The sequence below is a fragment of the Pantoea sp. ACRSC genome, assembly GCF_022346785.1.
GTDB lineage: Bacteria > Pseudomonadota > Gammaproteobacteria > Enterobacterales > Enterobacteriaceae > Pantoea > Pantoea alvi.
In genome coordinates this window covers 1-57,246 of sequence record NZ_JAKRNN010000009.1, presented here as the reverse complement: position 1 = coordinate 57,246, position 57,246 = coordinate 1, and the positions used below count along the sequence as shown (strand labels likewise).

50 protein-coding genes, 4 tRNA genes and 1 pseudogene (1 of these 55 only partly in view) are annotated in these 57,246 nt (G+C 59.8%); 41 read left to right on the top strand and 14 right to left on the bottom strand.

Going from position 1 to position 57,246, the window contains the following annotated elements; translation table 11 throughout:
* From rffA to MHZ97_RS10835, 9 genes are all read left to right on the top strand, one after another.
* Window positions 1-1,055, top strand: partial view of a dTDP-4-amino-4,6-dideoxygalactose transaminase gene (gene rffA / locus MHZ97_RS10875; protein ID WP_239314553.1) — the 3' portion only. 76 nt of this gene lie to the left of the window's left edge; 1,055 of the gene's 1,131 nt are visible here — the last part of the coding sequence; its start codon lies beyond the left edge, outside the window; its stop codon occupies window positions 1,053-1,055.
* A complete protein-coding gene (wzxE, locus tag MHZ97_RS10870) occupies window positions 1,055-2,305 on the top strand; it encodes a lipid III flippase WzxE (RefSeq protein WP_103797442.1) in 1,251 nt (416 codons plus the stop codon). The genes rffA and wzxE overlap by 1 nt, the downstream gene beginning before the upstream one ends.
* The gene (locus MHZ97_RS10865) at window positions 2,302-3,369 is read left to right on the top strand and encodes a TDP-N-acetylfucosamine:lipid II N-acetylfucosaminyltransferase (RefSeq protein ID WP_239314552.1); all 1,068 of its coding nucleotides are present in this window, start codon (window positions 2,302-2,304) and stop codon (window positions 3,367-3,369) included. Before wzxE ends, MHZ97_RS10865 begins: the two co-directional genes overlap by 4 nt.
* A complete protein-coding gene (wzyE, locus tag MHZ97_RS10860; RefSeq protein WP_103797444.1) occupies window positions 3,366-4,709 on the top strand; it encodes an ECA oligosaccharide polymerase in 1,344 nt (447 codons plus the stop codon). Before MHZ97_RS10865 ends, wzyE begins: the two co-directional genes overlap by 4 nt.
* A 34-nt stretch (window positions 4,710-4,743) precedes the next feature.
* A complete protein-coding gene (wecG, locus tag MHZ97_RS10855; protein WP_239314551.1) occupies window positions 4,744-5,484 on the top strand; it encodes a lipopolysaccharide N-acetylmannosaminouronosyltransferase in 741 nt (246 codons plus the stop codon).
* Window positions 5,485-5,643: 159 nt separating this feature from the next.
* Window positions 5,644-5,720: transfer RNA gene (locus tag MHZ97_RS10850), tRNA-Arg, on the top strand.
* 94 nt (window positions 5,721-5,814) lie between these two features.
* Window positions 5,815-5,890, top strand: a tRNA-His gene (locus MHZ97_RS10845).
* 16 nt (window positions 5,891-5,906) lie between these two features.
* Window positions 5,907-5,993: transfer RNA gene (locus MHZ97_RS10840), tRNA-Leu, on the top strand.
* A gap of 25 nt (window positions 5,994-6,018) precedes the next feature.
* Window positions 6,019-6,095, top strand: a tRNA-Pro gene (locus MHZ97_RS10835).
* Window positions 6,096-6,624: 529 nt separating this feature from the next.
* On the opposite strand, the gene hemY is transcribed toward MHZ97_RS10835, so the two are convergent.
* The 4 genes from hemY to hemC are packed head-to-tail and all read right to left on the bottom strand — an operon-like array spanning window position 6,625 to window position 10,662.
* Complete coding sequence (gene hemY / locus MHZ97_RS10830) at window positions 6,625-7,821, bottom strand: protoheme IX biogenesis protein HemY (protein WP_103797446.1); 1,197 nt, start codon at window positions 7,819-7,821, stop codon at window positions 6,625-6,627.
* Between the two features lie 4 nt (window positions 7,822-7,825).
* A complete protein-coding gene (gene hemX, locus MHZ97_RS10825; RefSeq protein ID WP_239314550.1) occupies window positions 7,826-8,959 on the bottom strand; it encodes a uroporphyrinogen-III C-methyltransferase in 1,134 nt (377 codons plus the stop codon).
* 24 nt (window positions 8,960-8,983) lie between these two features.
* Window positions 8,984-9,724 carry a uroporphyrinogen-III synthase gene (gene hemD, locus MHZ97_RS10820; RefSeq protein WP_239314549.1) on the bottom strand — a complete coding sequence of 247 codons (741 nt, stop codon included), beginning with the start codon at window positions 9,722-9,724 and terminating at the stop codon, window positions 8,984-8,986.
* Window positions 9,721-10,662, bottom strand: coding sequence for a hydroxymethylbilane synthase (gene hemC / locus MHZ97_RS10815; RefSeq protein ID WP_103797487.1), 942 nt, complete (start codon window positions 10,660-10,662; stop codon window positions 9,721-9,723). The genes hemD and hemC overlap by 4 nt, the downstream gene beginning before the upstream one ends.
* A gap of 317 nt (window positions 10,663-10,979) precedes the next feature.
* Between hemC and MHZ97_RS10810 the strand changes: the two genes are divergently transcribed.
* From MHZ97_RS10810 to corA, 8 genes are all read left to right on the top strand, one after another.
* Window positions 10,980-13,538 (top strand): class I adenylate cyclase, encoded by a 2,559-nt coding sequence (locus tag MHZ97_RS10810; RefSeq protein WP_103797449.1) that lies wholly within the window; start codon window positions 10,980-10,982, stop codon window positions 13,536-13,538.
* Window positions 13,539-13,669: 131 nt separating this feature from the next.
* Window positions 13,670-13,888: a lipoprotein gene (locus MHZ97_RS10805; protein ID WP_239314548.1), complete on the top strand. Its 219-nt coding sequence runs from the start codon at window positions 13,670-13,672 to the stop codon at window positions 13,886-13,888.
* A 29-nt stretch (window positions 13,889-13,917) separates the two neighbouring features.
* Window positions 13,918-14,742, top strand: a complete 825-nt coding sequence (gene dapF / locus MHZ97_RS10800) for a diaminopimelate epimerase (RefSeq protein WP_103797489.1) — start codon at window positions 13,918-13,920, stop codon at window positions 14,740-14,742.
* Window positions 14,739-15,443 (top strand): DUF484 domain-containing protein, encoded by a 705-nt coding sequence (locus tag MHZ97_RS10795; protein WP_103797450.1) that lies wholly within the window; start codon window positions 14,739-14,741, stop codon window positions 15,441-15,443. The genes dapF and MHZ97_RS10795 overlap by 4 nt, the downstream gene beginning before the upstream one ends.
* Entirely contained in the window at window positions 15,440-16,342 is a 903-nt protein-coding gene (gene xerC, locus MHZ97_RS10790; RefSeq protein WP_103797451.1) for a tyrosine recombinase XerC, read from the top strand. Before MHZ97_RS10795 ends, xerC begins: the two co-directional genes overlap by 4 nt.
* Window positions 16,339-17,055 (top strand): 5-amino-6-(5-phospho-D-ribitylamino)uracil phosphatase YigB, encoded by a 717-nt coding sequence (gene yigB, locus MHZ97_RS10785; RefSeq protein ID WP_103797452.1) that lies wholly within the window; start codon window positions 16,339-16,341, stop codon window positions 17,053-17,055. Before xerC ends, yigB begins: the two co-directional genes overlap by 4 nt.
* Before the next feature lie 98 nt (window positions 17,056-17,153).
* Window positions 17,154-19,316, top strand: coding sequence for a DNA helicase II (uvrD, locus tag MHZ97_RS10780; protein ID WP_239314547.1), 2,163 nt, complete (start codon window positions 17,154-17,156; stop codon window positions 19,314-19,316).
* A gap of 297 nt (window positions 19,317-19,613) precedes the next feature.
* The gene (gene corA / locus MHZ97_RS10775; RefSeq protein WP_033754593.1) at window positions 19,614-20,567 is read left to right on the top strand and encodes a magnesium/cobalt transporter CorA; all 954 of its coding nucleotides are present in this window, start codon (window positions 19,614-19,616) and stop codon (window positions 20,565-20,567) included.
* 169 nt (window positions 20,568-20,736) lie between these two features.
* Here corA and rarD read toward each other — a convergent pair whose 3' ends face one another.
* Window positions 20,737-21,648 (bottom strand): EamA family transporter RarD, encoded by a 912-nt coding sequence (gene rarD / locus MHZ97_RS10770; protein WP_239314546.1) that lies wholly within the window; start codon window positions 21,646-21,648, stop codon window positions 20,737-20,739.
* Window positions 21,649-21,695: 47 nt separating this feature from the next.
* Window positions 21,696-22,166 carry a thioesterase family protein gene (locus MHZ97_RS10765; protein ID WP_103797455.1) on the bottom strand — a complete coding sequence of 157 codons (471 nt, stop codon included), beginning with the start codon at window positions 22,164-22,166 and terminating at the stop codon, window positions 21,696-21,698.
* 185 nt (window positions 22,167-22,351) lie between these two features.
* Between MHZ97_RS10765 and pldA the strand changes: the two genes are divergently transcribed.
* From pldA to rhtC, 3 genes are read left to right on the top strand one after another with little or no spacing between them, the layout of a single operon-like run.
* Window positions 22,352-23,224: a phospholipase A gene (gene pldA, locus MHZ97_RS10760; protein ID WP_103797456.1), complete on the top strand. Its 873-nt coding sequence runs from the start codon at window positions 22,352-22,354 to the stop codon at window positions 23,222-23,224.
* Between the two features lie 25 nt (window positions 23,225-23,249).
* A complete protein-coding gene (recQ, locus tag MHZ97_RS10755) occupies window positions 23,250-25,079 on the top strand; it encodes an ATP-dependent DNA helicase RecQ (protein WP_103797457.1) in 1,830 nt (609 codons plus the stop codon).
* Between the two features lie 12 nt (window positions 25,080-25,091).
* The gene (gene rhtC / locus MHZ97_RS10750; RefSeq protein WP_224481568.1) at window positions 25,092-25,715 is read left to right on the top strand and encodes a threonine export protein RhtC; all 624 of its coding nucleotides are present in this window, start codon (window positions 25,092-25,094) and stop codon (window positions 25,713-25,715) included.
* 289 nt (window positions 25,716-26,004) lie between these two features.
* Here rhtC and rhtB read toward each other — a convergent pair whose 3' ends face one another.
* Window positions 26,005-26,628 carry a homoserine/homoserine lactone efflux protein gene (gene rhtB / locus MHZ97_RS10745; protein ID WP_103797460.1) on the bottom strand — a complete coding sequence of 208 codons (624 nt, stop codon included), beginning with the start codon at window positions 26,626-26,628 and terminating at the stop codon, window positions 26,005-26,007.
* Between the two features lie 115 nt (window positions 26,629-26,743).
* On the opposite strand from rhtB, the gene pldB reads away from it, so the two are divergent.
* Complete coding sequence (pldB, locus tag MHZ97_RS10740; protein WP_103797461.1) at window positions 26,744-27,727, top strand: lysophospholipase L2; 984 nt, start codon at window positions 26,744-26,746, stop codon at window positions 27,725-27,727.
* 51 nt (window positions 27,728-27,778) lie between these two features.
* A complete protein-coding gene (yigL, locus tag MHZ97_RS10735; protein WP_103797462.1) occupies window positions 27,779-28,579 on the top strand; it encodes a sugar/pyridoxal phosphate phosphatase YigL in 801 nt (266 codons plus the stop codon).
* Window positions 28,580-28,619: 40 nt separating this feature from the next.
* Here the strand turns inward: yigL and glpT are convergent, their stop codons facing one another.
* A complete protein-coding gene (glpT, locus tag MHZ97_RS10730) occupies window positions 28,620-29,963 on the bottom strand; it encodes a glycerol-3-phosphate transporter (protein WP_239314545.1) in 1,344 nt (447 codons plus the stop codon).
* 316 nt (window positions 29,964-30,279) lie between these two features.
* Between glpT and MHZ97_RS10725 the strand changes: the two genes are divergently transcribed.
* The gene (locus tag MHZ97_RS10725; protein ID WP_239314544.1) at window positions 30,280-31,134 is read left to right on the top strand and encodes a carboxylate/amino acid/amine transporter; all 855 of its coding nucleotides are present in this window, start codon (window positions 30,280-30,282) and stop codon (window positions 31,132-31,134) included.
* 180 nt (window positions 31,135-31,314) lie between these two features.
* On the opposite strand, the pseudogene MHZ97_RS10720 reads toward MHZ97_RS10725, so the two are convergent.
* Window positions 31,315-31,779 (bottom strand): annotated as a pseudogene (locus tag MHZ97_RS10720) (DUF1456 family protein); the annotation flags it as partial.
* Window positions 31,780-31,835: 56 nt separating this feature from the next.
* On the bottom strand, window positions 31,836-32,762 hold the full coding sequence (metR, locus tag MHZ97_RS10715; RefSeq protein WP_103797466.1) for an HTH-type transcriptional regulator MetR: 927 nt from the start codon (window positions 32,760-32,762) through the stop codon (window positions 31,836-31,838).
* 142 nt (window positions 32,763-32,904) lie between these two features.
* On the opposite strand from metR, the gene metE reads away from it, so the two are divergent.
* On the top strand, window positions 32,905-35,175 hold the full coding sequence (gene metE, locus MHZ97_RS10710; protein ID WP_239314543.1) for a 5-methyltetrahydropteroyltriglutamate--homocysteine S-methyltransferase: 2,271 nt from the start codon (window positions 32,905-32,907) through the stop codon (window positions 35,173-35,175).
* A 63-nt stretch (window positions 35,176-35,238) separates the two neighbouring features.
* Here metE and MHZ97_RS10705 read toward each other — a convergent pair whose 3' ends face one another.
* A complete protein-coding gene (locus MHZ97_RS10705) occupies window positions 35,239-36,066 on the bottom strand; it encodes a dienelactone hydrolase family protein (protein ID WP_103797468.1) in 828 nt (275 codons plus the stop codon).
* A 302-nt stretch (window positions 36,067-36,368) separates the two neighbouring features.
* Here MHZ97_RS10705 and udp point away from each other — a divergent pair, with 302 nt between their 5' ends.
* The 10 genes from udp to tatD all read left to right on the top strand — a co-directional run bounded on the left by udp (window position 36,369) and on the right by tatD (window position 45,680).
* Window positions 36,369-37,124 (top strand): uridine phosphorylase, encoded by a 756-nt coding sequence (udp, locus tag MHZ97_RS10700; RefSeq protein WP_081137960.1) that lies wholly within the window; start codon window positions 36,369-36,371, stop codon window positions 37,122-37,124.
* A gap of 63 nt (window positions 37,125-37,187) precedes the next feature.
* The gene (locus MHZ97_RS10695; protein ID WP_239314542.1) at window positions 37,188-38,456 is read left to right on the top strand and encodes a tetratricopeptide repeat protein; all 1,269 of its coding nucleotides are present in this window, start codon (window positions 37,188-37,190) and stop codon (window positions 38,454-38,456) included.
* A 95-nt stretch (window positions 38,457-38,551) separates the two neighbouring features.
* A complete protein-coding gene (gene rmuC / locus MHZ97_RS10690; protein ID WP_239314541.1) occupies window positions 38,552-40,051 on the top strand; it encodes a DNA recombination protein RmuC in 1,500 nt (499 codons plus the stop codon).
* A 75-nt stretch (window positions 40,052-40,126) separates the two neighbouring features.
* Window positions 40,127-40,885: a bifunctional demethylmenaquinone methyltransferase/2-methoxy-6-polyprenyl-1,4-benzoquinol methylase UbiE gene (gene ubiE / locus MHZ97_RS10685; RefSeq protein WP_103797471.1), complete on the top strand. Its 759-nt coding sequence runs from the start codon at window positions 40,127-40,129 to the stop codon at window positions 40,883-40,885.
* Window positions 40,886-40,897: 12 nt separating this feature from the next.
* Window positions 40,898-41,503: an SCP2 domain-containing protein gene (locus tag MHZ97_RS10680; RefSeq protein WP_103797472.1), complete on the top strand. Its 606-nt coding sequence runs from the start codon at window positions 40,898-40,900 to the stop codon at window positions 41,501-41,503.
* Window positions 41,500-43,137, top strand: coding sequence for a ubiquinone biosynthesis regulatory protein kinase UbiB (gene ubiB / locus MHZ97_RS10675; RefSeq protein ID WP_103797473.1), 1,638 nt, complete (start codon window positions 41,500-41,502; stop codon window positions 43,135-43,137). Before MHZ97_RS10680 ends, ubiB begins: the two co-directional genes overlap by 4 nt.
* A gap of 112 nt (window positions 43,138-43,249) precedes the next feature.
* Window positions 43,250-43,504, top strand: a complete 255-nt coding sequence (gene tatA, locus MHZ97_RS10670; RefSeq protein ID WP_033793128.1) for a Sec-independent protein translocase subunit TatA — start codon at window positions 43,250-43,252, stop codon at window positions 43,502-43,504.
* Between the two features lie 3 nt (window positions 43,505-43,507).
* Window positions 43,508-44,041 carry a Sec-independent protein translocase protein TatB gene (tatB, locus tag MHZ97_RS10665; RefSeq protein WP_103797474.1) on the top strand — a complete coding sequence of 178 codons (534 nt, stop codon included), beginning with the start codon at window positions 43,508-43,510 and terminating at the stop codon, window positions 44,039-44,041.
* A 2-nt stretch (window positions 44,042-44,043) separates the two neighbouring features.
* Entirely contained in the window at window positions 44,044-44,802 is a 759-nt protein-coding gene (gene tatC, locus MHZ97_RS10660) for a Sec-independent protein translocase subunit TatC (protein ID WP_103797475.1), read from the top strand.
* 95 nt (window positions 44,803-44,897) lie between these two features.
* Window positions 44,898-45,680, top strand: a complete 783-nt coding sequence (tatD, locus tag MHZ97_RS10655) for a 3'-5' ssDNA/RNA exonuclease TatD (protein ID WP_103797476.1) — start codon at window positions 44,898-44,900, stop codon at window positions 45,678-45,680.
* On the opposite strand, the gene rfaH is transcribed toward tatD, so the two are convergent.
* Entirely contained in the window at window positions 45,677-46,165 is a 489-nt protein-coding gene (rfaH, locus tag MHZ97_RS10650; RefSeq protein ID WP_033754660.1) for a transcription/translation regulatory transformer protein RfaH, read from the bottom strand. The genes tatD and rfaH overlap by 4 nt on opposite strands.
* Before the next feature lie 197 nt (window positions 46,166-46,362).
* Between rfaH and pepE the strand changes: the two genes are divergently transcribed.
* The 3 genes from pepE (at window position 46,363) to fre (ending at window position 49,395) form a co-directional block, all read left to right on the top strand.
* On the top strand, window positions 46,363-47,088 hold the full coding sequence (gene pepE, locus MHZ97_RS10645) for a dipeptidase PepE (protein WP_239314540.1): 726 nt from the start codon (window positions 46,363-46,365) through the stop codon (window positions 47,086-47,088).
* Between the two features lie 79 nt (window positions 47,089-47,167).
* Complete coding sequence (gene ubiD / locus MHZ97_RS10640; protein WP_239314539.1) at window positions 47,168-48,652, top strand: 4-hydroxy-3-polyprenylbenzoate decarboxylase; 1,485 nt, start codon at window positions 47,168-47,170, stop codon at window positions 48,650-48,652.
* Between the two features lie 41 nt (window positions 48,653-48,693).
* Window positions 48,694-49,395 (top strand): NAD(P)H-flavin reductase, encoded by a 702-nt coding sequence (gene fre / locus MHZ97_RS10635; RefSeq protein WP_103797479.1) that lies wholly within the window; start codon window positions 48,694-48,696, stop codon window positions 49,393-49,395.
* 66 nt (window positions 49,396-49,461) lie between these two features.
* Here fre and fadA read toward each other — a convergent pair whose 3' ends face one another.
* Both fadA and fadB read right to left on the bottom strand, forming a co-directional pair.
* A complete protein-coding gene (fadA, locus tag MHZ97_RS10630; RefSeq protein WP_239314538.1) occupies window positions 49,462-50,625 on the bottom strand; it encodes an acetyl-CoA C-acyltransferase FadA in 1,164 nt (387 codons plus the stop codon).
* 9 nt (window positions 50,626-50,634) lie between these two features.
* Window positions 50,635-52,818 (bottom strand): fatty acid oxidation complex subunit alpha FadB, encoded by a 2,184-nt coding sequence (gene fadB / locus MHZ97_RS10625; protein ID WP_239314537.1) that lies wholly within the window; start codon window positions 52,816-52,818, stop codon window positions 50,635-50,637.
* A 184-nt stretch (window positions 52,819-53,002) separates the two neighbouring features.
* Between fadB and pepQ the strand changes: the two genes are divergently transcribed.
* Genes pepQ through hemG form a run of 4 tightly spaced genes read left to right on the top strand, consistent with a single transcriptional unit; the run spans window position 53,003 to window position 56,983 of the window.
* Window positions 53,003-54,334 carry a Xaa-Pro dipeptidase gene (pepQ, locus tag MHZ97_RS10620; RefSeq protein ID WP_239314536.1) on the top strand — a complete coding sequence of 444 codons (1,332 nt, stop codon included), beginning with the start codon at window positions 53,003-53,005 and terminating at the stop codon, window positions 54,332-54,334.
* The gene (locus MHZ97_RS10615) at window positions 54,334-54,951 is read left to right on the top strand and encodes an IMPACT family protein (RefSeq protein WP_239314535.1); all 618 of its coding nucleotides are present in this window, start codon (window positions 54,334-54,336) and stop codon (window positions 54,949-54,951) included. The genes pepQ and MHZ97_RS10615 overlap by 1 nt, the downstream gene beginning before the upstream one ends.
* 25 nt (window positions 54,952-54,976) lie before the next feature.
* Window positions 54,977-56,428 (top strand): Trk system potassium transporter TrkH, encoded by a 1,452-nt coding sequence (trkH, locus tag MHZ97_RS10610; RefSeq protein ID WP_103797484.1) that lies wholly within the window; start codon window positions 54,977-54,979, stop codon window positions 56,426-56,428.
* An 18-nt stretch (window positions 56,429-56,446) separates the two neighbouring features.
* On the top strand, window positions 56,447-56,983 hold the full coding sequence (gene hemG, locus MHZ97_RS10605) for a menaquinone-dependent protoporphyrinogen IX dehydrogenase (protein WP_103797485.1): 537 nt from the start codon (window positions 56,447-56,449) through the stop codon (window positions 56,981-56,983).
* Window positions 56,984-57,246: the final 263 nt, after the last annotated feature.

The window sequence follows — 57,246 nt, the reverse complement described above, 5'->3', positions numbered from 1 at the left end:
TGTGCGGCGACGGCGGCTTTACCCGACGCTGTCAGCAGTGGATTGAGCAGCGCTTCGGCAGCAAAAAAGTGCTGCTGACGCCCTCCTGCACCGCCTCGCTGGAGATGGCGGCGCTGCTGATCGATCTGCAGCCTGGCGATGAAGTCATTATGCCGAGCTACACCTTTGTCTCTACCGCCAACGCCTTTGTGCTGCGCGGCGCGACCATCGTCTTTGTGGATATCCGTCCCGATACGCTCAATATTGACGAAAGCAAAATCGAAGCGGCGATCACCGAGAAAACGCGCGCCATCGTGCCGGTACACTACGCGGGCGTGGCCTGTGAAATGGACGCCATCATGGCGCTGGCGGCGAAACATCAGCTCTGGGTTATTGAGGATGCGGCGCAGGGCGTGATGTCGCGCTACAAGGGGCGCGCGCTGGGCACTATCGGCCACATCGGCTGCTTCAGCTTCCATGAAACCAAGAACTACACGGCGGGCGGGGAAGGCGGCGCGACCCTGATCAACGATGCGGCGCTGGTAGAGCGCGCCGAAATCATCCGCGAGAAGGGCACCAACCGCAGCCAGTTTTTCCGCGGCCAGGTGGATAAGTACACCTGGCGCGATATCGGTTCGAGCTATCTGATGGCGGATCTGCAGGCGGCCTATCTGTGGGCGCAGCTTGAGGCGGCCGAGCGTATCAATCAGCAGCGTTTACGCCTGTGGCAGCGCTATTACGACGCGCTGCAGCCGCTGGCGGCGCAAGGGCGCATCCAGCTGCCGTCGCTGCCCGCCCACTGCGAACACAACGCGCATATGTTCTATATCAAACTGCGCGACAGCGACGATCGGCAGGCGCTGATTAGCTGGATGAAAGAGGCGGAGATCCTGACGGTTTTCCACTACATCCCGCTGCACAGCTCGCCCGCCGGTGAACGCTTCGGCCGCTTCCAGGGTGAAGACCGGTTCACCACGGCTGAGAGCGAGCGTCTGCTGCGCCTGCCGCTGTTTTATAACCTGACGGACAATAACCAGAAGACGGTTATCAGTTCCTTACTGAGCTTCTTCGCCTGATGTCGCTGGCAAAAGCGTCGGTGTGGACGGCATCGTCCACGCTGGTGAAAATCGCTGCCGGTCTGCTGGTGGTAAAGCTGCTGGCGGTGAGTTTCGGCCCGGAAGGGGTAGGGCAGGCGGGCAACTTTCGCCAGCTGATTACCGTGCTCGGCGTGCTGGCCGGCGCGGGCATTTTCAATGGCGTCACGACCTTTGTTGCTAAGTATCAGCATCAGCCAGAGCAGCTGCGCGCGCTGACAGGCACCGCATCGGCGATGGTGCTGGGCTTTTCCACGCTGCTGGCGCTAATTTTTCTGCTGGCCGCCGCGCCGATTAGCCAGGCGCTGTTTGGCCATACGCGCTTTGAGAATGTGGTGCGCATCGTCGCTTTCCTGCAGTTCGGCATCGCCTGGGCCAACCTGGCGCTGGCGCTGCTGAAAGGCTACCGCGACGCGCGCGGCAACGCGCTGGCGCTGATCGTCGGTAGCCTTATCGGCGTTGCGGCATATGTGCTGTGCTGGTGGACTGGCGGCTATGCGGGTGCGCTGGTGGGATTTGCGCTGGTGCCTGCGCTGGTGGCCGTTCCGGCGTTTATTCTGCTAAAGCGACGCGTGCCGCTGCCGCTCGCCTGGCTGAAGCCGCAGTGGCAGCCGGAGCTGGCGCGCAGCCTGGCGAAATTCACCCTGATGGCGCTGATTACCTCGGTGACGCTGCCGGTGGCGTGGATCATGATGCGCAACCTGCTGGCACAGCACGACGGCTGGGCGCAGGTCGGCCTGTGGCAGGCCGTGACCAGCATCTCCGACGCCTGGCTGCAGTTTATCACCGCGACCTTCAGCGTCTGGCTGCTGCCGACGCTGGCGCGGCTGGAGCAGAAACGCGATATCGCGCGTGAGATTATGCGCGCGCTGCGCTTTGTCTTGCCCGCCGTGGCGGCGATCGGTTTCTGCGTCTGGCTGTTGCGCGATGTGGCGATCTGGCTGCTGTTCTCGCCGGCATTTCACGCCATGCGCGATCTCTTTGTCTGGCAGCTCTGCGGCGATGTGTTCAAGGTCGGCGCCTATGTTTTCGGTTATCTGGTGATTGCTAAGGCGTCGCTGCGCTTCTATATTCTGGCCGAAATTAGCCAGTTCGCGCTGCTGACGCTCTTTTCGCGCTGGCTGATCCCGCTGTCGGGCGTGACCGGCGCGGCGCAGGCCTATATGGCGACCTATCTCCTTTATTTTGCGCTCTGCTGCGGCGCTTTTATGGTTTATTACCGAAAAAAATGACGTTAATCCACGTTCTGGGATCGGATATCCCCCATCACAATCAGACGGTGCTGCGCTTTTTTAACGATGTGTTGAGCGTTGAGCTGCCTGTCGATCGGCCGCGCCATTTTATGGTGGTGACGCAGCAGCCTGCCGCGCTCGCCGCCTTTAGCCATCTCAATATTGAGACCTTCGCGTCAAAAAAGGCGCTGGCGCAGGCGCTGGTCGCGCGGGCAAAAAATCGCGAGCAGCGCTTTTTCTGCCATGGACAGTTTAATCCGGGCATCTGGCTGGCGCTGCTGAGCGGAAAGATCCGCCCCAGCCAGATCGACTGGCACGTCTGGGGCGCCGATCTTTACGAAGAGTCGCGCAGCCTGAAGTTTCGCCTGTTCTATCTGCTGCGCCGCATCGCGCAGGGGCGCGTCGCGCGGGTTTTCGCTACCCGCGGCGATTTACACCATTACCAGCAGCGCCATCCGCGCGTGCCTGGCGCGCTGCTCTATTTTCCCACGAGGATGCCCGCCGCCGCGCCGCAAAGCGCGCCGGATGCGCGCTTTACTGTGCTGCTGGGCAACTCCGGCGACGCCAGCAATCGTCATATCGAGGGGCTTAAAGCGATTCGCGCGCAGTTTGGCGCGGAAATCCGCATCCTGGTGCCGCTGGGCTATCCGCCGAACAACGAGGCCTACATTAACGAGGTGGCGACGGCCGCTGCCGCGCTGTTTCCTGACGGGCAGGTGGAGCTGCTGCGCAGCAATCTCGCCTTTGATGACTATTTAGCGCTGCTCGCCCGCTGCCATTTAGGTTATTTTATGTTCGAACGCCAGCAGGGCATCGGAACGCTCTGTCTGCTGATTCAGGCCAGCGTGCCTTTTGTGCTGAACCGGCGCAACCCGTTCTGGCGCGATATCAGCGAGCAGGGGCTACCGGTGCTGTTTAGCGGCGATGCGCTGGATCGCGAGAGCGTAGCGGAAGCGCGTCGGCAGCTGGCGAGCTGTGATAAACAGGCTATCGCCTTTTTCGCGCCGGGCTATGTGGCGGGCTGGCGCGAGGCGCTGCGCCAATGTGAAAGGGAGTCCTTATGAACCTCATGCAGTTCAGCGGTCTGCTGGTGGTTTATCTGCTGTCGCTGGGTTTTATTCTGACGCTGACGTGGCGAGAGTTCAGGCGCGTACGCTTTAACTTTCACCTCTTTTTTACCCTGCTGTTTTTACTGACCTTCTATTTCGGTTTTCCGTTGACCAGCGTGCTGGCGTTCCGCTTTAACGTTGAGGTAAGACCGCCGGAATATCTGTTGCAGGCGCTGCTGTCGGCAACGGCGTTCTACGCCATCTATTACGTCAGCTATAAGGTGCGGCTGCGTCCTGCGGCGGTGCCGCGCGCCAGACCCTGGCTGCAGATGAACCGCGTCGAGACGCACCTGACCTGCGTGCTGCTGGCGCTGGTGGCGATCGGCACGGTAACGGTGTTTTTCCTGAACAACGGCTTTTTACTGTTCCGGCTGACCGCCTATAACCAGATTTTTTCCAGCGAAGTCTCCGGCGTGGCGCTGAAGCGCTTTTTCTATTTCTTTATCCCGGCGATGCTGATTCTCTATTTCCTGCGGCCTACGCAGCGCAACTGGCTGCTATTTCTGGTGGTCACGGTGGCGTTCGGCCTGCTGACCTACGCGCTGGTTGGCGGCACGCGCGCCAATATTATTATCGCGTTCGCCCTGTTCCTGTTTATCGGCATTACGCGCGGCTGGATCAGCCTGTGGATGCTGGCGGCAGCGGGCGTGCTGGCGATAGGCGGCATGTTCTGGCTAGCGCTGCGGCGCTATAACCTCAACGTATTCGGCGAAGAGGCGGTTTACACCTTTCTTTACCTGACGCGCGATACCTTTTCGCCCTGGGAGAATCTGGCGCTGCTGCTGGAGAACTATTCGAAGATCGAGTTTCAGGGACTGGCACCTATCTGGCGCGACTTTTATGTCTATATTCCTGGCTGGCTGTGGCCGGGCAGGCCGTCGATGGTGCTCAACAGCGCCAACTACTTTACCTGGGAAGTACTGAACAATCATTCAGGCCTGGCTATTTCGCCTACGCTGCTGGGGTCGCTGATCGTGATGGGCGGCGTCTGGTTTATCATGCCGGGCGCGGTGGCGGTCGGGTTGATTATCAAAGGTTTCGATACACTCTATCTGCGCGGGCGCGACGCCGACAACCGCTACAGCGGCGCGATTATGCAGAGTTTCTGCTTTGGCGCGGTGTTTAATATGATTGTGCTGGCGCGCGAGGGGCTGGACGCGTTCGGCTCGCGCGTGGTCTTTTTTGCTTTGATTTTTCTGGCCTGCCTCGGCGTGGCGAAAATGCTTTACTGGCTGCTGGATCGCGCCGGGCTGATTCGACGTCGCAGCGCTCAGGCTTTGCATAGCCCCACTTAACGCCTCTGGCATAACAGGAAGACAGAATTCAACCATGACAAGGTTACCGGAAGCGCCGCAGTATGAGATCCGCGGCGTGTCGCTTTATGGTTTCGACACGATGTCCGCTTTTGTGGACTTTCTGCTGCCGGGCGAAGCGGTGCGCAGCGGAACCCTGGTGGCGATTAATGCCGAAAAGATGCTGACGGCGGAGCGCGACGACGGGCTGCGCGCGCTGCTGCAGGAGGCGGAATTCAAATATCCCGACGGCATCAGCATTGTGCGCTCCGTGCGTAAAAAGTACCCCCAGGCCGAGGTGCAGCGCATTGCGGGCGCTGACTTGTGGGAGGCGTTAATGGAGCGCGCCGGTCGGCAGGGGACGCCGGTGTTTTTGATCGGCGGGCGTCAGGCGGTGCTGGACGAGACCTGCGATAAGCTGCGTCGGCAGTGGAATGTGAATATCGTCGGCGCGCAGGATGGCTATTTTGCGCCTGCCGATCGCGATGCGCTTTTTACCCGCATCGCCGCCAGCGGTGCGCGTATCGTGACCGTCGCGCTGGGCTCGCCGCGGCAGGAGCTGTTAATGCGCGACTGCCGCGCGCGCTGGCCGCACGCGCTCTATATGGGCGTAGGCGGAACCTACGATGTGTTTACCGGCCATGTGAAGCGCGCGCCGAAGATTTGGCAGCGTCTGGGGCTGGAATGGCTCTATCGCCTGATTCGACAGCCCAGCCGGCTGCGTCGCCAGCTAAAACTGATTAAATATTTGCGCTATCACTGGCGCGGCGATCTCTGATATCACTGATTACTTCCACCTTTTTTCGCTGCATAAACAGCCAGAGTGCTGCATTAGTCGACGAAATGCACAAAGCGTAATCAAACGCGTTTTTTTATTAAAAAAGCACTGGACAGCATCACCCCAAGTCCGTAGTATGCCCATCCGCAACGGCGCTACGCGCCCGTAGCTCAGCTGGATAGAGCGCTGCCCTCCGGAGGCAGAGGTCTCAGGTTCGAATCCTGTCGGGCGCGCCATTTAGTTTGTGCGCAGGAGCTGCGGTGGTTACATTACCGCGTTAGTAAAGAGTTACATGCTGTAGGTCAGTGACTTGCAACATACCGAATTGTGGTGGCTATAGCTCAGTTGGTAGAGCCCTGGATTGTGATTCCAGTTGTCGTGGGTTCGAGTCCCATTAGCCACCCCAGATTTTGCTGGGATACGCGAAGGTGGCGGAATTGGTAGACGCGCTAGCTTCAGGTGTTAGTGTCTTAACGGACGTGAGGGTTCAAGTCCCTCTCTTCGCACCAGGCAAAACAAAACAATAAAAATTATCGGCGAGTAGCGCAGCTTGGTAGCGCAACTGGTTTGGGACCAGTGGGTCGGAGGTTCGAATCCTCTCTCGCCGACCATTTTATAAACCTGCTTGAAAAAGCAGGTTTTTTTTCGTCTGTAGAAAAGCGGGCCCGCGCGTTGCATTCGCTGGTTGTCGCTATCTGGAGACGACTAATGCATTGATTTAAATCCATTTATTATTACAGGCCCTTCATCGTCTCTAAAGGGAGACAGCAAGATGACTGATTGTCATCAGATACAGACAAGGGGCACACGGCAGGGGATTGTAAATAAAGGCGTTTTTTATATCTTCGGCATCCTGGCACGCTCTGTGCAATAATTAGCGCGTAGATGCTCATTCCACCTCTTATGTCTGCTGATGCTGCATAAACCTGGGAATGATGCAGAGCCACTTTTGGGTATCCGTTGTCTGCCTGCCTGCATCGCTAACGCCTTGCAGGGTCAACAGACACACCGTTGAGTCGGATACCTCAGGGTTGTCTTACCGACCTGATATTACACCTGCCACTGGCAGGTGTTTTTTTTGCGGCGGATAAAGGGCAAAAAAAAGCCGGGCAAGCCCGGCGTAAACAAGTAACAACAACATTAAGCATTCGGGTTGTTTTTTAGCGTCAGCAGTAAGCCTTCACGGCGCATTTTCGCTGCCTCTTCTGGACGGTGCATGCGGTCGTAGGCATCAGCCAGCCACGCGTAGTCGAAGGCGTCAGGGCGCTGCGCCAGCGCCTGCTGGAACGCTTCCACGGCCTGCTGCCATTCGCCATGGCGCATCAGCAGCTGTCCCAGCGTGCTGTGCAGCAGCGGCGTCGCGCCATGCTGCTTGATCTGCTGGCGCAGCGCTTTCTCCAGCGCCTCAGGATTGCTGCTTTTGATGCGCGGCATCAGCAGCACCAGTCGATCGTCATAGTGGCGTTTCAGGCCATCCAGCACGATTTCCTGCGCGGTCTGGTGATCGTCACACTCAATCAGATGGTCTGCCATTGCCACCTGCAGCGCCGTTTGCTGACGCGTTTTACGGCTCAGATTTGACCACCAGCGCTTCAGGCCGTCGCTGCCCTGGTCGGCCATCGCCTGATTCATCAGGCCGAGCCACGCCTGCTGCTGCAGGTGGGCGCGATGCTCTTCGTCTCCAACCTGCGATTTTTCCATCGCAGGCAGAATATCAATCAGCGAGCTCCATGCGCCGGTGCGCACGTAAGCCTGCTCCGCCAGGCGCAACACTTCCGGGTGACGCGGCGCAACCTCCAGCAGTCGGTCGATGCCGTGACGCGCGGCGTGATCTTCGTTACGCGCCAGCAGAATACGCGCGCGGGTGATTTCAACCGGGATCACGTCGTTGTCCGACAGCTCGGCAGCGCGTTCAAGATGCTGATTGGCACGGATCTCATCGCCGCGCTGCTGCGCCGCTTCGGCCGCCAGCAGATAGTTGGCCACCGGCACTTCCGCGTGATCGGCATCTTTCGACAGCAGCTTCTCTACCTGACGGTGATCGCCTTCCGCCAGCTTCATCAGTGCGGTCTGCGTATGACGCTGCGCGCGGCGGCGTTTGCGTCCGGTAAACCAGCCTCGGGTACGTGCGCCGGTGCGAAACAGACGACGCAGCAGCCATTCAACGCCGAGAATAATCAGCAGGCTGATAATCAGAATGATGACCAGTCCGGTGACGCTGGTTTCCACATTCCAGTTATCGGTTTGAATCAGCACATAGCCCTGATGGCCGGCAATCATCGGACCCACCACAATGCCGGCGATCAGCAGGACAAACAGGATAAATACCTTAAGCATGCGCTTAGCCTCCTTGCTGGTCAGCGGGGACGGAAGGCTGCGCAATCAGATTGCGCACGCGCGTCTGCATCAGCTTGTCGATAAGCGGCTGGCTTTCCAGATTGTCCGGCAGGTTCATATTGATGCTCTGCTGGCTCAGCTCATCCAGCTGCGCCAGAAAGGCTTTGGTCGCAGGATCGTTGGTGTCGTACCAGGCGCGCACCCAGCTGGACACGGTATCGATAGACTGTTTATAGATCTCATCCTGATGACGCGGCACCGCCTGTGCGGCGATCAGCAGACGCGAGCGGATGTTCTCGCGCAGATAGACATCCTGGTTCGGCGCCAGCAGCGGCTGCGCCGTATTATCGCGGCGGCGGATGGTGATAAAGTCATCCATAAAGTTATGCCAGCTTTTCACCAGGTTCTGTCGCCATTCGCGCAGCGAAGAGGTCAGCTCGCCGCCATCGCTGTCCATCGGCGCGTCGTCGCTGTCGTTATCCGCCAGACGCAGGTTGTCGACGCCGTTGGAGAGCTGGTTCAGCTTCAGAATGATGCCGTCATAATCGATTTGATCGATGGCTGAAAGGGTGCTGATATCCTGGGTCAGCGCGCGACGCACGCTGGTGACGCTCGGATCGTTCATATCGGCCAGGCTGGCGTCGGCGCTTTTCAGTAGCGCTGCTGCCGTAGTGACGTCCTGATCGCTCCAGAGCTTGCGGCCCGCCAGCTTCACCAGATAGTCAGCCTGCGACACCAGCCAGGCGTGTACGTCATTGCCGGAAATGGTGGCGACCTTTTCACGCAGGGTCTCCAGCTCTTTCGCCGTGGCGGCCTGCTGGGTACGTGCGTCGTTCAGGGCGCTTTGCGCGCTGCTGAGCTGCTGAGCCAGCTGCTGTTTGTCGCTGCCCGCTTGCTGCTGCAAGGCGTTCAGCTTGTCGCTCAGGCTTTGATTCGCCTGCGCCTGAAGTTCAGCCTGATGTTTCCCGTTAAGGTATAAACCCGCGCCGGTCGCCAGGGCGATAACAATCGCCACCGCGCCCAGCACCATACCGCCGCTCTTTCTGTCGCGCGGCGGCTGCGGGGAAGAAGAGGGCGAAGTGTCTGCCGCTGGCGTAGTCTCTTCAACCGTGGCGGAGGTCGCTTTTTGTTCCGTCATCTGTGGCACATCCCATGATTAAGTTCAGCGTAACGCGCGCAGCAGCGCGTCGTTATCGGCACCATCGGCTACCTGAATATCCTGCCAGCCCAGTTCTCCGGCAAGCGTAGCCAAACGTTCGCTGACGACAATCAGTCGACAGCGCAATAACCATTCCTCGCGATCGATCGCGGGGAACAGAGAAAACAGCTGTTGTAACATTTCACCGCTGCTGACCACCAGCGTTGTGATGCCGCGGTTGCGCCAGCGTCGACCTTCAACAGCGCCGTCGTAATGCTTCTGGCAGCGCTGGTAGCACTGGCTGAATGAGACCTCCGCCCCGCGCGCGGTAAGGGTTTCCGCCAGCAGCTCGCGCCCCGGATTTCCGCGTAAAATCAGCGCTTTCTTACCGGATACGCGCTGTAGCGCCGCCAGGTTTATCAGCGCTTCGCTGGTTTCCCGGGCGTGCGGATAATCGACATGGCGACCGCTGGCGGTATGAAACGCCAGCGCGGTACTGCGACCAATTGCATAATAGTCTACGTCCGCCGGCCACGCTGCGTTATGACGCATCAGCGCCGGCTGCGCATAGTGGATCACCTGCTGAGAAAGCAGAAAAACCAGGTCGCCAGCGCGCAGCGCGGCAAGCTGCTGCGGCAGGTGATGAAGGTCGCTGCCCGGCGCAAACTCAATCAGCGGCAGGCTCCAGGCCTGAAGGCCAAGGCCGCGCAGGCGAGTCACCAGCGCGCTGGCTGCGGGTTCCGGGCGAGTGACCAGGATTGTCATACCGGCGGCTGCCCCTGGTAGACCTCGCGCAGAATGTCGCGCGCGCCGTTGCCGAGCAGTTCGTCGGCGAGAGAGACGCCCATCGCTTCCGCCTCGGCGCGCGAGCCGCGGCGTTCGCCGCGCACCATCACGCTGCCGTCCGGCGCACCGACCAGGCCGCGCAGCCAGAGCTGGTCGCCTTCCAGCAGTGCAAAGCTGCCGATCGGCACCTGACAGCCGCCTTCCAGCCGCGTATTCATCGCCCGTTCCGCTTTAACGCATACGGCGGTGTCGTCGTGATTAAGCGCCTGAAGAAGGCTAATCAGCTCGCTGTCGTCAAGGCGGCATTCGATGCCGACCGCGCCCTGGCCGACGGCGGGCAGGGAGATTTCCGCCGGCAGCGGCTGGCGAATGCGTGATTCCAGCCCCAGCCGCTTCAGTCCGGCGGCCGCGAGAATAATGGCGTCATATTCGCCGGCGTCGAGTTTTGACAGGCGCGTGCCGACGTTGCCGCGCAGCGAACGGATCACCAGGTCCGGGCGGCGTTCGCTGATCTGGCTCTGACGACGCAGGCTGGAGGTGCCCACAACCGCGCCCTGCGGCAGCGCGTCGAGCGAGTCGTAATGGTTGGAGACGAAGGCGTCGCGCGGATCTTCACGCTCGCAAATCGTGACCAGCCCCAGTCCCAGCGGGAACGCGACCGGCACATCCTTCATCGAATGAACCGCGAGATCGGCGCGATCTTCCAGCATCGCCAGCTCAAGCTCTTTGACAAACAGGCCTTTACCGCCGACTTTCGCCAGCGGCGTGTCGAGAATAACGTCGCCTTTAGTGACCATAGGCACCAGCTCCACGCGCAGGCCCGGATGCGCGGCCATCAGGCGTTGCTGGACATAATGTGCCTGCCAGAGCGCAAGAGGACTTTGTCTTGTAGCAATTCTGAAAATTTTGTCTAACATGCTGTTAACCATTTTGATCGTTCACCGAATATCCTATCATTGTCGGCTGATGGCTGACAGTTTCAACGGATTATTTGACCGGGCTGACGGGAAGATGCGCCAGTAAAAAGAGGATAAAGCGGGTATCGGTGTCCGAAAGCGAATGAAGCCAATGGGAACGTGCTAAACTGTTAAGTAGCGCAACTTTCTTTACGGTCAATCTGGCAGGTGTTAGATTGATCACGTTTCCAGCAATAATCTGCCCAACTTTTTCGATTATTAAGCGGCAGGTTCAGGAAACAGGTTGCTTAAACACTGGGACAATCAGGCGAAACGTCTTGTACCTCTACATTGAGACACTGAAACAGAGACTGGATGCCATTAATCAGCTGCGCGTCGATCGCGCGCTGGCTGCGATGGGACCTGCTTTCCAGCACGTATACAGTCTGCTGCCGACCTTACTACATTATCATCATCCGCTGATGCCGGGTTACTTCGACGGTAACGTTCCCCGCGGCATCAGTTTCTTCACGCCTGAAGAAAACCAGCTTCTGCTGATGCGCGAACTGGCGGGCAGCCGCGAGCTGACGCTGGACGTGTCGCGCACCGGCGAAATGCCGATCACCGGCATCTACTCTATGGGCAGCACCTCGTCGGTCGGCCAGAACAGCGTCTCCGACCTGGATATCTGGGTCTGCCATCAATCCTGGCTGGATAACGAAGAGCGTCTCAACCTGCAGCGCAAATGCACGCTGTTGCAGAAGTGGTGCGTGTCGATGGGCGTGGAAGTCAGCTTCTTTTTGATTGATGAAAACCGCTTCCGCCATAACGAAAGCGGCAGCCTCGGCGCGGAGGATTGCGGATCGACGCAGCATATTTTGCTGCTGGACGAATTCTACCGCACCGCGGTGCGTATGGCGGGCAAACGCATCCTGTGGAATATGGTGCCGTGCGAAGAAGAGCATCACTACGATGACTACGTGATGTCGCTCTACGCGCAGGGCGTGCTGACGCCGAACGAGTGGCTCGATCTCGGCGGGCTGGGCACGCTGTCGGCGGAAGAGTATTTCGGTGCCAGCCTGTGGCAGCTCTATAAAAGCATCGACTCGCCCTACAAGGCGGTGCTGAAAACCCTGCTGCTGGAAGCCTACAGCTGGGAGTATCCCAATACGCAGCTGCTGGCGATGGATATCAAACAGCGCCTGCACGACGGCGAAATCGTCAGCTTCGGCCTCGATCCCTACTGCATGATGCTGGAGCGCGTAACCCACTACCTTACCAGCGTGGACGATCAGCCGCGCCTCGACCTGGTGCGCCGCTGCTTCTACCTGAAGGTGTGCGAGAAGTTAAGCACCGACGAGAACAGCAGCCGTTCGGGCTGGCGACGTGAGATCCTGTCGCAGCTGGTAAAAGAGTGGGGCTGGAGCGAGGAAAAACTGGCGATCCTCGACAACCGCGGCGGCTGGAAAATCGAACGCGTGCGCGAGGCGCATAACGAACTGCTGGATGCGATGATGCAGAGCTATCGCAACCTGATCCGTTTTGCCCGCCGCAACAATTTAAGCGTCAGCGCGAGTCCGCAGGATATCGGCGTGCTGACGCGTAAACTGTACGCCGCGTTTGAAGCGCTGCCGGGCAAGGTCACGCTGGTTAACCCGCAGATTTCGCCCGACCTCTCGGAAGAGAACCTGACCTTTATTCACGTTCCGCCGGGCCGCGCTAACCGTTCGGGCTGGTATCTCTATAACCAGGCGCCGGACATGAGCTCGATCATCAGCCATCAGCCGCTGGAATATAACCGCTACCTGAATAAGCTGGTGGCCTGGGCGTGGTTCAACGGTCTGCTGACCAGCAAAACGCGCCTGCATATCAAAGGCAACGAAATCTGCGATCTGGCGCGTCTGCAGGAGCTGGTGAACGACGTGTCGTCGCACTTTCCGCTGCGCCTGCCCGCGCCGACGCCAAAAGCGCTCTACAGCCCGTGTGAAATCCGCCATCTGGCGATTATCGTTAACCTCGAGCACGATCCCACCTCCGCTTTCCGCAATCAGGTGGTGCACTTCGATTTCCGTAAGCTCGACGTCTTCAGCTTTGGCCAGCAGCAGCAGTGCCTGATTGGCAGCATCGATCTGCTCTATCGCAACTCGTGGAACGAGGTGCGAACGCTGCACTTCAGCGGCGAACAGGCGATGATCGAGGCGTTAAAAACCATTCTTGGCAAGATGCATCAGGACGCCGCGCCGCCAGATACGGTGGAAGTGTTCTGCTATAGCCAGCATCTGCGCGGGCTGATCCGCACGCGCGTTCAGCAGCTGGTCTCGGAATGCATTGAGCTGCGTCTCTCCAGCACGCGTCAGGAGCCGGGCCGCTTTAAGGCGCTGCGCATGGCGGGCCAGACGTGGGGGCTCTTCTTCGAGCGCATGAGCGTCTCGGTGCAGAAGCTGGAAAACGCGGTAGAGTTTTACGGCGCCATCTCCAACAACAAGCTGCACGGCCTGTCGATCAAAGTGGAATCGAACCAGACGCCGCTGCCACCGGTGGTAAACGGCTACGCCAGCGAAGGGATTATTCAGTTCTTCTTCGAAGACACCACCGACGAGCAGGGTTTCAATATCTATATTCTGGATGAAACCAACCGCGTCGAGGTCTATCACCACTGCGAAGGCAGCAAAGAGGAGCTGGTGCGCGACGTTAGCCGCTTCTACTCCTCTTCCCACGATCGCTTTACCTACGGCTCCAGCTTTATCAACTTCAACCTGCCGCAGTTCTACCAGATTGTGAATACCGGCGATCGCTTCCAGGTTATCCCGTTCCGCAGCCAGACGCTGGCCCAGCTCTGCGCCACGCAGCCGGACAACGACAACGGCGACTACCAGCCGCGCTACCAGGTACACTGACGCCGCGCCTGCCGCGCGGCCCTTTCCTTAGAACCTCGCCGCGCGCACGTGAATTGCGGGGATTTCCTGTTGCTTTTCCATCTTCAACTGCGATGATAAGCAACCAGGTTAAGGACAAAAGAGCAGAACAGATGAAGAGAGTAAAAAGCCTGTTGGCAATGGCGCTGGCGCTGACGAGCCTGGCAGGCTGTGGACTAAAAGGACCGCTTTACTTCCCGCCCGCCGACCAGCCAAAAACGCAATCTCCACAGCAAGCTGAGCAGCAGAAAAAACAGCAGCAACAGCGTGCGGCTCAGGCGGACACGCGTGGACTGGTGAGCGGCGGCAACGCCAGCATGTCAGCAGAATAATTGTAATGGCGCACCCGGCGGAGCAAAAAATGCAGTTCTCCAAAATGCACGGACTCGGCAACGATTTCATGGTTGTGGATGCCGTGACGCAAAACGTCTTTTTCTCGCCGGAGCTGATTCGCCGGCTGGCGGATCGCCATCTGGGGATCGGTTTCGATCAGCTGCTGATCGTTGAACCGCCTTACGATCCCGATCTCGACTTCCACTATCGCATCTTTAACGCCGACGGCAGCGAAGTGGCGCAGTGCGGCAACGGCGCGCGCTGTTTTGCGCGCTTTGTGCGGCTGAAAGGCCTGACGAATAAAAGTGAAATTCGCGTCAGCACGCAAACCGGACGTATGGTACTGAGCGTGACGCCGGACGAACTGGTGCGCGTCAATATGGGCGAGCCCAACTTCGAGCCGCAGCAGGTGCCATTCCGCGCCAATAAAGCGGAAAATCTCTATCTGCTGCGCGTCGCTGAGCAGACCGTGATGTTCGGCGCGGTGTCGATGGGCAATCCCCACTGCGTGATCCAGGTCGACAGCGTGCAGACCGCCGCGGTCGACAGCCTCGGCCCGGCGCTGGAAAGCCACGAGCGCTTTCCCGAGCGCGTCAACGTCGGCTTTATGGAAGTAGTGTCGACAGAGCATATTCGCCTGCGCGTCTACGAGCGCGGGGCGGGCGAAACCCAGGCGTGCGGCAGCGGCGCGTGCGCCGCGGTAGCCTGCGGCGTTCAGCAGGGAATTCTGGCGCCGAAGGTGCGCGTCGATCTGCCGGGCGGCACGCTGCATATCGCCTGGAAAGGAGCTGGTCAGCCGCTGTTTATGACCGGCCCCGCCACACACGTTTACGATGGGTTTATTCATCTATGAAAAATATCGAAGAGCAGGCTGACAACACGCTCCTGCTGGACGATCAGGCCGTTAACGATTATCTGCAGCAAAATCCTGACTTCTTTATCCGCAACGCCCGCCAGGTCGAACAGATGGCGGTGCCGCATCCGGTGCGCGGCAGCGTGTCGCTGGTGGAGTGGCATATGGCGCGTCAGCGCAACCATATCCAGCGGCTGGAAGAGGAGATCACCCTGCTGATGGAGCAGGCCAGCGCCAACCATGAGCTGTTCGATCGGCTGCTGGCGCTGCAGGGACACCTGGCGTCGGCCGATTCGCTGCAGGAGATGCTCAACCGCCTGCACCGCTGGGCGCGCGATCTTGGGCTGGCGGGCGCCAATCTGCGCCTTTTCGCCGACAAGTGGCGGCTGGGCGCCCCCTCGGAGTTTGTGCAGCTCAGCCTGTCGCGTCAGGCCTTCGAGCCGCTGCGCATCCAGCGCTTCGGCCAGCAGCACCATTTTCTCGGCAGCCTGAACGGCCCGGAGCTGCTACTGCTGCTGCCGCAGGCTAAAGCGATCGGCTCGGTTGCGATGTCGCTAATGGGCGAGCGCGGCGAGCTGGGCGTGCTGATTTTCAGCAGCCGCGACAGCCAGCACTATCAGGCCGGCATGGGCACGCTGCTGTTGCAGCATCTGGCGCAGATGCTGCCGGAACTGCTGTCGCGCTGGGTGGAACGCGCATGAACGCGCTGCACGCCGCCGTCGACGAATTTCTGCGCTACCTCAAGGTCGAGCGCCAGCTCAGCCCGCTGACGCAGGAAAATTACGCGCGCCAGCTGGCGACGCTGAGCGAGATGGCGGAAGAGATGAAGCTGGAGAGCTGGGCGCAGCTGGAGCCGGCGCAGGTGCGCAGCATGGCGTCGCGCAGCCGTCGCGCCGGATTAGGTACCAGCAGCCTCGCGCTGCGTATGTCGGCGCTACGCAGCTTTCTCGACTGGCAGGTCAGCCAGGGCAAACTCTCCGCCAATCCCGCGAAAGGGATCACCACGCCGCGCAACGCGCGCCATCTGCCGAAAAATATCGATGTCGATGAGGTAAACCAGCTGCTGGAGATCGACCTGAACGATCCGCTGGCGGTGCGCGACCGTGCGATGCTGGAGGTGATGTACGGCGGCGGGCTGCGCCTGTCAGAGCTGGTTAATATGGACTGCCGTCACGTCGATCTTGAGGCGGGCGACGTCTGGGTCGTGGGCAAGGGCAGCAAAGAGCGCCGGGTGCCGATTGGCCGCACCGCCGTAACCTGGCTGCAGCAGTGGCTGCCGCTGCGCGCCGCTTTTGGCAGCGAGGATGACGCGCTGTTTCTCTCCAGCCGCGGACGCCGCATTTCGGCGCGCAACGTGCAAAAGCGCTTTGCCGAGTGGGGCGTGAAGCAGGGCGTCGCCAGCCATATTCATCCGCACAAGCTGCGTCACTCGTTCGCCACGCATCTGCTGGAGTCGAGCGGCGATCTGCGCGCGGTGCAGGAGCTGTTGGGTCACGCCAACCTCTCTACTACCCAGATCTATACCCATCTCGATTTCCAGCATCTGGCGACGGTGTACGATGCTGCACATCCGCGCGCCAAACGAGGAAAGAACGAATGAAGTTTTACCGTCCGCTACGCGCCGTTAAGGCGATCACTTTCGATCTCGACGATACGCTTTACGATAACTATCCCGTGATCCGCAGGACCACCGCCGAGACCCATGCGGCGCTGCAGGCCTGGCATCCGTCGCTGCGCGACTTTACGCCGCTCGATTATCAGCGGCTGCGCGACGAGCTGTTGGCGCGCGAGCCCGATATTTATCACGACGTATCGGAGTGGCGTCGACGCTCGGTCGAGCTGGCGCTGCTGAACGCCGGTCTCGCCCCGCAGGCGGCGGCAGCGGGCGCAGACGAAATCATGAAGGTATTTCACCACTGGCGCAGCCAGGTGGAGATGCCGGAAGAGACGCATCAGACGCTGAAGGCGCTGGGCGAAAAAGTCCCGCTGGTGGCCATCACCAACGGTAACGCGCGCCCGGAGCAGCTCGGCATCGCCGACTATTTTCAGTTCTCGCTGCGCGCCGGGCCAGACGGCCGCGCGAAGCCTTATCAGGATATGTATCATCTCGCCGCGCAGCGGCTCGGCATCGCGCCTGCGCATATTCTGCACGTAGGCGACGACCTGACCACTGACGTCGCGGGCGCGCTGCGCTGCGGCATGCAGGCGTGCTGGATCAACCTGCGCGGCGGCAACCTGATGCAGATTGCCGACGCGCGTCTGGTGCCGCACGTGGAAATTTCGCGATTGGCTTCCCTGACCTCACTGTTATAATGGCTGTGGATTTATCCAGTCGTACCCTGAATCATGCGTCTTGCTGCAAGCTGAATGATTCAGGGTTCGCTTTTTGTTTTCTTTAGTGAACGGTGCCTATGGACGTTTCTGATCTGCTTAACGGTTTGAATGACAAACAGCGCGAGGCCGTGGCGGCACCGCGCAGCAACCTGCTGGTGCTGGCAGGCGCGGGTAGCGGAAAAACGCGCGTCCTGGTGCACCGCATCGCCTGGCTGCTGTCGGTAGAGAACTGCTCGCCCTATTCAATTATGGCGGTAACCTTTACCAACAAAGCGGCGGCGGAGATGCGTCATCGTATTGAGCAGCTGATCGGCACCAGCCAGGGCGGCATGTGGATCGGCACCTTTCACGGCCTCGCCCATCGCCTGCTGCGCGCGCACCATCTCGATGCCGGCCTGCCGCAGGATTTCCAGATCCTCGACAGTGAAGATCAGCTGCGCCTGCTGAAACGCCTGATTAAGGCGATGAATCTGGATGAGAAGCAGTGGCCTGCGCGTCAGGGCATGTGGTACATCAACGGCAAAAAAGATGAAGGGCTGCGCCCGAAACATATTGAAAGCTACGGCAACCCGGTAGAGCAGACCTGGCTGCGCATCTATCAGGCGTATCAGGAAGCCTGCGACCGCGCCGGGCTGGTCGATTTCGCCGAGCTGCTGCTGCGCGCCCATGAGCTGTGGCTGCATAAGCCGCATATTCTCAATCACTATCGTGAACGCTTCAGCAATATCCTGGTCGATGAGTTCCAGGACACCAACAACATCCAGTACGCCTGGATCCGCATGCTGGCGGGCGACAGCGGCCGGGTGATTATCGTCGGCGACGACGATCAGTCGATCTACGGCTGGCGCGGCGCGCAGGTCGAGAATATCCAGCGCTTCCTGCAGGATTTCCCGGCGGCGGAAACCATTCGTCTTGAGCAGAACTATCGCTCCACCAACAATATCCTGAAGTCGGCCAACGCCCTGATCGCCAATAACAACGGCCGTCTCGGCAAAGAGCTGTGGACCGACGGCAGCGACGGCGATCCGATTTCAATCTACTGCGCCTTCAACGAGCTGGACGAAGCGCGCTTTGTGGTCAACCGCATCAAAACCTGGCAGGAGAACGGCAACGCCCTACAGGATTGCGCCATTCTCTACCGCAGCAACGCCCAGTCGCGCGTGCTGGAAGAGGCGCTGCTGCAGAGCAGCATGCCCTATCGCATTTACGGCGGCATGCGCTTCTTCGAACGTCAGGAGATCAAGGACGCGCTCGCCTATCTGCGCCTGATCGCCAACCGCAATGATGATGCGGCTTTTGAGCGCGTGGTCAATACGCCAACGCGCGGCGTCGGCGATCGCACGCTCGACGTGGTGCGCCAGACCGCGCGCGAACGCCAGATGACGCTGTGGCAGGCGACGCGCGATCTGCTGCAAACCAAAGCGCTGGCGGGCCGTGCGGCCTCGGCGCTGCAGCGCTTCTGCGAGCTGGTCGATTCGCTGGCGAGCGAAACCGCCGAAATGCCGCTGCATGTGCAGACCGACCGCGTTATCAAGGACTCCGGCCTGTGGATGATGTATGAGCAGGAGAAAGGCGAAAAGGGCCAGGCGCGTATTGAAAACCTTGAGGAGCTGGTGACGGCGACGCGCCAGTTCAGCTATCAGGATGAAGATGAAGATCTGATGCCGCTGCAGGCGTTTCTGTCGCACGCCGCGCTGGAAGCGGGCGAAGGCCAGGCGGATAAGTGGCAAGATGCGGTGCAGCTGATGACGCTGCACTCGGCGAAAGGCCTGGAGTTTAGCCAGGTCTTTATCGTCGGCATGGAAGAGGGCATGTTCCCGAGCCAGATGTCGCTGGACGAGGGCGGCCGTCTGGAAGAGGAGCGGCGTCTTGCCTATGTCGGCGTGACGCGCGCCATGCTGAAGCTGACGCTGACCTACGCCGAGTCCCGACGACTTTACGGCAAAGAGGTCTATCACCGCCCGTCGCGCTTTATCGGCGAGCTGCCGGAAGAGTGTATTGAAGAGGTGCGCCTGCGCGCCAGCGTCAGCCGGCCGGTTAACCATCAGCGTATGGGCGCGCCGGTTTCGAAAAGCGACAGCGGCTTTTCGCTCGGCCAGCGCGTTAAGCATGCGAAATTCGGCGAAGGCACCATTATCAACCTGGAAGGCAGCGGCGAACACAGCCGCGTGCAGGTAGCGTTTCAGGGCCAGGGCATCAAGTGGCTGGTGGCCGCCTATGCGAAGCTGGAAACCGCTTAGTCATCGGTTGACGACTTTTTCGTCTCAGCGTAACATGCGCGCACTATTATCAAGAGAGGACAATGCCTTGGATACGCCCAGTCGATGCTGGCTCAGTCACCTGGTTACCAGGAATAACATCTAAGGCTTCCTCTTTTAGCGGGTAGCCTTAGCGGTTATCAGCGACCTCCCTTTTTTATCCCGTCGCACGAGTCAGCACTGATTCACCTTTTGAACGAGCGTTTCCGTGTCCAGGCGTTGCCGTGGCCGATCGGCCAACGGCCTTGTCCCATTTAGTCTGCAATGGGGAGTATTGCTATGCTGAGCGCATTTAAACTGGATCGCAGCCGCCTGACGCGTCTGGAGCTGGAAGACGAAAACGACAAACTGACCACCTCGGTGTGGGTCGATCTGATCGAGCCAGAAGAGGGCGAGCGCGACCGCGTGCAGAGCGAGCTGGGGCAGAGCCTGGCGACGCGTCCCGAGCTGGAGGATATCGAAGCCTCGGCGCGTTTTTTCGAAGATGAAGACGGGCTGCACATTCACTCATTCTTCTTTTATGAAGATGCGGAAGATCACGCCGGCAACTCCACCGTGGCCTTCACCATTCGCGAAGGGCGGCTCTATACGCTGCGCGAGCGCGAACTGCCTGCGTTCCGTCTTTACCGTATGCGCGCCCGTAATCAGACGCTGATCGACGGCAACGCCTTTGAGCTGCTGCTGGATCTGTTCGAAACCAAAATCGAACAGCTGGCGGATGAGATCGAGAATATCTACAGCGCGCTGGAGAAGCTCAGCCGCGTGATTATGGAAGGGCAGCAGGGCGAAGAGTATGACCAGGCGCTGTCGCGCCTCGCCGAGCTGGAAGATATCGGCTGGAAGGTGCGGCTCTGCCTGATGGATACCCAGCGCGCGCTCAATTTCCTGGTGCGCAAGGCGCGTTTGCCGAACAACCAGCTGGAGCAGGCGCGCGAGATCCTGCGCGATATCGAGTCTCTGCTGCCGCATAATGAATCGCTGTTCCAGAAGGTTAACTTCCTGATGCAGGCGGCGATGGGCTTTATCAATATCGAGCAGAACCGCATTATCAAAATCTTCTCGGTGGTGTCGGTGGTATTTCTGCCGCCAACGCTGGTGGCCTCCAGCTACGGTATGAACTTCGAGTTTATGCCGGAGCTGAAGTGGAGCTTTGGCTACCCGGCGGCGATTGGTTTGATGATCCTTGCTGGCCTGGCGCCTTATCTCTATTTCAAACGCAAGAACTGGCTGTAATCGTTTATCAGTGGACGGGCAGTCCGGAGCCTACGCGACTGATAAGGACCGATCGCAAAGACGCAAAAAGCGGCATCCCTGCCAGCTCGGCCCGCGCCTTCCCTGGCGCGGGACGCTTTGCTCTTCGGTCCATGTCATTCGCGTTTTGACATTTTTGCGCGCTGTTAGCTTAAACTTCCTGCTGCCTTGTTATGCGTCGACTGCGCAGCGTCGCCACCACCGCATCGAAAATAAACACCGCCAGCGCCAGCCAGATAAAGGCGAAGGTCACCATCTTGTCGGGCGTCACCGCCTCACCGTAAAACAGCACCGCCAGCAGAAACATCAGCGTCGGGCCGAGATACTGGAAAAAGCCGACGGTAGAGAGGCGCAGCCGCGCGCAGGCAGCCGCAAACAGCATCAGAGGGATGGTGGTGATAATGCCCGCCGCTACCAGCTTGAGATTCAGGCTCAGCGGGTTGGCGCTCAGGTGGCTGGTCGGGGTATCGGCAACGCCGAACAGATAGATCGCCGCCAGCGGAAATAGCCACAGCGTCTCAATCAGCATGCCGCTCTGCGCATCGACCTGAATCTTTTTGCGCACCAGTCCGTAAAAAGCGAAGCTCAGCGCCAGCCCGAGTGCGATCAGCGGCACCGAGCCAAACTGCCACAGCTGTACCAGCACGCCGCCCGCCGCCAGCAGTACCGCCAGCCACTGCAGGCGCCGAAAGCGCTCGCGCAGGAACAGCATGCCGAGCACCACGTTAATCAGCGGGTTGATAAAGTAGCCGAGGCTCGCTTCCAGCATATGCTGGTTATTCACCGCCCAGATAAACAGCAGCCAGTTGCCGCCGATAGTGACGGCGGTCAGCGCCAGCAGCAGCACCTTCTTCGGCTGCGCCAGCACGCTGCGCACCTGGCGCCAGCTGCGGCTCAGGCTAATCAGTACCAGCATAAAAAGCGCCGACCAGATGACGCGGTGCGTCATGATCTCCGTCGGCGGTACGGCTTTCACCAGTTTGAAGTAGGCCGGGGCGATACCCCAGATAAAGTAGGCGCCGAGCGCGAAGCCAATGCCCTGGCGGGTTTGCTGCGTATCCATAGAGAGAAAGCGTCCGGAAAAAGTCGATTTTCGCACGGCGTCCGCGATTAACCAATCAAATAGGTCGCCGTCGCCGTGGCAATATAGTCGCCCTGCTGGTTATGCAGCTCCACGCGCGCCACCGCGACCTTGTTTCCGGCGCGCAGCAGGCTGCTGGTGGCAGTAAAGCGCTCGCCGCGGCCGGGACGCAGGTAATCGACGCGCATATCGATAGTGCCCATGCGCGACAGGCGCTGGCGCAGCTCCTCTTCGCTGATGCTCTCGGCGCGCGTCAGGGCGTTGCTGACGCAGACCATACCGGCGGCGACGTCCAGCACCGAGGCGATAACCCCGCCGTGCAGGATCTGCTGCGCCGCGTTGCCGACCAGCATGGTTTTGCTGGCGAAGCTGATTTCGGCATAGTCGCTCTCCAGCCGATCCAGCTCCAGGCCGAGCGCCTGATTAAAGGGCATATGGTAAACAAAAATTTCACCCACCATCTGGCGGGCTTCCTGCTGAGACAGCAGCCGTGATGACATAACAGCAATCCTGCGCATACGCCTTTGCGGCGTAAAATGTTAATGAGTTGTGTATTCTAAGCCGCGCGCGAGAGGGTTTCCAGTTTCGGAAATCAGCGCTCATCTTCACCGACTTTTGCGTGTAGAATGGCCTCCTTTTTATGACTCCCCATTCATTTGACTCGCAGCCTTCATCGGAGAAAGTTATGCGCAAGCATCGCGCCTTGTTAGCAGCCGCCCTGTTACTCCCTGCGCTGGCGCAGGCGGAAGAAGCCACCGTAAAAGAGGTCCACGATACCCCTCAGGTGCGCGGCAGCATTATCGCCAACCTGCTGGAGAAGCACGACAACCCGTTTGTGCTCTATCCGTATGAGAGCAACTATCTGCTCTATACCTATACCAGCGATATCAATAAAGAGGCGATCTCCTCCTATAACTGGGCGGACAACGCGCGCAAAGATGAAGTGAAATTTCAGCTCAGTCTGGCATTTCCGCTGTGGCGCGGTATTCTGGGTGACAACTCCGTGCTGGCCGCCTCCTATACGCAGCGCTCCTGGTGGCAGCTGTCGAACCGCGGCGAGTCGTCGCCGTTTCGCGAGACCAACTACGAGCCGCAGATTTTCCTCGGCTGGGCCACGGATTACGACTTCGCCGGCTGGACGCTGCGCGATGTGGAGGTGGGCTTTAACCACCAGTCTAACGGCCGCAGCGATCCGACCTCGCGCAGCTGGAACCGCGTCTATGCGCGCCTGATGGCGCAGAACGGCAACTTCCTCGCCGAAGTCAAACCCTGGTACCGCATACCGGACAGCGAAGACGATAACCCGGATATCACCAAATATATGGGCTACTACCGTCTGAAGCTGGGCTATATCGCCGGCGAGAATATCTTCAGCGTGGAAGGCAACTACAACTGGAATACCGGTTTTGGCGGTGCGACGCTGGGCTGGAGCTATCCGATCAGCGAACACGTGCGTTTCTATACCCAGGTGTTTAGCGGTTATGGTGAGTCGCTTATCGACTATAACCACCGTCAGACGCGTCTCGGCGTCGGCGTCATGCTAAACGATCTGTTCTGACTCTCCGGAAAACAACAGGAATACAGTGGCAATCTCGGTAGTACATAATCAGGAAGCGCTGGCGCAGCAGGTATTGCAGGATACCTTCGGCTATCAGCATTTTCGTCCCGGTCAGCAAACCATTATCAATGCGGCGCTGAGCGGACGGGATTGTCTGGTCGTTATGCCCACCGGCGGCGGTAAATCGCTCTGCTATCAAATCCCCGCGCTGGTGCAGGAAGGCCTGACGCTGGTGGTGTCGCCGCTGATTTCGCTGATGAAAGATCAGGTGGATCAGCTGCTGGCGAACGGCGTTGCGGCGGCGTGTCTTAACTCCACCATGACGCGCGAACAGCAGCAGCAGGTCATGGCGGATTGCCGTACCGGCCGCGTCAGGCTGCTCTATATCGCGCCTGAGCGTCTGATGATGGATAACTTCCTTGAGAGCCTGGCGCACTGGCAGCCTGCGATGCTGGCGGTCGACGAAGCGCACTGTATTTCGCAGTGGGGCCACGATTTCCGGCCGGAATATGGCGCGCTGGGTCAGCTGCGTCAGCGTTTCCCGCAGCTGCCGGTGATGGCGCTGACCGCCACCGCCGACGAAACCACGCGCAACGATATCGTTCACCTGCTGAATATGCAGGACCCGCTGATTCAGATCAGCAGCTTCGACCGTCCTAATATTCGCTATACGCTGGTGGAGAAGTTCAAGCCCACCGAGCAGCTGCTGCGCTACGTTCAGGATCAGCGCGGCAAAAGCGGCATTATTTACTGCAACAGCCGCGCCAAGGTCGAAGACACCGCCGCGCGTCTGCAGAGCCGCGGGCTGAGCGTCGGTGCCTATCATGCCGGCATCGACAGCGTGCAGCGCGCCCGGGTGCAGGAGGCGTTCCAGCGCGACGACCTGCAAATTGTGGTGGCGACGGTGGCGTTCGGTATGGGCATCAACAAGCCCAACGTGCGCTTCGTGGTGCACTTCGACATTCCGCGCAATATCGAATCCTACTATCAGGAAACTGGCCGCGCTGGACGCGACGGGCTGCCGGCCGAAGCGATGATGCTTTACGATCCGGCGGATATGGCGTGGCTGCGCAAATGTCTGGAAGAGAAAGCGCCCGGGCCGCTGCAGGATATTGAGCGTCACAAACTTAACGCCATGGGCGCCTTCGCTGAAGCGCAAACCTGCCGCCGTCTGGTGCTGCTCAACTATTTCGGTGAAGGACGCCAGCAGCCGTGCGACAACTGCGATATCTGCCTCGATCCGCCGAAGCGTTACGACGGTCTGGTGGAAGCGCAGAAAGCGCTCTCCTGCATTTATCGCGTCGGTCAGCGTTTCGGCATGGGCTATATCGTCGAGGTGCTGCGCGGTGCCAACAACCAGCGCATTCGCGATCAGGGACATGACAAGCTGCCGGTTTACGGCATTGGCCGCGAGCAGAGCCATGAACACTGGGTCAGCGTGCTGCGCCAGCTTATCCACCTTGGGCTGGTGACGCAGAATATCGCCATGCACTCCGCGCTGCAGCTGACGGAAGCGGCGCGTCCGGTGCTGCGCGGCGAAGTGCCGCTGATGCTGGCGGTGCCGCGTCTTAACGCGGCGAAGCCGAAAAGCAGCAGCTCGCCGAAAATTTACGGCGGCAATTACGATCGCAAGCTGTTCGCCAAGCTGCGTAAATTGCGTAAAGCCATTGCCGACGAAGAGAATATCCCGCCCTACGTGGTGTTTAACGACGCCACGCTGATTGAGATGGCGGAGCAGATGCCGGTAACGGCGTCGGAGATGCTGAGCGTCAACGGCGTCGGCCACCGCAAACTGGAGCGCTTTGGCAAACCCTTCCTGGTGATGATCAAAGAGCATCTTGATGATGAAGAGTAAAGGATACTACCCATGCTGATGTTATTTGCCACGGTTGCGCTGGTGCATCTGGTCGCGCTGATGAGTCCCGGCCCGGACTTCTTTTTTGTTTCACAAACTGCCGCCAGCCGTTCGCGCAAAGAGGCGATGATGGGCGTGCTCGGCATTACGCTGGGGATCGTTATATGGGCGGGCGTCGCGCTGATGGGGCTGCACCTGATCCTGGAAAAGATGGCGTGGCTGCATCAGATCATTATGGTCGGCGGCGGTCTCTATCTGCTGTGGATGGGCTGGCAGCTGCTCGGCTCGGCGCGTCAGCGCCACAAGAAACCGGCTCAGGATGCGCCGGTCGTGGAGCTGCCGAAAAAGGGCAGAAGTTTTCTTAAAGGCTTTCTCACCAACCTGTCGAACCCGAAAGCGATTATCTACTTCGGCAGCGTTTTCTCGCTGTTCGTCGGCAACGATATCGGCGCGCTGGAGCGCTGGGGTCTGTTCCTGCTGATCGTCGGCGAGACCTTTGCCTGGTTTACGCTGGTGGCGGCGATCTTCGCTCTGCCGTGGATGCGCGACAAATATCAGCGCGCGGCGAAATGGGTCGATGGCGTGGCGGGTGTACTGTTCGCCGGTTTCGGCATCCACCTTATCATTTCTCGTTAGAGCCTGGTTTACTTGTCAGCTTGCGGTTGGGCAGTGCTCGTCATCCTCACGTACTGATGTACGCTGCGGTGACTGTGCGCTGGCCGGCACCGAACTGGCTGCGACACCGACGGCTCTGAATATCGGCGCTGCTGTTTTTTCTCGTCAGAGACTGACTTACTTGCCATTTCGGCACCGGGCAGTGCTCGTCATCCTCACGTACTCTTGTACGCTGCGGTGACTGCGCGCTGTCCGCCCGCAATCTGACTGCGACACCGACGGCGTTAACCATCGGCGTGCGCAGCAGGGCTCAGGCAATCCTTCTGGCGCTGGCTAACAGCGCGCCGACCGCCATAAACAATCCGCCAAAGATACGGTTGAGCAGTTTCATCTGCTTCGGTCCCTTGATCCAGGCCGCGATGCGCGTCGCCAGCGTGGCGTAGCCTATCATCACGATGATATCGACGACAACAGTGGTGGTGCCCAGCACCAGGTACTGCATCGCCTGCGGCTGGTGCGGCAGAATAAACTGCGGAAACAGCGCGGCGAGAAACACGATGCTTTTCGGGTTGGTAAGATTCACCAGCACCGCGCGCTTGAACAGGCGGCGGCGCGGGGTTGCTTTCGCCACCGCGTCGAGATCGATGGCGCCCGCAGAGCGCCACTGCTGAATGCCGAGCCACACCAGATAGGCCGCGCCCGCCCACTTCAGCACTTCAAACGCCAGCAGCGACTGCGAAAAGAGCGCCCCCAGCCCAACGCCCACCAGCACGATATGGATCGCCAGGCCAAGCTGCAGGCCGCTGATAGAGGCCGCCGCGCCGCGATAGCCGTGGCTGATGCCGGTGCTCATAGTATTAATCGCGCCGGAACCGGGCGAAAGGCTGAGGATAGTGGTGGTGAGAAGGTAGGTCAGCCACCATTCAGTGGTCATGGGTTGCGCTCCCTGTCTGGGCGGAAATATGACACAATACGCCAGAAACAAGCGTGACGCTACGGGCCGCATGCGCGGCTCGCTACAGGCTTATCGCGCGTCTGCAGGGGGAAAGATGGAACGACATAAAGCGAGCTGGCTCAATCGGGAAAAAGCCTTTGCCGCCTTTGCGCACGGTCCGCTGCTCGACTTCTGGCACCGCCGCGAAGAGCGTGAATTTGTCGGCGTGGAAAACGTCACGCTGCGCTATGTGCGTTTCACCGCGCCGCAGCATAAGCGCGTTATTCTTATCGTGCCCGGACGCATCGAAAGCTACGTCAAATACCCTGAACTGGCGTACGATCTGTTTCACTGCGGCTTTGACGTGGTGATCCTCGACCATCGCGGGCAGGGCCGCTCCGATCGGCTGCTGCAGGATACCCACCGCGGTCATGTGGTGGAGTTCACCCACTACGTTGACGACTTAGAGACGCTCTATCTGAAAGAGATTGTCGGCGGCCACTACCAGCGCCGCTACGCGCTGGCGCATTCGATGGGCGGGGCGATCCTGACGCTGTTTCTGGCGCGTCAGCCGCAGGCGTTTCACGCCGTCACGCTGGTGGCGCCGATGTTCGGCATCGCGCTGCCGATGCCCTCTTTCCTTGCGAACCGCATTCTCGACTGGGCGGAGAAGCGCCCGGCGATCCGCGACGGCTATGCGCTCGGCACCGGACGCTGGCGCGCGCACCCGTTCGGCATCAATCGCCTGACGCACAGCGCAGAGCGCTATCGTCGCAGCCTGCGTTTTTACGCCGACGATCCCGCTATTCGCGTCGGCGGTCCGACCTATCACTGGGTGCGCGAAGGTATCCACGCGGGACGCAATATCCTCAGCCTGGCAGGCACTATTACCACGCCTGTTCTGCTGCTGCAGGCAGGCGAGGATCGCGTCGTGGATAACCGTTCGCAGGACCTCTTTTGCGCGGCGATGGCGCAGGCGGGCCATCCCTGCGAGGCGCGCGTTATTAAAGAGGCGCGCCACGAAATTCTGTTTGAAAAAGATGCCATGCGCGCCGAAGCGCTGAATGCGCTGGTTGATTTCTTCGAGGCGCATCCTTAATTCGAAAAGCTATCTTACCGGCCACGGCCTATAACAATACCTGAGGTTTTCATGTTTCAAATCGTCGCATCCGATCTGGATGGCACGCTGCTCTCTCCCGACCATCGGCTGACGCCCTACGCCCACGATATCCTGCAACAGCTGGTGGCGCGTGATATTCACTTTGTATTCGCCACCGGCCGTCACTATATCGACGTCGGGCAGATGCGCGACAAGCTGGGCATTCCCGCTTATATGATCACCTCGAACGGCGCGCGCGTGCATAACGCGGAGGGCGAGCTGGTGTTCAGCCATAACCTCGACGAAGATATCGCGCTGGAGCTTTACGAGCTGCACTACGCCAGTCCCGCTATCCTGACGCACGTCTATCGCGACGACGAATGGTTTATGAGCCGTGCGCATCCGGCGGAGCAGGACTATTTCCGCGAGTCGGTGTTCAGCTATCAGGTGTATGAGCCAGGGATGCTGCCGGGCGACAATATAAGCAAGGTCTTTTTCACCAGCGACGATCCCGAGGCGCTGATCCCGCTCGAGCTGGCGCTGAAGGCGCGCTGGGGCGACCGCGTCAACGTCAGCTTTTCGCTGCCGACCTGTCTGGAGGTGATGGCGGGCGGCGTGTCGAAAGGGCACGCGCTGGAAGCGGTGGCAAAACAGCTGGGACACTCGCTTAAAGCCTGTATCGCCTTCGGCGACGGCATGAACGACGTAGAGATGCTGAGCATGGCGGGCAAGGGCTGCATTATGCGCAACGCCCACCAGCGTCTGAAAAATACCCTGCCTGACCTGGAAGTGATCGGCAGCAATGCGGACGATGCCGTGCCGCATACGCTGCGCACACTGTTTTTATCCTGACGGCAACAAAGCGGCCGGCGCGATGCCGGCCTCTCTCAGGCTATGACGCCAGCCGCTGCTTGTGTTTGCGTTCGTTAACCATAGTCAACAGCAGCAGGATCACCGCCAGCACGCAGCCCACCACCATGACCAGAAAACCGCCGTTCCAGCCGAAGAAATCGACGGTATAGCCGACGATGGCGCTGGCCGCAACCGAGCCGCCGAGATAGCCGAACAGGCCAGTAAAGCCTGCCGCCGTGCCCGCCGCTTTTTTCGGCGCCAGCTCCAGCGCATGCAGGCCAATCAGCATCACCGGGCCGTAAATCAGAAAGCCGATGACGATCATGCAGGCCATATCGACGCCGGGGTTGCCCGCCGGGTTAAACCAGTAAATCACCGTGGCGATGGTCACCAGCGTCATAAAGAAGACGCCGGTCGCGCCGCGATTCCCCCTGAACACTTTATCCGACATCCAGCCGCACAGCAGCGTGCCGGGAATACCGGCGTATTCATACAGGAAGTAGGCCCAGGAGGATTTATCCAGCGTAAAGTGCTTTACCTCTTTCAGGTAGGTGGGCGACCAGTCGAGAATGCCGTAGCGCAGCAGATAGACAAAGACGTTAGCCAGCGCGATATACCACAGCAGCTTGTTGGGCAGCACATACTGGGTAAAGATCTGCTTCGCCGTCAGCTCCTCTTCATGCGTGGCGCTGTAGTCCGGCGGGTAATCCTGTTTATACGCCTCGATGGGCGGCAGACCGCAGGACTGCGGCGTATCGCGCATTAATGCGAAGGCGATCAGCGCCACGGCGATAGCGGCGAAGGCGGGCATATAAAGCGCCGCTTTCCAGTCGCTGAACCAGGCCATGCCGAGCAGAAACAGCAGCGGCGGCAGGCCGCCGCCGACGTTATGCGCGCAGTTCCACACGGAAACAATGCCGCCACGCTCTTTCTGCGACCACCAGTGCACCATAGTGCGTCCGCAGGGCGGCCAGCCCATGCCCTGGAACCAGCCGCAGACAAACAGCAGGGCAAACATCACCATAATGCTGGAGGTTGCCCAGGGCACGAAGCCCATAATCAGCATCACCGCAGCGGCGAGGATCAGCCCGGCAGGCAGAAACACGCGCGGATTCGAGCGATCCGAGACCGAGCCCATAATAAATTTTGAGAAGCCGTACGCAATGGAGATGCCGGAAAGCGCAAAGCCAAGGTCGCCGCGTGAAAAGCCCTGCTCAACCAGGTAGGGCATCGCCAGCGCGAAGTTTTTGCGCACCAGATAGTAGGCGGCGTAGCCAAAAAAGATGCCGAAGAAGATCTGCCAGCGCAGGCGGCGATATAACGGATCAACCTGATCTTCCGCGACCTGCGGTCGGTGCGGCGCGGGTTTAAAAATGCTCAGCATAGCTGCCCTCCCGGGCGTTTAGTCGTTGTAGTAAGGGGCAGAACGTTCCAGAGGTTGCCGCCATGTTCCTTTTCGCGTCTATTCTGGCGCTTTTCGCGCATGCTGGCTGTGATAGTTGACACATTTGTTACACTTTTATGACAATAACGCAGGTTGAATTTCACACAATGGTTTTAATCGCGCATGGCCTGTAAATTGCGCAGCGGCTCCGTGCGCTGAGTGGTGGGTTTGTATTCACTTGTCAACCAGAAAGCGCCGCGTGGGCAGAGCACATTGATTACACTAGCGACCTCTCTCTTTTTGCAGGATCGAAGCTGTGCTGTTACTGATCGTTACCACTATTCTTTGGGCGTTTTCCTTTAGCCTGATTGGAGAATATCTGGCGGGGCAGGTGGACTCCTGGTTCTCCGTGTTGATGCGTCTGGCGCTGGCGGCGCTGGTGTTTTTGCCTTTTCTGCGCTGGCGCGGCTACCGTCCGTCGACGCTGCTGCTCTATATGCTGGTGGGGATGCTGCAGCTCGGCATCATGTACCTGATTAGCTTTGAGGCCTATCTCTACCTCAGCGTCTCGGAGTTCCTGCTGTTTACCGTGATGACGCCGCTTTACGTCACCCTGATTTATGACCTGATCAGCAGGCGTCCGCTGCGCATCGGCTACGCCTTCAGCGCGCTGCTGGCGGTCGCGGGCGCGGCGATTATTCGCTACGACAAGGTCAGCGATCATTTCTGGTTCGGCCTGCTGCTGGTGCAGCTGGCAAATATCTGCTTTGCCGTGGGCATGGTGGGCTACAAGCGTCTGCAGGAAACCCGGCCAATGCCGCAGCACACCGCTTTTTCCTGGTTTTATCTCGGCGCGGTGCTGATTGCGATTATCGCCTGGTGCCTGTGGGGTAATCCGGCGAAACTGCCGACCACCTCGCTACAGTGGGGCATTCTGGTGTGGCTGGGCGTGGCGGCGTCGGGGCTGGGCTACTTTATGTGGAACTACGGCGCCACGCAGGTGGATGCGGGCACGCTGGGCATTATGAACAATATGCACGTTCCGGCAGGGCTGCTGGTGAATCTGGCGATCTGGCAGCAGAAGCCGCACTGGCCCAGTTTTATCGCCGGCGCGCTGGTGATTTTCGCTTCGCTCTATGTGCATAAGCGCTGGGTGATACGTAGTCGCTGAGGCGCATAATCCGTCAGGACAACGATGGTCGTCCTGACGGCTGGCACGCGCTAAAGGGCAAGGCTACTTTTTGGCTTTTGCTGGCTGGGCCGGGCGAGGTTTCGCCGTTTTCGCCGGAGCAGACTTCGCTGCCTGGGCCGGGCGGGTGTTCGTGGCCTGGGCTGGAGCGGCTTTGGCCGGCTGCGTCGGGCGCAGCGTCAGGGTCAGGCCCTTTAGAAAGTTACGCATAATCTGGTCGCCACATTCGCGATAGTTTTTATGCTCCGGCTTGCGGAAGATAGCGCCGATTTCCGCCTGAGAAACCGTGAAGTTAGCCTTAGCCAGCACCGCCGGAATATCGGTGGTTTTCAGATCGAAGGCGATACGCAGCTTTTTCATAAAAATATTGTTGTTCATGCGGCGCTCGATCGAGGGCGCAGGCATCTCTTCGCTTTTGCCGCGACGGAAGAAAATCAGGCCGTTAAGAAAATAGCCCATCAGCACGTCCGGCAGCGGTTTAAACGCGGCGTCGTCCTCTTTTTTCAGCCAGGCCTGCACGTCGCTCAGCGCAACTTCGCAGTCAGTCAGTGCGAAAATCTCCACCACTTTGGCATCGCTTAAATTCAGCATAAAGCGCACGCTGCGCAAAATATCGTTATTGGTCATGGTGAGATTTTCTCATGGTCGTTTAACAGGCTGCGCATTATAGGGGAATTTACGGCTCAGCGTTGCAAAATCGCGCCCGGAAGCGCCGCGTCGCGCACAAAGGGCAGGTGTTCGCAGGCGTGCTGCCGCGCGAAGCGGGTAAAGGCTTCCAGCACCGGCTGACGCTGCTCGCCGTCGCGTACGGCGGCATAAAGCCGGCTCCACAGCCCTTCGCCCAGCGTTTTGGTTACGATTAATCCCTGCTTTTCAAAACTCTCCACCACCCAGTGCGGCAGCGCGGCGATCCCCATGCGCGCCGCCACCATCTGAATCAGCAGCAGGGTGTTATCGACGCTCTTCAGGGCCGGGCTGACGCCCGCCGGCTGGAGAAAATGGCGCCAGATATCGAGCCGCTGGCGCTGCACCGGATAGATCATCAGCACCTCTTGCGCCAGATCCTCGGGCGTAATCTGCTCTACCTGCGCCAGCGGATGGTCGGGCGCCAGAACCAGACGCACTTCGAAGTCGAACATCGGCGTGTAGTGCAGGCCGCTGCGCGGCAGGATGTCGGAGGTCAACACCACGTCCAGTTCGCCCTGCTGCAGCGCAGGCTGCGGATCGAAGGTGACGCCCGACTTGAAATCCATGACCACCTGCGGCCAGCTCTGGCGGAATTTATCCAGCGCCGGCGTCAGCCACTGAATGCAGCTGTGGCACTCAATGGCGATGCGCAGCGTCGCCTGACAGGGCTCGTGGCACGCCTGCAGCGCCTGCTGAATCTGCGGCAGCACCTGCTCCGCCAGCTGCAGCAGAACTTCACCCTGCGGCGTGAAGCGCAGCGGCTGGCTCTTGCGCACGAACAGGCGGAATCCCAGCCGCTGTTCGAGATCGCTGAACTGATGCGATAGCGCGGATTGCGTTTGATGAAGCTGCGCGGCGGCGGCGGCCAGCGAGCCAGTATTACGCAGAGCCTGAAGCGTCCGCAGGTGCTTGAGTTCGATCATGAGCGTCCTTCACATGGAGATTGAACAATTTGCGCTTGAGGAACATACACTACCCGCAGAAGATAGCGGTGTAAACATCTGGACGGCTAAACATCTTTGGCTGCCAGGCGAAGCCAAAGAGAATTTATCGGGAGAACAGCATATGACCATTCTGAACCATACCCTCGGCTTTCCCCGCGTCGGCCTGCGTCGCGAACTGAAAAAAGCGCAGGAGAGCTACTGGGCGGGCAAAGCGACTCAGCAGGCGCTGCTGGAGACAGGACGCGAACTGCGCGCCCGTCACTGGCAGCAGCAGAAAGAGGCGGGCGTGGACTGGCTGCCGGTTGGCGATTTCGCCTGGTACGATCATGTGCTGACCACCAGCCTGATGCTGGGCAACGTCCCGGCTCGCCATCAGAATCAAGAGGGCACCGTCGATCTTGATACGCTGTTCCGCATCGCGCGCGGTCGGGCACCGACCGGCGAACCGGCCGCCGCCGCCGAGATGACCAAATGGTTTAACACCAACTATCACTATATCGTGCCGGAGTTCACCCAGGGCCAGTCGTTTAAACTGAGCTGGACGCAGCTGCTGGACGAAGTGGACGAGGCGCTGGCGCTGGGCCACAAGGTGAAGCCGGTGCTGCTCGGGCCGGTGACTTATCTCTGGCTGGGCAAAGTGAAAGGCGAGCCGTTCGACCGCCTGTCGCTGCTGAATGCGATTCTGCCGGTTTATCAGCAGGTGCTGGCCGAGCTGAAAAAGCGCGGCGTCGAGTGGGTGCAGATTGACGAGCCGGCGCTGTCGCTGGAGCTGCCGCAGGCGTGGCGCGATGCGTTCGGGCCCGCTTATCAGGCGCTGCAGGGCAGGGTGAAGCTGCTGCTGACCACCTATTTCGACAGCATCGGCCAGAATCTTGATGTGATTCGGGCGCTGCCGGTGCAGGGGCTGCATGTCGATCTGGTACACGGCCGTGACGACCTCGCCCAGCTGAATCAGCAGCTGCCGGCGTCGTGGCTGCTGTCGCTCGGCGTTATCAACGGCCGCAACGTCTGGCGTGCCGATCTGAGCCGCTGGTACCAGCGCCTGCAGCCGCTGCTCGGCCAGCGCGATCTGCTGTGGATCGGCACCTCTTGCTCGCTGCTGCACAGCCCTATCGATCTGAACGCTGAGACCCGTCTCGATGATGAAGTAAAAAGCTGGTTCGCCTTCGCGCTGCAGAAGTGTGGCGAACTTAAGCTGCTGAGCGACGCGCTCAACCATAACGACGCCGCCTCACTGGAAGCCTGGAGCGCGCCGATTCGCAACCGCGCCCACTCCAGCCGCGTTCATAATGCGGCGGTCGGCAGGCGGCTGGCGGCGATTTCCGCACAGGATACCGAGCGTGCCAGCCCCTACGCCGCGCGCGCCCGCGCGCAGCGCAGCCGCTTTAATCTGCCGGCCTGGCCAACCACCACCATCGGTTCTTTCCCGCAGACCACTGAGATCCGCGGCCTGCGGCTCGATTTTAAAAAGGGCAATATCGACGGCGCCAGCTACCGCACCGGCATTGCGCAGCATATCAGGCAGGCGATCGCCGAGCAGGAGCGCCTTGGCCTCGACGTGCTGGTACACGGCGAAGCGGAGCGTAACGATATGGTGGAGTACTTCGGCGAAAACCTGGACGGTTTCGTCTTCACCCAGAACGGCTGGGTGCAGAGCTACGGCTCGCGCTGCGTCAAGCCGCCGGTGATTATCGGTGACGTCAGCCGTCCGCAGCCGATTACCGTGGAGTGGGCGACCTATGCGCAGTCGCTGACCGACAAGCCGGTGAAGGGGATGCTGACCGGGCCGGTGACCATTCTCTGCTGGTCCTTCCCGCGCGAGGATGTGTCGCGCGAGACCATCGCGAAGCAAATCGCGCTGGCGCTGCGCGACGAGGTGGCGGATCTCGAAGCGGCCGGCATCGGCATTATTCAGATTGACGAGCCAGCGCTGCGCGAAGGTCTGCCGCTGCATCAGTCCGACTGGGCCGCCTATCTGCAGTGGGCGGTAGACGCCTTCCGGCTCAACGCCGCGGTGGCGAAAGATGACACGCAGATCCATACCCATATGTGTTACTGCGAATTCAACGACATTATGGCGTCTATCGCAGCGCTGGATGCGGATGTCATCACTATCGAAACCTCGCGTTCCGATATGGATCTGCTGGAAGCCTTTAAGGCATTTGAATACCCGAACGAAATCGGCCCCGGCGTTTACGATATTCATTCGCCGAACGTGCCGAGCGTCGAGTGGATGGAGAATCTGCTGCGTAAAGCGGCGCAGCGCATTCCAGAAGAGCGTCTGTGGGTCAACCCGGACTGCGGCCTGAAAACGCGCGGCTGGACGGAGACCCGTCAGGCGCTGGCGAATATGGTGGACGCGGCGAAGAAACTGCGCGGCGAAAACGCCTGAGTTTACTTTGTGTTGTTGTTGAGTTTGGGGCGCTGCGGCGCCCCTTTTTTATGGCGTGAGCAATCAGACGACGCCAAACTGCCTGAACCACGTCAGCATGCGCGCCCAGCCATCCTGCGCCGACTCGGCGTGATAGCTCGGACGGTAGTCGGCGTTAAAGGCGTGGCCCGCGTCGGGATAGACGACAATTTCTGCCTTCGCATTAGCGGCGTGCAGTGCCTGACGCATCTGCTCCACGCTCTCCAGCGGAATGCTGTTGTCCTGGCCGCCGTAAAGGCCCAGCACCGGCGCGCCTAAATCCACGGCGATATCGATCGGGTGCTTCTGCTGCTTCATGGTTTTTTCGCCAGTCAGGCGGCCATACCAGGCGACGGCGGCGCGCAGCTGCGGATTGTGCGCGGCGTAAAGCCAGCTGATGCGGCCGCCCCAGCAGAAGCCGGTAATGCCCATGCGGCGAATATCGCCGCCGTTGCGGCCGGCCCAGTTGGCGACGTGGTCGAGATCGGAAAGCACCTGGCTGTCCGGCACCTTATTTACCAGCTCGCTGAACAGGGTGGGGATGTCGTTGTAGTCGTTCGGATCACCTTCGCGGAAATAGAGCTCCGGCGCGACCGCCAGATAGCCCTCCAGCGCCAGTCGACGGCAGATATCGCGGATATGCTCGTGCACGCCAAAGATCTCCTGCACCACCAGCACCACCGGCAGCGGGCCGGCTGCCTCTTTGGGACGGGCGTACCAGGCGGGCATATTCTCGCCCTGGCTCGGCACCGAGGTTTCGCCGGAATGAATGTCAGGGCTGTCGGTATGGATGGTTGTTGAGGCGGTCGGCTGCACTGCAGGCGCAAAGCCGCCCGTCGATGATTTTTGTGCCATATTGTCTTCGGTTTTCATTTTTTTCTCCGTGCTGGCAGTAGCGCAATCACGTAACTATAGCCTGGCCAGATAACCTCTGGACCAGAGACCGGGAACGGCGTAGGGAGCGAGCAAAAACACTCTTCTCTTTAACATTGCTGCGAAGCCCGACGCACACAGCTTGTAGCAATGACATTCTGAATGGCTTAGTTATGTGACAGAGATCTCATTGTTATCTAAGTAAAATGTAACATTCATTTTTGATAGTGACTGTAATCACACAAATTTGCGCTGCGCTGACGTAGAGTGGCGCGCTTCACTTCCCTGTTCAGGAGTTTGCTATGTCTGACGTTTTCCACCTTGGCCTGACCAAAGCCGATCTGCAGGGCGCGACCCTGGCTATCGTTCCCGGCGATCCGGAGCGCGTAAAGAAAATTGCCGGACTGATGGCGGATGCCCAGCCGCTGGCGTCGCACCGGGAATTCACCTCCTGGCTGGCGAAGCTGGACGGCAAGCCGGTGGTGGTCTGCTCCACCGGCATCGGCGGCCCGTCGACCTCTATCGCGGTGGAAGAGCTGGCGCAGCTTGGCGTGCGCACCTTCCTGCGCGTCGGCACCACCGGCGCGATTCAGCCGCACATTAACGTCGGCGACGTGCTGGTCACCACCGGCGCGGTGCGCCTCGACGGCGCCAGCCAGCATTTCGCGCCGCTGGAGTTTCCGGCCGTGGCGGACTTCGCCTGCACCACCGCGCTGGTTGCGGCGGCGGAAGCGAGCGGCGCCACAACCCATATCGGCGTTACCGCCTCTTCCGATACCTTCTACCCGGGACAGGAGCGCTACGACACCTTCTCCGGCCGCGTGGTGAGCCGCTTCCAGGGCTCGATGAAAGAGTGGCAGCAGATGGGCGTGCTCAACTATGAGATGGAGTCTGCGACGCTGCTGACGATGTGCGCCAGCCAGGGGCTGCGCGCGGGCATGGTGGCGGGCGTTATCGTCAACCGTACGCAAAAAGAGATCCCGGATGCGGCTACCATGAAGCAGACCGAGAGCGATGCGGTAAAAATTGTGGTCGAAGCGGCTCGCCGTTTGTTATAACGCTTTCAGGCAGCGCCTCTGCGCGCTGCCTCTGCTCTCTACAGCAAAAGCGAGGATCGCCCGATGCGCCAGACGCCGCCACGACAGAAATCCGCCTTAACCCCTTCTCCCGTCGCCATGCAGGCGCGCCTTGAAAACGCCGCCGCGCGCTTTCGCCAGCATATGGCACAGCAGGATTATGCCGCCGCCGCCAGCTGCTGCGAAGAGGTGCTGCGCGCCATGCCAAATCAGATGCAGGTGCTGAGCGACTATGCGCTTTGTCTGCTGCGGCTCGGCCACTACAGCAAGGCTTACCGGGTCTATCAGAAAATCTATCAGGCGCCGCCCGCGGTGCGCGCGACCGCTTCAGAGACCTGGCTGGATGGACTGGCGGAGCTGTGCGGCTGGATGGGCAGGCAAGAGGAGCTGGCGAAATATGGCCTTGAGGCGCTGAACGGCGCGGACGCCCGTTTCCGCCAGGGACAGCGCTACGCCTTTCCGGCGGCGCGGCCGGAGCCGATCGATCTCACCAGACCCGAACAGAACGTTATCGCCTTTAGCCTTTACGGCGGCCAGCCGCGCTACTGCGAAACCCTGATTAAAAACGTTGAGGTGGCGCAGGCGTTCTATCCCGGCTGGCGCTGCCGCGTTTACCTTGACCAGAGCGTGCCGCAGCATGTGTGGCAGCGCCTCAACCAGCCGCATGTCGATCTGGTCGATATGTCGCAGGAAAAGGCGATCTACCCGACGCTGTGGCGTTTTCTGGTGATGGACGATCCCGTCGTCAAACGCTTTATTATCCGCGACGCCGACTCGCTGCTGTCGGAGCGCGAAGCGGCCGCGGTCAACGCCTGGCTCGCCTCGCCATACTGGTTCCACCATATGCGCGACTACTTTACGCATACCGAGCTGCTGCTGGCGGGCATGTGGGGCGGCTGCAACGGCGTCTTCAGCAATATGGCGCAGGCGATGCGCGACTTTATCGCCCGCTACAGCGGCAGCGAGCGCTTTACCGATCAATATTTCCTTAAGGCCGCGCTGTGGCCGACGGTGCGCGAAAGCCTTCTCAGCCACGATGAGATTTTCCGTTTCCACCAGGCGCAGCCCTGGCCGCCGCACGCGCCGGTGCGCTGGCGCATGGATAACTTCCACGTCGGCAGCAACGCCGGCTTCGCCAGCATGGCGGGTAAGGCAACGGTAAAAGAGGGCGAGACGCAGCCCGTGGAGCTGACCTGGGGTGGCAACGCCTTTGTTTATCCAGCGCGGGTAAAAGGCGACGAATGGCTGATGCCGATGCCCTTTTTTCTTACCGACGCCTGGAAAGCGGGCGAGCTGCAGGTAAGAGCGCTGTAGTGCCTTCTCCCGGCTGAAGCCCGGTCCAAAATAGTCTGGACATTCATACAGGCCGACTTTACCTTTTCCCGAGCAATGCGCGTCGCGAGGGGATCATGGATCAGCAGATTATTATCAGCGCCTGTCTGGCGCTCGCCGGATTGGGCATCGGCTGGATGCTGGCGCAGCTGCGCGCCGGCCATCAGGCCGCCAGCTTCGCCACTGAACGGCGTTTGCAGCAGGAGGCGCAGCAGCGTCAGCAGCACCAGCTTGAACAGCTCCAGCAGCAGCTACAGCAGCGCGAACAGGAGCTGCGTCAGCTGCACGGCGCGCTGAGCGGCGCGCAGGAGCGGCTGCAGCAGCTCGATTACTGGCGCGGCGAATGCGAACAGCTTAATCGCGAGCTGCGCAACCAGCTTGAGGTTAACAGTGCGCAGGAGGCCGAACTGCGCGAGGTCACTATCCGCCTTGAAGAGACGCGCTTCGCCGCCGAGGAGAAGCAGCGTCTGCTTACCAGCAGCGAGCAGCGCCTCAGCGCGCAGTTCGAAAATCTCGCCAACCGTATCTTCGAAAACAGCGGCCGTCGCGTCGACGAGCAAAACCGCCAGAGCCTGAACAGCCTGATCGGCCCGCTGCGCGAGCAGCTGGACGGCTTTCGTCGTCAGGTGCACGACAGCTTTGGCCAGGAGGCGCGCGAGCGGCACACGCTGGCCCATGAGATCCGCCAGCTGCAGCAGCTGAATGCGCAGATGGCGCAGGAGGCGATCAACCTCACCAAAGCGCTGAAAGGCGACAACAAAATCCAGGGCAACTGGGGCGAAGTGGTGCTGAGCCGCGTGCTGGAGGCGTCAGGCCTGCGCGAAGGGCATGAGTATCAGACGCAGGTCAGTCTGCAGTCGGAGCAGCAGGGCAGAATGCAACCCGATGTTATCGTGCGTCTGCCGCAGGGAAAAGATGTGGTGGTCGACGCCAAGATGACGCTGGTGGCCTACGAGCGCTATTTCAACGCCGGGGATGAGGTGACGCGCGAGCAGGCGCTGCAGGAGCATGTCGCCGCGGTGCGCAGCCATATTCGCCTGCTGGGCCGTAAAGATTATCAACAACTGGCCGGTTTACGCTCGCTCGATTATGTGTTGATGTTTATTCCGGTCGAGCCGGCGTTTCTGCTGGCGATCGACCGCCAGCCAGAGCTGATCAGCGAGGCGCTGCAGCAGAATATTATGCTGGTCAGTCCAACCACGCTGCTGGTGGCGCTGCGCACCATCAACAACCTCTGGCGCTACGAGCACCAGAGCCGCAACGCGCAGCGCATCGCCGAACGCGCGGCGCGCCTTTACGATAAGATGCGGCTGTTCGTCGATGATATGAGCGGTATCGGCCATAATCTGGATAAGGCGCACAACAGCTACCGCGAAGCGATGAAAAAGCTGGCGGAAGGGCGTGGCAATCTGATCGCGCAGAGCGAGGCGTTTAAATCCCTGGGCGTTGAAGTTAAACGCTCTATCAATCCGCAGTTGGTCGAGCAGGCGATGCCGGAAAAGGCATGGGAGAGCGAGGAGACGCCTGACGACGTCGCCGAAACCCTGGATGCGCGCGTGAGGCGGCTCCACGAATAAGCGGGTCGTCGCGTGCCTGACTACCCTGACTCTGATACACTTCGGGAAGTATTGTTTGTGGAACAGGTAAAACCGATGGCAGATGAATCACAGCAGGAAACCACCCATTTTGGCTTTCAGACGGTCGCCAAAAGCGAAAAAGCTGACAAAGTCGCGGACGTGTTTCACTCCGTAGCGGCGAAATATGACCTGATGAACGATCTGATGTCCTTTGGCATCCATCGCATCTGGAAGCGTTTTACCATCGACAGCAGCGGCGTGCGCCGCGGACAGCGCGTGCTGGATCTGGCGGGCGGCACCGGCGATTTGACGGCGAAGTTTTCCCGTCTGGTTGGCGACACCGGCCAGGTGGTGCTGGCGGACATTAACAGCTCCATGCTGAAAATGGGCCGCGACAAGCTGCGCAATCTCGGCGTGGTCGGCAACGTCAGCTATGTGCAGGCCAACGCCGAAGCGCTGCCCTTCCCGGATAACTATTTCGACTGCATCACCATCTCCTTCGGCCTGCGTAACGTAACCGACAAAGAGAAGGCGCTGGCGTCGATGTTCCGCGTGCTCAAGCCGGGCGGACGCCTGCTGGTGCTGGAGTTCTCCAAACCGGTGCTTGACCCCCTCAGCAAGGCGTATGACGCCTACTCGTTCCATATTCTGCCGCGCGTCGGTCAGCTGGTGGCGCAGGATGCTGAAAGCTACCGCTATCTGGCGGAGTCGATCCGCATGCATCCCGATCAGGAGACCCTGAAGGCGATGATGAACGACGCCGGATTCGAGAACACCACATATTCCAACATGACCGGCGGCATCGTCGCGTTGCATCGTGGATTTAAGTTTTAACCGGACAGGGTGATGCGCTTGACGCCTTTGATTACCGCCGGTCTTGAGACCGCGCTAAACCGCATGCTCTATCGCGATCGCAGCCTGAAAGCCGCGCGCCAGCGTCTGGTGGGCCAGGTCCTGACGCTGCGTCTTGAGGAGCTTTCGCATCCGCTGGTGCTGGTCTTTAGCGAACAGCAGCTCGACGTGCTGAGCGACTGGCAGGACAGCAGCGACTGCACCGTCATTACGCAGCTGAAGACGCTGCCTAAGCTGCGCGACCGCCAGCAGCTCACCAGCCTGATCCGCAGCGGTGAGCTGCAGGTTGAAGGCGATCTGCAGGTGGTGCAGCGCTTTTCGGCGCTGATCGACCTCGCCGAGCTGGACCCGGCGGAATATCTCGCCCCCTGGATCGGCGATATTGCCGCGCAGAGCGTTAGCCAGGCGGCGCAGCGCGCCCTGCGGCTGCTGCGCGGCGAGGTTTCGCGTCGTCAGGATTATCTGGGGCAGGCATTAACCGAAGAGTGGCGCGTTGCGCCGGGCGCGCTGGAACTGGCGTGGTTTTCTGAGGAGGTAGATGCGATGGAACGTTCGCTTGATGCGCTCACTGCGCGTTTAGCGCAGCTGGAGGCGAAATGACGTTTGGAGAGATTCGCCGTTTATATTTCATCATCAGGATCTTTTTGACCTACGGTCTTGATGAACTGATCCCCCGCATGCGCCTTACCATTCCGCTGCGCCTCTGGCGCCGCACGATTTTCTGGCTGCCTAACCGTCATAAAGATGAAGAGATTGGCGTGCGTATGCGCCTGGCGATGGAGCAGCTCGGCCCGGTCTGGATTAAGTTCGGCCAGATGCTCTCAACGCGTCGCGATCTCTTCCCGCCGGTTATCGCCGACCAGCTCGCCATCCTGCAGGATCGCGTCGCGCCTTTCGACGGCGTGAAGGCCAAAGAGCAGATCGAAAAATCGATCGGCGGCCCGGTTGAAACCTGGTTCGATGATTTCGATATCAAACCGCTGGCGTCGGCGTCGATCGCGCAGGTGCATACCGCAACCCTGAAAGCGACCGGCAAGAAGGTGGTGATCAAGGTGATCCGCCCGGATATTCTGCCGGTGATCAAAGCGGACATGAAGCTTATCTATCGCCTGGCGCGCTGGGTGCCGCGTCTGCTGCCGGACGGGCGTCGTCTGCGTCCGATGGAAGTGGTGCGCGACTACGAGAAGACCCTGATCGACGAGCTGAACCTGCTGCGCGAAGCGGCCAACGCCATTCAGCTGCGTCGTAACTTCGAAGATAGCCCGATGCTCTACGTGCCGGAGGTCTATTCCGACTACTGTAGCGAAACCATGCTGGTGATGGAGCGCATCTACGGCATTCCCATCTCCGACGTGGCGACGCTGGAGCAGCACGGCGTCAATATGAAGCTGCTGGCCGAGCGCGGCGTGCAGGTCTTTTTTACCCAGGTGTTCCGCGACAGCTTCTTCCATGCCGATATGCATCCCGGCAATATCTTCGTCAGCTACGACCATCCGGAAGATCCGCAATATATCGGCATCGACTGCGGCATCGTCGGTTCGCTGAACAAAGAGGACAAGCGCTATCTGGCGGAAAACTTTATCGCCTTCTTTAACCGCGACTACCGCAAAGTTGCGGAGCTGCACGTTGATTCAGGCTGGGTGCCGCCCGATACCAACGTCGAAGATTTCGAGTTTGCTATCCGTACCGTCTGCGAACCTATCTTCGAGAAGCCGCTGGCGGAGATCTCTTTTGGCCATGTGCTGCTAAATCTGTTCAGCACCGCGCGCCGTTTCAATATGGAAGTGCAGCCGCAGCTGGTGCTGCTGCAAAAAACGCTGCTCTACGTCGAGGGCATCGGCCGTCAGCTCTATCCGCAGCTCGACCTGTGGAAGACCGCCAAGCCGTTCCTCGAAGAGTGGATAAAAGACCAGATCGGCCTGCCGGCGATTCTGCGCGCGGTAAAAGAAAAAGCGCCTTTCTGGGCGGAGAAGCTGCCGGAGCTGCCGGAGCTGTTTTATGAAAGTATGCGCCATCACAAACTCTTGCAGCACAGTGTTGATAAGCTAACTAAAGATATGCACGCCCAGCGGACGCGGCACCATAAAGCGCGCTATCTGTTCGGCGTTGGTGCGACCCTGTTGCTCAGCGGCACCGCCGTTTTGTTGAGCCGTCCGGACTGGGATTTCTTTCCGGCCCTGCTAATGGCGGCAGGTCTGGTCACCTGGCTGGTCGGCTGGCGTAAGACAAACTAATTGTCAGCCACGCCTGAATCGCGGTAATGTCGCAGCCTTAAGCCCGGCGTCATCAGGGCTTTTGGCTGACATTACTCTTCTCAATCTCTCGCAACATCAGAGGCACTATCTCATGGGCGGTATCAGTATCTGGCAATTATTAATTATTGCCGTCATCGTTGTACTCCTGTTTGGCACCAATAAGTTAAAAAACCTGGGCTCCGATCTCGGTTCCTCTATCAAGGGCTTTAAAAAAGCCATGAGCGATGAGGATGAGAAAAAGGACCAACCGAACCAGCAGGACGCTGATTTCAATGCCAAAACGCTGGCGGACAAACAGCACACTTCGGCTAACAAAGAAGACGTCAAAAACGACAAGCAGGTGTAAACCGTGTTCGACATTGGTTTTAGTGAACTGGTACTGGTGTTCGTGATCGGGCTGATTGTTCTCGGCCCGCAACGATTGCCGGTTGCGGTAAAAACCGTAGTAGGCTGGATTCGGGCAATGCGCTCGCTGGCTGCCAACGTGCAGCACGAGCTGGCGCAGGAGCTGAAACTGCAGGAGCTGCAGGACAGCCTGAAAAAGGTGGAAGAGGCGAGCCGCGGCACCATGTCGCCGGAGCTGAAAGAGTCAATGGAAGAGCTGCGCAAAACCGCCGATTCGATGAAGCGTTCGGTGCAGCAGAGCATTGATATCGAAAAAGCCGAGGATGAAGCCAATACCATTCATGCGCCTCAGCAGCGCGCGGCGGAGTCCGTGACGCCAGCCACGGCCCACACGCAGGCCAGCGCACCCGCGCAGGCGCCGGAAGCGGCGGCGCAGGCCGCTGAAACCGCTAAAACCGATGCGAACCCGCCAGCGACGGTTGTTAATCCCGCACCGCGCAGTGCGGCAACAACCTCTTCTGCAAGTGATGAACGATAACCATGGCCGTTGAAGATACCCAACCGCTTATCAGCCATCTGATTGAGCTGCGTAAGCGCCTGCTGTACTGCATTATCGCGGTGTTTGCCATCTTTATGGCGCTGATCTACTTTGCCAACGACATCTATCATCTGGTCGCTTCGCCGCTAATCAGCCAGATGCCGGCTGGTGCCAGCATGATCGCTACCGACGTCGCCTCGCCGTTTTTCACGCCGATTAAGCTCACCATTATCGTGTCGATCTTCCTCGCGGTGCCGGTGATCCTCTATCAGGTGTGGGCTTTCGTCGCGCCGGCGCTCTACCGTCACGAACGTAAGCTGGTGATGCCGCTGCTGTTCTCCAGCACCCTGCTGTTTTACGTCGGCGTGGCCTTCGCCTATTTCATCGTCTTTCCGCTGGCGTTCGGCTTCTTCGCCAAAACCGCGCCGCAGGGCGTGACCATCGCGACCGATATCACCAACTATCTCGACTTCGTGATGACGCTGTTTATGGCGTTCGGCGTGGCGTTTGAGGTGCCGGTCGCAATCGTGCTGCTCTGCTGGACCGGCATTACCACGCCGGAAGATCTGAAAAAGAAACGCCCCTATATTCTGGTCGGCGCCTTCGTTGTTGGGATGCTGCTCACACCGCCGGACGTTTTCTCGCAAACTTTGCTCGCTATTCCGATGTACTGCCTGTTTGAAGTCGGCGTATTCTTTTCCCGTTACTACGTCGGGAAGGGACGGCGGGCGCAGGAAGAGGAACAGCATACCGATTCCTGACCCGTTATCAGTATGTTTCCCGCGCCTGGCGGGTAGACCCTGTTACCGAACCGCCCATCTGGGCGGTTTTTGTTTAATAAGCTATGGGAAAGATTATGTTTGATATCGGTGTAAACCTGACCAGCACGCAGTTCGCCGCCGACCGCGACAAGGTGGTAAAGCGTGCGCGCGAAGCGGGCGTCACCGGCATGTTAATCACCGGGACCAATGCGCTGGAGAGCCAGCAGGCGCAGCGGCTGGCGGAGCGTCAGCCCGATTTCTGCTGGTCGACGGCGGGCGTGCATCCGCATCACGCCAGCGAGTGGTCGAACGAGACGGCTAATACGCTGCGACGCCTGGCGGAACGGCCGCAGGTGGTGGCGATTGGCGAATGCGGCCTTGATTTCAACCGCAACCTCGCCGCGCACGATCAGCAGGAGTACGCCTTTGACGCGCAGCTGGCGCTGGCGGCCGAGCTGAATATGCCGGTCTTCCTGCACTGCCGCGAAGCACACGACCGCTTTGCCGCGGTACTGGCGCCCTGGCTGCCGAAGCTGCCTGGGGCGGTGGTGCACTGCTTTACCGGCACGCGCGACGAGCTGGAGGCCTGTCTGGCAATGGGGCTGTCGGTGGGCATCACCGGCTGGGTGTGCGATGAACGTCGCGGTATGACGCTGCGCGAGCTGCTGCCGCTGATCCCGGCGGAGCGACTGCTGCTGGAGACGGACGCGCCCTGGCTGCTGCCGCGCGATATGCATCCACGGCCAACGTCGCGTCGTAACGAACCCTGTTTTTTGCCGCATATTGTGCAGCAGGTGGCGAAGTGGCGTGGCGAAGAGCTGGATACGCTGGCGGCGCAGGTGGATCGCAACGCGCGCGCGCTGTTCCGGCTGGTTTAAAGCTTGCGGAACTGCTTATTGTCTACGCTGCGCATTACCTGTTTATTCAGCAGGTTAAGCAGCAGCATAGAGCGCGTTTCGCCGTCGGGTTCGGCGAAAATGGCGCGCAGGCCTTCAAAGGTTCCTTCGGTGATGATGACCTCATCACCGACCTGCGGCGTTTCCGGGTCGATCAGCGTTTGCGGCACGTCGGTCTGCAGCGCTTCGATAACGGCAGAAGGCACCGTCGCTGGCAGCGTGCCGAAGCGTACAAAGTGGCTGACGCCGCGCGTGCTGCTGATGGTCGTGGTATGAATCGCTTCTGGATCGAATTCAATAAACAGGTAGTTAGGAAACAGGGGCTCACTCACGGTGGTCCGTTTGCCGCGCACCACTTTTTCCAGAGCGATCATTGGGCTGAGGCAATGCACCTCCTGCCGCTCAAGATGCTCTTTCGCGCGCAACAGCTGTCCACGTTTGCAATAGAGTAAGTACCAGGATTCCATAAATGCTCCCATTGAATGGACGCTAAGAATAGCAAACCTGCTGCCAGAGTTATAGCGCATCGCAGTGTGGAAAAATGTCGAGGCGGACAAAGTGGCTGAGCTTTCCGCAAACTGCCCGGCGCAGGCGGGAAAATTGACGAGCGGCGGTGCGCTGGTTCAGACTCGTTGCTCAAAACATTTGCCAAAAGGATCTGCTGATGGAACTGTTTTTATTAAGCAACGGCAAGCTGGCCGAAGATGCGCCGCTGCTTGGCTACGCGCAGCCGCAGCTGCATGCAATGATTGCCCAGCGCGGCATCCGTTCGGCGGTGCTGGTGCCCTACGCCATTATTCGCGGCGACCATCAACAGCGCGCCGCCGATCTCGGCGCGTCGCTGGGCGTTAGCGTGCGCTGCGTGCAGGATTTCGCGACGCCGGTGGCGGCCATCGAGCAGGCGGAACTGATTCTGGTCAGCGGCGGCAACACCTGGCTGCTCAATCAGATGCTGCATGAAACCGGTCTGATCGTGGCGATCCAGCGCGCCGTGCGCGAACGCGCGGTACCCTACGTCGGCTGGAGCGCGGGCTGCAACGTGGCGACGCCGTCGATTCGCACCACCAATGATATGCCGGTGCGCAGCAGCGTAGTGTTGCCTGCGCTGGGCCTGTTTCCGGTCCAGATCAATCCACACTATCTGGATGCGCACGCCAGCGGACATATGGGCGAAACGCGCGACGAACGCCTGGCGGAGTTTTGCGCCGTCAATCCCGAGGAGTCGGTAATTGCGCTGCGCGAAGGCAGCTTTCTGCACGTGCATGAAAATCAGCTTTCATACTTCAGCGTGCGCGGCGAAGATTTTAAAGTTTTCCGCCATAATCAGCCGGTTCAGGCCTGCCGCGACGCAAAGGCGCTGCAGCCGCTGGTTCCCTTTCGCTGCGACTAAGGTTGCTGCATAAAATCCAACACGCCTTAAGAATCGGCCCTATAATGGCCGATTCACTTTGGCTGGAAGCGAAGGCCGCATGAAATATCACGATTTACGAGACTTCCTCACGCTGCTGGAACAGCGCGGCGAGTTAAAGCGCATTAGCCACTCTATCGATCCTGAGCTGGAAATGACGGAAATTGCCGACCGCACGCTGCGCGCTGGCGGGCCGGCGCTGCTGTTTGAAAATCCCAAAGGCTATGACATGCCGGTGCTGTGCAACCTGTTCGGCACGCCGAAACGCGTGGCGATGGGCATGGGCCAGGAGGAGGTCAGCGCGCTGCGCGAAGTCGGCAAGCTGCTGGCGTTTCTCAAAGAGCCGGAGCCGCCGAAAGGCTTCCGCGATCTGTTCGACAAGATGCCGCAGTTCAAACAGGTGCTGAACATGCCGACCAAACGGCTGCGCAACGCGCCCTGTCAGGAAGTGGTGTTAAGCGGCGATGAGGTCGATCTGTCACGCATTCCGGTAATGAAGTGCTGGCCGGATGACGCCGCGCCGCTGATTACCTGGGGGCTGACCGTTACGCGCGGTCCGCACAAAGAGCGGCAGAATCTGGGCATCTATCGCCAGCAGGTGATTGGCAAAAACCGCCTGATTATGCGCTGGCTTTCCCATCGCGGCGGCGCGCTCGACTTTCAGGAGTGGTGCCAGACCCATCCCGGCGAACGTTTCCCTGTGTCGGTGGCGCTCGGCGCCGATCCCGCCACGATCCTCGGCGCGGTGACGCCGGTGCCGGATACGCTGTCGGAGTATGCCTTTGCTGGCCTGCTGCGCGGCAACAAAACCGAAGTGGTGAAGTGCCTCTCCAACGATCTGGAAGTGCCCGCCAGCGCGGAGATCGTGCTGGAAGGTTACATTGAGCCGGGTGATATGGCGCCGGAAGGGCCGTATGGCGATCATACGGGCTACTACAATGAAATAGATAACTTCCCGGTTTTCACCGTCACGCACGTTACGCAGCGGCAGAACGCCATTTATCACTCTACCTATACCGGTCGTCCGCCCGATGAGCCGGCGGTGCTGGGCGTTGCGCTGAATGAAGTGCTGGTGCCAATCCTGATTAAGCAGTTCCCGGAGATTGTGGATTTCTATCTGCCGCCGGAGGGCTGCTCTTATCGCCTGGCGGTGGTGACGATGAAAAAACAGTACGCGGGACACGCAAAGCGCGTGATGTTCGGCGTCTGGTCATTCCTGCGGCAGTTCATGTACACCAAATTTGTTATTGTGTGTGACGACGATGTCAACGCACGCGACTGGAACGACGTGATCTGGGCCATTACCACACGTATGGATCCGGCTCGCGACACGGTTCTGGTGGAAAACACGCCTATCGACTATCTGGACTTCGCCTCGCCGGTTTCCGGCCTGGGTTCCAAGATGGGCCTGGACGCTACCAACAAGTGGCCGGGTGAAACCCAGCGCGAGTGGGGACGACCTATCGTGAAAGATCCCGCCGTAACGGCGCGCATCGACGCGATCTGGGATGACTTAGGCATCTTTACTCAGCCGCCGCAGCGCTGACGGCGCGCATAACCCTAATGACGACCCGACAGAGGGAACGCATGACGATTTTAAGCTGTAAAGTAACCTCGGTTGAAGCGATTACCGATACCGTATATCGCGTCCGCCTGATCCCCGAAGCGGATTTCACCTTTCGCGCCGGGCAGTATCTGATGGTAGTGATGGACGAGCGCGACAAGCGTCCGTTCTCGCTCGCTTCAACCCCGATGGAAAAAGAGATTATTGAGCTGCATATCGGCGCCTCCGATCTCAATCTCTACGCTATGGCGGTGATGGATCGCATCCGCAACGACCGTCAGATCACCGTGGATATTCCGCACGGCGACGCCTGGCTGCGCGAAGAGAGTTCGCGCCCGATCGTGTTGATCGCCGGCGGTACCGGCTTCTCCTATGCGCGCTCTATCCTGCTGACCGCGCTGGCGCAGCAGCCGGATCGCGAAATCGCAATTTACTGGGGCGGCCGCGAGCTGCAGCATCTCTACGATCTGGAGGAGCTTAACGCGCTGGCGGTGAAGCACCCCAATCTGCGCGTGGTGCCGGTGGTTGAGCAGCCGGAGGCGGGCTGGCAGGGACGTTCCGGCACGGTGCTGACGGCGGTTATGCAGGATTTCGCCACGCTGGCGGAGCACGATATCTATATCGCCGGTCGCTTTGAGATGGCGAAGATCGCCCGCGACCGCTTTTGCGCCGAGCGCGGCGCGAAAGAAGGGCAGATGTTTGGCGACGCCTTCGCCTTTATTTAAGGCTTCGCAGGCAGAAAAAACCCGCCCCTGACGGGCGGGAACTGACTTCCAACGTGATCCAACGTATTACAGACGCTCAAATACGGTAGCGATGCCCTGGCCTAAGCCGATACACATGCTGGCCAGGCCGAACTGGGCATCGCGTCGTTCCATAATGTTCAGCAGCGTGGCGCTGATGCGCGCGCCCGAACAGCCGAGCGGATGACCGAGCGCGATGGCGCCGCCGTTCAGGTTCACCTTGTCGTCCAGCCGATCCAGCAAACCGAGATCCTTAATGCAGGGCAGGGTTTGCGCGGCGAACGCTTCGTTCAGCTCGAATACATCAATATCTTCCACGCTTAATCCGGCACGCTTCAGCGCCAGCTTACTGGCGGGCACGGGACCGTAGCCCATAATTGACGGATCGCAGCCGATGACCGCCATGCTTTTAACCCGCGCGCGCGGCGTCAGCCCCAGCTCGCGCGCCCGGCTTTCGCTCATCACCAGCAGCGCGGCGGCGCCGTCGGAGAGCGCCGAGGAGCTGCCCGCCGTGACCGTGCCGTTGACCGGATCGAACGCCGGCTTCAGCGCCGCCAGCCCTTCGAGGCTGGTCTCCTCGCGGATCACCTCGTCAAAGTCGTAGCGCTTTAGCGCGCCGTCGGCGTCGTGTCCGTAGGTCGGTACGATCTCCCGGCGGAAATCGCCGCGCTGCGTCGCGGCCCAGGCGCTCTGGTGAGAGCGCAGCGCAAAGGCGTCCTGCTGCTCGCGGCTGATATGGTGCATATGCGCCAGCATTTCGGCGGTCAGGCCCATCATGCCCGCCGCTTTCGCCACCGTCCGACCAAGCCCTGGATGGAAATCGACGCCGTGGTTCATCGGCACATGGCCCATATGTTCCACGCCGCCGACTAAGCAGGCGTGCGCGTCGCCGACCATAATGGCGCGCGCCGCATCGTGCAGCGCCTGCATCGACGATCCGCAGAGGCGGTTAACGGTGGTCGCCGGCACGCGATGGGGAATTTCCGCCAGCAGCGCGGCGTTGCGCGCAATGTTAAAACCCTGCTCCAGCGTCTGCTGCACGCAGCCCCAGACCACATCGTCCAGCGTGGCGGGATTAAGCGCCGGATAGCGGCTTAACAGCTCGCGCATCAGGTGCGCGGAGAGATCTTCCGCGCGTACCTGACGAAAAGCGCCACCTTTTGAGCGGCCCATCGGCGTGCGGACCGCATCAATAATCACCACATTTTCCATCTTCTGTCCTCAGGCGCTTTGCAGCGCCGCTTCGTCGATAGGTTGAACCGCCGGATACCAGCTTTCGCGCTGGTGCGCTTTTTGCAGCAGCAGGTCGGGTAGCTGGTAGAGCGCGCCAAGCTCGCCGTAGCGTCTGGCCTGATCGACTACGTTGCCGTTGCCGAGCGTATCGAGATAGCGCAGCGCGCCGCCGCGGAACGGCGGGAAGCCAAGGCCGTAGACCAGCGCCATATCGGCTTCGGCCGGTGAGGCGACAATCTTCTCCTCCAGGCAGCGCACGACTTCGTTCAGCATCGGGATCATCATGCGATTCAGGATCTCTTCGTCGCTGAAGACGCGCGTAGCGGCACAAACCGGGTTAAGCAGCGCGTCCACTTCAGGATCGGCCACTTTTTTCGCTTTGCCTTTGCGATCCATCTCCCAGCGGTAGAAACCTTTGCCGTTCTTCTGGCCGTAGCGCTCGGCGTTAAACAGGACGTCGATGGCGTCGCGGTAATCTTTCTGCATGCGTGTCGGGAAGCCTTCCGCCATTACGCGCTGCGCGTGATGGGCGGTATCAATGCCGACCACGTCCAGCAGCCATGCCGGGCCCATCGGCCAGCCGAACTGCTTCTCCATCACTTTGTCGATCTGGCGGAAATCCGCGCCGTCGCGCAGCAGCAGGCCGAACGCGGCGAAGTAGGGAAAGAGCACGCGGTTAACGAAGAAGCCGGGACAGTCATTAACGACGATGGGCGTCTTGCCCATTTTGCTCGCCCAGGCCACCACTTTGCCGATAGTGGCGTCACTGCTCTTCTCGCCGCGCACCACCTCTACCAGCGGCATACGCGGCACCGGGTTGAAGAAGTGCATGCCGCAGAAATTTTCCGGACGCTTCAGCGCCTCTGCCAGCTGGCTAATGGGAATGGTCGAGGTGTTGGAGGCGAGCACCGCATCGGCACGCAGATGCTGTTCGGTTTCCGCCAGCACTTTCGCTTTCACCTGCGGATTTTCGACCACCGCTTCGACCACAATATCGGCGCGTTCGAAACCGGCATAGTCGAGGGTAGGCTGGATCATGGCGATGGTGCTGGCCAGCTTGCCGCCGTCAATCTTGCCGCGCTCCAGCTGTTTATTCAGCAGCTTGCTCGCCTCGTTCATCCCCAGGGTCAGCGCCTGCGGCTGAATATCTTTCATCTTCACCGGCACGCCTTTCAACGCCGACTGATAGCTGATGCCGCCGCCCATAATGCCTGCGCCGAGCACTGCCGCCTGTTCAGGCGCGCTGCTGGCGCTGGCGTACTTTTTCGCCAGCCCTTTGACGTACTGATCGTTCAGGAAAATACCGACCAGCGCGCGCGCCTCATCGCTCTGCGCCAGCGGCACAAAGGCGGCGGTTTCCAGCTTCAGCGCATCGTCGCGCCCCAGCGTAGCGGCGGCCTCAATGGTTTTTACCGCAGCGAGCGGTGCGGGATAGTGTTTGCCTGCGCTTTGCAGCACGACGTTTTTGGCTACGGTAAAGCTCATGGCGGCCTCGATCGGGCTGAGGCGCAGCGGTGCCAGCTTCGGCGCGCGACGCGTCTGCCAGTCGCCCTGCGCGATAGCTTCCTTCAGCATGGCGAGCGCGGCGGCGCGCAGCTTATCGCGGCTGACCACCGCATCGACCAGCCCGAGCTTCAGCGCGCTGACGCCGTCGACATCTTTCCCGGCGGCGATAATCTCCAGCGCGGCGTCGGCACCCAGCAGACGCGGCAGCCTCACGCTGCCACCGAAGCCGGGCATAATGCCCAGCCGGGTTTCTGGCAGACCGATGCGCGCGTCAGGCGTGGCGACGCGCAGATCGGTCGCCAGGATGCATTCGCACCCGCCGCCCAGCGCGTAGCCGTCTACCGCGGCAAGGGTCGGCACCGGCAGATCTTCCAGCCGGTTAAAGATGCTGTTGGCGAACGCCAGCCACTGGCTGAGCTTTTCCGTCGGCGCGTCGAACAGCGAGAGAAATTCGGTAATATCGGCGCCGACGATAAAGGCGGGCTTAGCCGAGGTCAGCAGCACGCCGCGCAGCGTTGTCTGCTGCTCCAGCACGCCAATCGCTTCGCCAAGGCTGGCGACAGTTCGGGTGTCGAGTTTATTCACTGAGCCGGGGGCATCGAACTGCAGCTCAGCGACGCCGTCTTCAAGCCAGCGCAGTGAAAGGGTATCGCCTTGGTAGAGCATGTGCGTCTCCTGATCGCGAAAGGGGATCTGGTCATACCAGATGATCAGGAGTGTGGGATTCGTGTTAATTTTTTGCAAATCAAAGTTTGCTTATTTGCTAACAGGATCACAGCGTCTGGAACGCGGCGTTCAGACGGCGGCTGTGCTACACTGCGGCGATTTTCGCGACACGGGAGAGCGAGCAATGGATTCACTGAAAACGCTGTATCAGACGCATATCGCCACGCTGCAGCAGCGGGCGCAGCAGGTGCTGGCGCGCAATAAACTGGATGCGATGTTGATTCATTCCGGCGAACTACTGACGGTTTTTCTCGACGATCATGACTATCCCTTCAAGGTGAATCCCCAGTTTAAAGCCTGGGTGCCGGTTACCCAGGTGCCGAACTGCTGGCTCTGGATCGATGGCGTCAATAAGCCGAAACTCTGGTTCTACTCGCCGGTCGATTACTGGCATAACGTCGAGCCGCTGCCGGATAGCTTCTGGACCGAAGCGGTCGAGGTGGTCGGGCTGAAAAGCGCCGACGAGATTGGACAGCTGCTGCCCGCGCAGCGCGAAAATATCGCCTATATCGGGCCGGTAGTGCAGCGCGCCGCGCAGCTCGGCATCAGCGCCGACAATATCAACCCGAAAGCAGTGATCGATTTCCTTCACTACCACCGCAGCATCAAAACCGATTACGAGCTGGCCTGCATGCGCGAGGCGCAAAAGCTGGCTGTTGCTGGACATCGCGCCGCCAAAGAGGCCTTTTTCTCCGGCCTGAGCGAGTTCGATATTAATCTGGCCTACCTGACGGCGACCGGCCATCGCGATATCGACGTGCCCTACGGCAATATTATCGCCCTTAACGAGCATGCCGCCGTGCTGCACTACACCCGGCTCGATCACCAGCCGCCGGCGAAGCGCCACAGCTTTCTTATCGATGCGGGCGCGGAATATCTTGGCTATGCCGCCGATTTAACGCGCAGCTACGCGGCGCAGAAGGGCTCACTTTATGCCAGCCTGGTCGCGGCGATGAACAGCGAAGAGCTGGCGCTGATCGGCACGCTGAAAGCGGGCGTGCGCTACACCGACTATCATCTGCAGATGCATCAGCGCATCGCGAAGCTGCTGCTGAAGTTCGACCTGGCGCAAGGCATAAGCGAAGAGGCGCTGGTGGCGGAGAATATTACCGGACCCTTTATGCCGCACGGGCTGGGCCATCCGCTCGGATTGCAGGTTCACGACGTCGCAGGCTTTATGCAGGATGAAGCGGGCACCCACCTTGCAGCGCCAGCACAATACCCTTATCTGCGCTGCACGCGCGTGCTGGAGCCGGGCATGGTGCTGACTATCGAGCCGGGCTTCTATATCATCGAGTCGCTGCTGGTGCCGCTGCGTGAAGGTCCGTTTAGCCAGTATCTTAACTGGCAGGCGATTGAGGCGCTGAAGCCTTACGGCGGCATCCGCATAGAAGATAACGTGGTGGTGCATGCCAACCGCATCGAGAATATGACGCGCGATCTGCATCTTGCCTGATGGACGCTTACGATATTCCCGCTGATGCTATCAGCGTCAGCGAGGAGACGATTAAGAAGAGCCGCTTTATTACGCTGCTGGCCCATACCGACGGCGTAGAGGCGGCACGTGCCTTTGTTCAGCAGGTGAAAGGCGAGCACCCTGATGCCCGTCACCACTGCTGGGCCTGGGTCGCGGGCGCGCCGCACGATTCACAGCAGCTGGGCTTTTCCGACGACGGCGAGCCTTCTGGCACGGCGGGTAAACCGATGCTGGCGCAGCTGATGGGGGCCGATATCGGCGAAATTACCGCTGTGGTGGTGCGCTACTATGGCGGCATTATGCTCGGCACCGGCGGGCTGGTAAAAGCCTACGGCGGCGGCGTGCAGCAGGGGCTAAAACAGCTGGCGCGCACGCGCAAAGTGCCGATGAAACGCTATGCGCTGCGGTGCGACTATGCTCAGCTTGGCGATATCGAACGCCTGCTGGGCAGGTTCGATGGCCGCATCGATGAGATTGTCTACCTTGACCGCATCGCGCTGACGCTGGCGCTGCCTTATGCGCACATCGAGGCGTTTAAACAGACGCTTTCTGACTTTAGCCGGGGCGCGCTGAGCCTCGACCCGTTAATACCCTGACAACTCTTTTCTAAGGAACGGCTGAATGCATTTTCGCGCCATTACTCGCATTGTCGGTCTGCTGGTGATCCTCTTTTCCGTCACCATGATTGTGCCGGGGCTGGTGGCTTTAATTTATCGCGACGGCGCCGGGCGCGCGTTTAGCCAGACCTTTTTGATGGCGCTGGCGATCGGCTCGCTGCTGTGGTGGCCGAACCGCAAACAGCGTACCGAGCTGAAGCCGCGCGAAGGCTTTCTGATCGTGGTGCTGTTCTGGACGGTGCTGGGCAGCGTGGGGGCGATGCCCTTTATCTTCGCCGAGCAGCCGCACCTCTCCATGACCGACGCATTCTTTGAATCCTTTTCCGGCCTGACCACCACCGGCGCGACCACGCTGGTAGGGCTCGACAGCATGCCGAAAGCGATTCTCTTTTACCGGCAGATGCTGCAGTGGCTGGGCGGGATGGGAATCATCGTGCTGGCGGTGGCGATTCTCCCTATTCTGGGGGTAGGGGGCATGCAGCTCTACCGTGCGGAAATGCCGGGGCCGCTGAAGGACAATAAGATGCGCCCGCGCATTGCCGAAACCGCCAAGACGCTGTGGCTGATCTATGTCTTGCTGACGGTCGCCTGCGCGGTGGCGCTCTGGCTGGCGGGGATGCCGCTGTTCGATGCGATAGGGCATAGCTTTTCTACTATCGCCATCGGCGGCTTTTCTACGCACGACGCCAGCATTGGCTATTTCAATAGCGGCACCATCAATACCATTATCGCTGTGTTTCTGCTGATCTCCGGCTGTAACTACGGTCTGCATTTCTCACTGCTCAGCAACCGCAACCTGCGCGTCTACTGGCGCGATCCTGAGTTTCGCACCTTTATCGGCGTGCAGTTTACGCTGGTGATTATCTGCACGCTGGTGCTCTGGTTCCATAACGTTTACGCCAGCGGCTGGCAAACGCTGAATCAGGCTTTCTTCCAGGTGGTTTCGATGGCGACCACGGCAGGGTTCACCACCGACAGCATTGCGCGCTGGCCGCTGTTCCTGCCGGTGCTGCTGCTCTGTTCCGCGTTTATCGGCGGCATGGCGGGGTCGACCGGCGGCGGGCTGAAGGTGATCCGCATTCTGCTGCTGTGCAAACAGGGCTCGCGCGAGCTGAAGCGTCTGGTACACCCCAACGCGGTCTATACCATTAAGCTCGGCAATCGCGCGCTGCCGGAACGTATTCTGGAAGCGGTGTGGGGATTCTTCTCGGCCTATGCGCTGGTGTTTCTGGTCAGCATGCTGGCGATTATCGCCACCGGCGTCGATGACTTCTCTGCCTTCGCGGCGGTTGCGGCGACCCTGAACAACCTGGGGCCCGGTCTTGGCGTCGTGGCGGATAACTTTACGTCGATGAACGACGTGGCGAAATGGATCCTGATCTTGACTATGCTGTTTGGGCGCCTTGAAGTCTTTACCTTATTAGTCCTTTTTACGCCGACCTTCTGGCGTGAATAAGCAAAACAGGAAGTCACGATGAAAGCGTTAATTCTCTTTTCCAGCCGCGACGGGCAAGCGCGCGACATCGCCTCTTATATAGCGAGTGAGATGAAGGGGCAGCAGGCGTGCGACGTTATCAATATTCTGCATGCCGACGCGATTGACTGGACGCAGTACGATCGCGTGCTGATCGGCGCCTCAATCCGCTACGGCAATTTCCATCCGGCGGTGGCGAAATTTGTTAAGACACATCTGCGCGAGCTGCAGACGCGCGTAAGCGGCTTCTTTTGCGTAAACCTGACCGCGCGCAAGCCAGAGAAGCGCTCGCCGCAGACCAACGCCTATACGCGCAAGTTTTTAGCGCAGTCGCCGTGGCAGCCTGACTGCTGCGCCGTGTTTGCCGGCGCATTGCGCTATCCGCGCTATCGCTGGTTCGACCGGGTAATGATTCAGTTAATTATGCGCATGACCGGCGGGGAAACGGATAAGACGAAAGAGGTGGAGTATACCGACTGGCATCAGGTAGGGCGGTTTGCTCAGGAATTCGTTCAATTCCCCGCCAAATCGGCGTGAATAGCAGCGATCTGCTGAAAATTAATGCGAACGAGATCTTTTTTTAAATTAGGGCTTGTCAGCCCGGAAGAACTCCCTATAATGCGCCTCCACTGACACGGCACAACGGCTTACGGAATGCGGTGTTCAGGAGAGCCGGTTAACCGGGTCGCCGGATGAAATCACTGAAAAAAGTGGTTGACTCCGAAGGAGAGTAGCGTAATATACGCCACCTCGCAGCAGCAGGCTCCGCCGCTGACTGCACCGCTCTTTAACAATTTATC

Coding starts and splice junctions, on each gene's coding strand:
- wzxE (WP_103797442.1), top strand. CDS start 1,055: ATGTCGCTGGCAAAAGCGTCGGTGTGGACGGCATCGTCCACGCTGGTG.
- MHZ97_RS10865 (WP_239314552.1), top strand. CDS start 2,302: ATGACGTTAATCCACGTTCTGGGATCGGATATCCCCCATCACAATCAG.
- wzyE (WP_103797444.1), top strand. CDS start 3,366: ATGAACCTCATGCAGTTCAGCGGTCTGCTGGTGGTTTATCTGCTGTCG.
- wecG (WP_239314551.1), top strand. CDS start 4,744: ATGACAAGGTTACCGGAAGCGCCGCAGTATGAGATCCGCGGCGTGTCG.
- hemY (WP_103797446.1), bottom strand. CDS start 7,821: ATGCTTAAGGTATTTATCCTGTTTGTCCTGCTGATCGCCGGCATTGTG.
- hemX (WP_239314550.1), bottom strand. CDS start 8,959: ATGACGGAACAAAAAGCGACCTCCGCCACGGTTGAAGAGACTACGCCA.
- hemD (WP_239314549.1), bottom strand. CDS start 9,724: ATGACAATCCTGGTCACTCGCCCGGAACCCGCAGCCAGCGCGCTGGTG.
- hemC (WP_103797487.1), bottom strand. CDS start 10,662: ATGTTAGACAAAATTTTCAGAATTGCTACAAGACAAAGTCCTCTTGCG.
- MHZ97_RS10805 (WP_239314548.1), top strand. CDS start 13,670: ATGAAGAGAGTAAAAAGCCTGTTGGCAATGGCGCTGGCGCTGACGAGC.
- dapF (WP_103797489.1), top strand. CDS start 13,918: ATGCAGTTCTCCAAAATGCACGGACTCGGCAACGATTTCATGGTTGTG.
- MHZ97_RS10795 (WP_103797450.1), top strand. CDS start 14,739: ATGAAAAATATCGAAGAGCAGGCTGACAACACGCTCCTGCTGGACGAT.
- xerC (WP_103797451.1), top strand. CDS start 15,440: ATGAACGCGCTGCACGCCGCCGTCGACGAATTTCTGCGCTACCTCAAG.
- yigB (WP_103797452.1), top strand. CDS start 16,339: ATGAAGTTTTACCGTCCGCTACGCGCCGTTAAGGCGATCACTTTCGAT.
- uvrD (WP_239314547.1), top strand. CDS start 17,154: ATGGACGTTTCTGATCTGCTTAACGGTTTGAATGACAAACAGCGCGAG.
- corA (WP_033754593.1), top strand. CDS start 19,614: ATGCTGAGCGCATTTAAACTGGATCGCAGCCGCCTGACGCGTCTGGAG.
- rarD (WP_239314546.1), bottom strand. CDS start 21,648: ATGGATACGCAGCAAACCCGCCAGGGCATTGGCTTCGCGCTCGGCGCC.
- MHZ97_RS10765 (WP_103797455.1), bottom strand. CDS start 22,166: ATGTCATCACGGCTGCTGTCTCAGCAGGAAGCCCGCCAGATGGTGGGT.
- pldA (WP_103797456.1), top strand. CDS start 22,352: ATGCGCAAGCATCGCGCCTTGTTAGCAGCCGCCCTGTTACTCCCTGCG.
- rhtC (WP_224481568.1), top strand. CDS start 25,092: ATGCTGATGTTATTTGCCACGGTTGCGCTGGTGCATCTGGTCGCGCTG.
- rhtB (WP_103797460.1), bottom strand. CDS start 26,628: ATGACCACTGAATGGTGGCTGACCTACCTTCTCACCACCACTATCCTC.
- pldB (WP_103797461.1), top strand. CDS start 26,744: ATGGAACGACATAAAGCGAGCTGGCTCAATCGGGAAAAAGCCTTTGCC.
- yigL (WP_103797462.1), top strand. CDS start 27,779: ATGTTTCAAATCGTCGCATCCGATCTGGATGGCACGCTGCTCTCTCCC.
- glpT (WP_239314545.1), bottom strand. CDS start 29,963: ATGCTGAGCATTTTTAAACCCGCGCCGCACCGACCGCAGGTCGCGGAA.
- metR (WP_103797466.1), bottom strand. CDS start 32,762: ATGATCGAACTCAAGCACCTGCGGACGCTTCAGGCTCTGCGTAATACT.
- metE (WP_239314543.1), top strand. CDS start 32,905: ATGACCATTCTGAACCATACCCTCGGCTTTCCCCGCGTCGGCCTGCGT.
- MHZ97_RS10705 (WP_103797468.1), bottom strand. CDS start 36,066: ATGAAAACCGAAGACAATATGGCACAAAAATCATCGACGGGCGGCTTT.
- udp (WP_081137960.1), top strand. CDS start 36,369: ATGTCTGACGTTTTCCACCTTGGCCTGACCAAAGCCGATCTGCAGGGC.
- MHZ97_RS10695 (WP_239314542.1), top strand. CDS start 37,188: ATGCGCCAGACGCCGCCACGACAGAAATCCGCCTTAACCCCTTCTCCC.
- rmuC (WP_239314541.1), top strand. CDS start 38,552: ATGGATCAGCAGATTATTATCAGCGCCTGTCTGGCGCTCGCCGGATTG.
- ubiE (WP_103797471.1), top strand. CDS start 40,127: ATGGCAGATGAATCACAGCAGGAAACCACCCATTTTGGCTTTCAGACG.
- MHZ97_RS10680 (WP_103797472.1), top strand. CDS start 40,898: ATGCGCTTGACGCCTTTGATTACCGCCGGTCTTGAGACCGCGCTAAAC.
- ubiB (WP_103797473.1), top strand. CDS start 41,500: ATGACGTTTGGAGAGATTCGCCGTTTATATTTCATCATCAGGATCTTT.
- tatA (WP_033793128.1), top strand. CDS start 43,250: ATGGGCGGTATCAGTATCTGGCAATTATTAATTATTGCCGTCATCGTT.
- tatC (WP_103797475.1), top strand. CDS start 44,044: ATGGCCGTTGAAGATACCCAACCGCTTATCAGCCATCTGATTGAGCTG.
- tatD (WP_103797476.1), top strand. CDS start 44,898: ATGTTTGATATCGGTGTAAACCTGACCAGCACGCAGTTCGCCGCCGAC.
- rfaH (WP_033754660.1), bottom strand. CDS start 46,165: ATGGAATCCTGGTACTTACTCTATTGCAAACGTGGACAGCTGTTGCGC.
- pepE (WP_239314540.1), top strand. CDS start 46,363: ATGGAACTGTTTTTATTAAGCAACGGCAAGCTGGCCGAAGATGCGCCG.
- ubiD (WP_239314539.1), top strand. CDS start 47,168: ATGAAATATCACGATTTACGAGACTTCCTCACGCTGCTGGAACAGCGC.
- fre (WP_103797479.1), top strand. CDS start 48,694: ATGACGATTTTAAGCTGTAAAGTAACCTCGGTTGAAGCGATTACCGAT.
- fadA (WP_239314538.1), bottom strand. CDS start 50,625: ATGGAAAATGTGGTGATTATTGATGCGGTCCGCACGCCGATGGGCCGC.
- fadB (WP_239314537.1), bottom strand. CDS start 52,818: ATGCTCTACCAAGGCGATACCCTTTCACTGCGCTGGCTTGAAGACGGC.
- pepQ (WP_239314536.1), top strand. CDS start 53,003: ATGGATTCACTGAAAACGCTGTATCAGACGCATATCGCCACGCTGCAG.
- MHZ97_RS10615 (WP_239314535.1), top strand. CDS start 54,334: ATGGACGCTTACGATATTCCCGCTGATGCTATCAGCGTCAGCGAGGAG.
- trkH (WP_103797484.1), top strand. CDS start 54,977: ATGCATTTTCGCGCCATTACTCGCATTGTCGGTCTGCTGGTGATCCTC.
- hemG (WP_103797485.1), top strand. CDS start 56,447: ATGAAAGCGTTAATTCTCTTTTCCAGCCGCGACGGGCAAGCGCGCGAC.